A 57,403-nucleotide genomic window follows, 5' to 3' on the forward strand; every position below is an offset into this window, starting at 1 on the left:
CGAATCGAATTATACAGTACATTTAGCAAATGTCAACTAAAATTATCGAAAATTCTAACTAACTGTGTTATACTGTCTGCTTCGTTTTCTTCACCGCGTCAGCAGCGAAGAACCGAACTATACGCCCCCAAACAAAACCAGTCAACACCCAATTTCAAAAAAATTAAAATTTTTTCACAACTATCTGTATTTAAATAATTTAAAATTCATTGGATTTTATCGTTCGATAGATAAAACAGATATCCTAAGATAAATAGTCCTACGGCTTTGCTCTTATTTGCTACATTCAGCACTCTATATCTCTATATTACTGGCGCTTTAGTCCTATCTACTTTTACAATCTCTACTTTCCCCAATAAAACAATCATAAATTTAGAATAGTCCCTATTATGAGTAACGAAAAGATTCAACAAAAATTTGAACAAGCATATCACTCTTTTATCGAAGAGGAAAATTACGAGGAAGCGCTAAAACGTGCCGAGATTCTTTGCCTTCTCAATCCCCAATCTGTCGAATATCATCATAAAGTTGCTTATGCCTATCTGAAGCAATTGAAATGGGAAAAAGCCATTGAGGCTGAAATGAAAACGCTAGAGCTGGATAGTACCTATATTCCTGCTTTGGATTTACTTGCACATGCTTACGGCGCTCTAGATAATTGGGAAAAAACCGGGTTTTACGGTCATCAGGCTTTGGTTCTAAAAGATAAAGCCATTCCAGACCTAGAACATGAAATCATTCCGACACCAGCTCCAAAAAACGGCAAACGGATTATCTCCTTTTCTTTATTTGGCAATAATTCCAAATATATTGAGCCTGCCGTCTTAAATACCCAGCTTGCGCCTGTGCTTTTCCCCGGTTGGACATGTCGTTTTTATGTTGACGATTCTGTATCGGCTGAAGCTATTCAACGATTTAGAAATAACGGTGCAGAAGTAATTAAGGTTGGTGCTCCATTGGACAACTGGCCGGGTACGATGTGGCGCTTTCTTGCCATCAATGATCCCGAGGTTGAATACGTTATTTTCCGTGATGCAGATTCTATTATTTGTTATCGTGATGCAGCGGCCGTATCCGAATGGATAAAAAGTGGCACACTATTCCACACTATTCGCGACTCAGGCTCGCATACTGCCCTAATTCTTGCAGGTATGTGGGGGGCTAAAGCGGGTGCAGTCCCAGATATGCAGGAAAGGATTCAAAACTTTGTCGATGAGGGCTACCCTTCCAGACATTTTGCCGACCAAGATTTTCTAGAAAAAGAATTGTGGGCCTATATCCGTCAGAATCTGTTTGCACATGATAGATTATTTGATTTCTGTAATGCACACGAAATTCCCGGCGAGTTCTACCCTAATTATCAAATCGCTTTCAGCGAAGGGGTTACCAGCTTTAACGCAACGACTGATTATGAAGACGGCAGTCTGGCAAGATGGACGCTGTACTCCAGTGCTTCGCCTTTGGTCAATCCGGACTACTCGCTCAATGTTGTTCCTGAGTTTAAAGTCTGCAGTTATGTGACTGAAGTGAAAAACGGAGTGGTTTCAGCATTCTTACCGAAGAGATATGGCAATGCGATTAAAGCAAAACTGGCCAGAATCAACATCGAACAAATCTAATTTGATTTGATTCCTATATATCTCATTTAATGAACCCGTTATTTATGAGCAAACACATTCTCCTCGGCATTACCGGCGGTATTGCGGCGTATAAATCTTGTGAACTGGTCAGACTGCTGAAAAAGCAAGGACATTCTGTATCAGTGGTGATGACGGATTCTGCGACAAAATTTGTCTCCCCACTGACTTTCCAAGCTTTAACCGGCAACCCCGTTTTATCCGATACCTATTCAGGTGCTTCCAATAATGGCATGGCGCACATCAATCTGACGCGAGAAACCGACGCATTTCTTATTGCGCCTGCAACTGCCAATACGATTGCCAAAATTGCCAACGGATTGGCTGATAATCTACTGACCAACTTGGTAGCAGCCAGGAAATGTCCTTTGGCCGTTGCGCCTGCAATGAATGTCGAAATGTGGAACAACCCTGCCAACCTGCGCAATATTGAGCAACTGGTTTCAGACGGCATTACCGTGTTTTACCCAAACAATGGCGAACAGGCTTGCGGCGAAACAGGTACAGGCAGAATGGTCGAAGCGGTCGATCTGGCAGATTTGTTAGAGGATTTATGGACACCCAAGCTGCTGAGCGGCAAAAAAGTTCTGATTACAGCCGGCGCAACGTTTGAAGCCATCGATCCTGTTCGCGGCATTACCAATATTTCCAGTGGACAAATGGGCATGGCTTTAGCGCGTGCGTGCCGTGCTGCCGGAGCGAAAGTCACGCTGATTTACGGTCAAATTCAGACGGCCTTGCCCGCAGGCTTAACTCATTCCGAACAAGCTGTCAGCGCAGAAGCCATGTATCAGGCGGTTCACCGCCATATCCATGAGCAAGATGTCTTTATTTCCGTTGCAGCCGTGGCAGACTATAAGGTCAAAAACAGCAGCAACGAGAAACTAAAGAAAAACGGCAATCAGCCCCCGGTTATCGAACTGACGGAAAATCCGGACATTCTCGCATCCGTTGCCACCCTGCCTTCTCCACCATTTTGTGTCAGCTTTGCTGCAGAAAGCCATCAGGTTTTGGAATTTGCACGGGCAAAACGTTTGCGCAAAAACGTACCGATGCTGGTGGCCAACCAAGTTTCCGTTTCCATGGGCAAGCCAACCAATCAAATCACCATTATTGATGACCTTGCCGAAACCTCATTTCCGGAAACATCGAAACGCCAAGCAGCGGATGAAATCGTCAAACGTCTGGCTGAATTGTTGGCTTGATAAAACAAAAAAACAAAAGGCCGTCTGAAAATTTTTCAGACGGCCTTTTGTTTGAATACATTAAATTACAAACCCAATTCGCGCAGGAAACGAATATCGTCTGCCCAACCGGATTTTACTTTCACCCAAATCTTCAAAAAGACTTTGGTATCAAACAATTTTTCCATATCAAGGCGAGCTTCAGTAGAAATTTTCTTCAATTTCTCCCCACCCTTGCCAATCAAAATCGCCTTTTGGCTGTCTTTATCGACCAACACCGCGATATAAATACGGAACAGTCCGCTTTCCTCTTCCTCAAACTGCTCCACTTCAACATTCATCGCATACGGCAACTCTTCGCCCAAATAGCGGAATAATTTTTCGCGCACAATCTCCATCGCCAGGAATCGGCTGGATTTATCCGTCACCATATCTTCCGGATACATCGGGATACTTTCCGGCAGATACGGCTTGAGCAGTTCCAGCAGATTGGCAATACGCAGGCCATGTTTCGCGCTGACTGCCTCGCTGGCGGCAAACTCAAACTCTTGGCGTACTTCATTGATAAAAGCCTCAAGCGCAAATTTGTCTTTGGCTTTGTCTTTATCGATTTTATTGACCACCAATACCACAGGCGTATGCTTAGGTAACTGCTTCAGCACCACGCGGTCGGCATCGGTAAAGCGCATGGCTTCCACCACAAAAACCACCACATCCACGCCGCTAAGCGCTTCGGTTACGTTTTGATTAAGACGGTCGTTCAAAGCATTGCGGTGATTGGTTTGAAAACCCGGCGTATCGACAAACACAAATTGCGCCGTATCGTCGGTGTAAATACCGGTTACACGGTTGCGCGTGGTTTGTGCTTTTTTACTGGTAATACTGATTTTCTGACCGATTAAATGGTTCATCAACGTGGATTTGCCGACATTTGGTCGACCCACGATGGCCACAAAGCCGCAACGATAATCCGTCGGGTGTTGCGACTCGTTTTGCAAAAAGGTTTCGATATCCATTTACATATGACTTTCTTGATTGTTTCAGACGGCCTTTGCATTTTCTCAAAGGCCGTCTGAAATATTATTTTTTAGCTTTTTTCAAAGGAAACTTCTGTTCCAACCACTCTAAGGCTTCACATGCCGCTTTTTGCTCGGCCACTTTCCGACTGCTGCCGCGTGCATTGCAGATGAAACCGAGTTCGCCCAAATCACAGGAAATCACAAACATCGCATCAGCCGTCTGCTCCGCCTGCTCTTCGATTCGGTATTTCGGCAGGGCAAAGCGGCGTGCCTGCAAGGCTTCCTGCAAAGCGGTTTTACTGTCTTTCTTGCCGATATTCAAATCCGCACGTTTCACGCGTTCCGCAAACAAATGGCGAACCACTTTTTCCGCCGCAGAAAAATCAGTGTCAAAGCTGACCGCCGCAAACATTGCCTCCATTGCGTCGGCCAAAATCGAAGGCCGTCTGAAACCACCGCTCTTCAACTCGCCGGCCCCTAGATACAAACCGTCGCCGACATTCATTTCCAACGCGATTTCAGCCAACACGCCTTCATTCACCAAAGCCGCGCGCATCCGCGACAACTCACCTTCCGACAATTTCGGAAACTCGTCAAACAACATCCGCGCCACGGAATAGTTCAAAATCGAATCGCCGACAAATTCAAAACGCTCATTGTGTTTGGCATTGTAGCTGCGGTGGGTCAAAGCCTGCTGAAGCAGCCCCATATTGCGGAACTCATAGCCCAGACGCTTTTGAATCGCTCGATGCGCCTGCTGTTTGAGCAAATCAGGTTTCATTCCATACTTTCAAAAAAACAGCCGGAAAGCACGCCTCATCCGCAGTGAAACAAAATAAAAAGGCTACACCGGCAACTTTTTTATTTTGGCTCATTGTTTCTTGCGTCCCTCAAGCCGATAAACAATCAAAAGCCGTCATATTCAAACCTGACGGCACTTGCCGACATTGTACCATCAAACCGCCCCTGCACACATCCGTGCGGAAAAGCGGCGAATCGTGTAAAATCATGCCAAATCATCTCTTTGTCAACTCCATGAACAAATTTGCCCAAGCATTGGCCGCAGCGCTCGACCGCTGCATCGTTACCAACACCGTCGCCGAACAAGGCGAACCTGTCGGCTTCCTCTACCGCGAAGCCCCCGTATTTGAAAACGACAGCGGCTGGCGTATTTTCAGCGGCGACGAAACCGACGAATACACCGACAATCCCGACAATTTCAGCATTGTCAGCCTCTCCGCCATTACTGCAGACAATCCCGACATCGCGCTCCTGCTGACTCAGGCAGAAGGCAGCGCGTGGGAATTGAACGAAGACGGCGAGTTCCAAGCCGTTGCCGATTGGCAACCGCAAGAATAACCCACCCATTTCGTTTCAGACGGCCTTCTTTATAACAAGGCCGTCTGAAACCGAGCCGAATCCCTATTTCACAAATATTGAAGGAATCATCATGAACATTATCGAACCACGCCTCGATGGCACCAACCTGCGCATCGGCATCGTTCAAGCCCGCTTCACCAACGAAATCGGTAGCGAAATGGTCAAAGTTTGCTGCCGCACCTTAAAAGAATTGGGCGTATCCGAAGACAATATCACGCTTGCCACCGTTCCCGGCGCGCTTGAAGTGCCTATCGCGCTGATGAACCTCGCTTCATCCGAACAATTCGATGCCCTGATTGCTATCGGCGTTGTCATTCGTGGCGAAACCTACCACTTTGAATTGGTATCCAATGAGTCCGGCGCAGGTGTCAGCCGCGTCGCCCTTGACTACAACATCCCTATCGCCAACGCCATTCTGACGACCGAAAACGACGAACAAGCCATTGCACGCATCGAAGAAAAAGCCTCCGATGCCGCCAAAGTTGCCGTAGAATGTGCCAACTTGGTCAACCATCTTTTGTCAGAACAATACGAAGACGACGAAGAATAAGCTTCTCTCCGTATTGAATACCGCATATTTTCAGACGGCCTCTTAATCATGACATTGAGGCCGTCTGAATCATTCAATATTCAGCCGACAACCATCGGCACTCTCTTCACAAGGAATACCCATGAAAAGCCCACGCCGCCGCGCACGCGAGCTTGCCGTACAAGCTATTTATCAAGCAGGCATCAACAAAACCGCCGCTCCCGAAATTGCCAAAAACATCCACGAACTGTCCCAAACATCCAATATGGATGAAGAACTGTTCAACAAACTGTTTTTCGGCGCACAAACCCATGCCGAAGAATACATGGAAAAAATCAGCCCCCTGCTCGACCGCGACGAAAAAGACCTCAGCCCTATCGAACGCGCCGTTTTGCTGGTTGCCTGCCATGAGCTGAGCACCATGCCTGAAACCCCATACCCCGTCATCATCAATGAAGCCATCGAAGTTACCAAAACTTTCGGCGGCACCGATGGCCATAAATTCGTCAACGGCATCCTCGACCAACTGGCTTCACGCATCCGCCCTGACGAACCGCGCCGCAAAGGCTAAGCTGGGCTTCACATCAGGTCGAGATTACCGATCTTTACCCTGTTTAGGCTAATGTGCTTATACAGCCAAACCATCAAAAAGGCCGTCTGAAATTCAGACGGCCTTTTATACTTCGATTTATTCTGATTTTGGCATTTCATAACCGGGACAGTTTTGCTTGTCGCTGCTTGCCCAGATGATACCGCTGTCGTTGTAAAAAACGGTACAAGTTTCATCGGCATTGGTTTCTTTATTGGGTACAGCCTTCAAAATATAACCTGAATTGGAAGGTTCACCTTTAAAACCAATATCAAAATATTGATTCTGCTGTAAATTTTTATCAGAAAACCCTTCAAATGTACTTTTTTGAGTGTAGTAGCGTTCCAGCTGTTGGGCGTTATGCAGCATTTGCGTGCGGACGGCGGCAAGGCGCGTTTGGCGGATGTAGTTTTGATAAGACGGATATGCGATGGTAGCGAGAATGGCTGCAATCACAACGACTATCAGCAGCTCGATAAGCGTGAAGCCTTGTTGGTGTTTCATTGTATTTGTGTCGTTAATAATTAGAATAAGACATGAATATTATAGTCGTTTTCTTGTGACTTAAATGTTCAGATTCGGAGGGAGTTTGGGAATTTATGTAAACGAGGTACAAGTTCTGAAAAATATTTTCATCCTTTTATTTTTTATTTCAATAAGTTAAACTTCAATTTAAGCCGACTGTCTCTTGGTTGGCCTTAGTCTTTACAGTAAAATCCAGTTGTTTTTTTGTTTCTATCAATACATTTGTCGCTTGTCTGCGACGTTATTTTATTGAATTGGTTCCTTTTATATGTCTAAAGTTTTCAAGTGGGCGGCCGGTACGGCTGTTGTAGTAGCAGCGGCTTTCGGTGGCTGGTCTTTGATGAAGCCTGAGCCTCAGTCTTCTTTTATTACGGAAGTGGTCAAACGCGGTGATATCCGTCAAACCGTATCGGCAACCGGCGAAATTTCGCCTTCCAATTTGGTATCCGTAGGCGCGGAAGCTTCAGGTCAAATTAAAAAACTGTATGTGAAACTGGGCCAACAAGTGAAAAAAGGCGATTTGATTGCAGAAATCGACTCAACCAATCAGCTCAACACCTTAAATACCGAAAAATCCAAACTGGAAACTTATCAGGCAAAATTGGTTTCTGCCGAAATCGCGCTTTCCAGTGCGGAGAAAAAATATAAGCGCGAACTTGCCTTATGGAAAGAACAGGCCACTTCCAAAGAAGATTTGGAATCTGCACAAGACTCTTTAGCCGCAGCCAAAGCCAATGTCGCCGAACTGAAGGCCTCCATCAAACAATCCAAAATCTCCATCAATACGGCCGAATCCGAACTGGGCCACACGCGGATTACCGCCACCATGGATGGCACCGTAGTCGCCATTCCTGTTGAGGAAGGCCAATCCGTCAATGCGGCGCAATCTACGCCGACTATTATCCAGCTGGCCAATCTGGAAACCATGTTAAACAAAATGCAGATTGCCGAAGGCGATATTACGAAAGTCAAAGCCGGTCAGGATATTTCGTTCACCATTTTGTCCGAACCGGACACGCCGATTAAAGCAAAATTGGACAGCGTCGACCCCGGCCTGACCACCATGTCTTTGGGCAGCTACACCAGCAGCACGGACACGACTTCCAATGCGATTTACTACTATGCCCGCGCCTTGGTGCCAAATTCCGACGGCAAACTTTCCATCGGCATGACCACTCAAAACACGATTGAAATCAACGGCGTGAAGAACGTCTTACTGGTACCGACGCTGACTGTGAAAAAGCATAACGGCAAATCCTATGTCAGCATTTTGGGCGCAGACAATAAAGCGGTAGAACGCGAAGTGACCGTCGGTTTGAAAGACAGCATGAATACCGAAATCAAAAGCGGCTTGAAAGAAGGCGAAAAAGTAATCATTTCTGAAATGAGCGCAGATGAAAAGAATAAGAGCAGCGAACGCGCGATGATGGGCGGCGGCCCTCCTCGCTGATTGATTAAGGCCGTCTGAAAGGTTTGGCTGTGTTTCAGACGGCCTTAGTTCCTGTATTTCTATTTTTCGCCCGGAAAGATTATGAGTTTAATCGAATGTAAGAATATCAACCGTTTTTTCGGTAGCGGTGAAAACCGTGTGCACGTATTGAAAGATGTCAGCCTTTCTATTGAGAAAGGCGACTTTGTGGCGATTATCGGCCAGTCCGGCTCAGGCAAATCGACGCTGATGAATATTTTGGGCTGTCTGGATACCGCCACCTCCGGCTCTTATCAAATCGACGGCATCGAAACATCGCAAATGCAGCCGGATGAGCTGGCGGCTTTGCGCCGTGAGCGTTTCGGCTTTATTTTCCAGCGTTACAACCTGTTAAGCTCACTGACCGCCCGGGACAACGTCGCCCTGCCTGCCGTGTATATGGGCATGGACAGCAAAGAGCGTGCGGAACGTGCGGAAAAACTGTTGGGCGATTTAGGTTTGCAAAATAAAGAAGGCAACAAACCCAGCGAACTTTCCGGCGGTCAGCAACAGCGCGTTTCGATTGCCCGCGCGTTGATGAACGGCGGCGAAATCATCTTTGCCGACGAACCGACCGGCGCATTAGATACCGCCAGCGGTAAAAACGTGATGGAAATCATCCATAAGCTGCACGAAGACGGGCATACCGTAATTATGGTTACCCACGATCCGGGCATTGCGGCAAACGCAAACCGCGTCATCGAAATCCGCGACGGTCAGATTATTTCCGACACGTCTAAAAATCCGGATATTCCGCCAAGCAAAGTGGAGAGGATTAAAGAAAAAGCTTCCTGGTCGTTTTATTACGATCAATTTATGGAAGCATTCAAAATGTCTGTGCAGGCGATTATGGCGCACAAAATGCGTTCGCTGCTGACCATGCTGGGGATTATCATCGGTATCGCTTCGGTGGTATCGGTAGTGGCCTTAGGTAATGGCTCGCAACAAAAAATCTTGGAAGACATCAACTCGATGGGCACAAACACCATCAGTATCTTCCCCGGCCGTGGTTTTGGTGACCGCCGCAGCGGACGAATCAAGACACTGACAATTAATGACGCAAAAGCCATCAGCCAACAAAGCTACGTTGCCTCTGCCACCCCTCAAACCAACTCCGGTGGCACCTTGACTTACCGCAACACCGACCTGACTGCCTCGCTTTACGGCGTAGGCGAACAATATTTCGACGTGCGCGGTTTGAAATTGGAAGAAGGCCGTCTGTTTGATGATGACGATGTAAAAACCGATGCACAAGTCGTCGTCATCGACCAAAACACCAAAACCAAACTCTTCGGCGAAGGCGTCAATCCTTTAGGCAAAACCATCCTTTTCAAAAAACGCCCGCTAACCGTCATCGGCATTATGAAAAAGGATGACAACTCATTCGGCAATTCCGACTCGCTGATGCTTTGGTCGCCGTATACAACAGTCATGCACCAAATTACCGGCGAGAGCCATACCAACTCCATCGTTGTCAAAATCAAAGACGATGCCAACACACAGGTTGCCGAAAAAAGCCTGACCGAGCTGCTGAAAGCACGCCACGGTACAGAAGACTTCTTTATGAACAACAGCGACAGCATCAAAGAAATGGTTGAAAGCACGACCGGCACCATGACGCTGCTGATTTCTTCCATTGCGGTCATCTCTTTGGTGGTCGGCGGTATCGGCGTGATGAACATCATGCTGGTCTCCGTTACCGAGCGCACCAAAGAAATTGGCGTCCGCATGGCAATCGGCGCGCGCCGCAACAATATTTTGCAACAGTTTCTGATTGAGGCCGTCTTAATCTGTATCATCGGCGGCCTGTCAGGCGTATTGTTGTCCGCAAGCATCAGCCTGGTGTTCAACTACTTTGTCACCGACTTCCCGATGAGTATTTCCATGACTTCCGTCATCGGCGCAGTTGTCTGCTCAACCGCCATCGGTGTCGCGTTCGGCTTTATGCCTGCCAACAAGGCTTCCAAGCTTAACCCGATTGATGCGCTGGCTCAGGATTGATTATGTTTCAGACGGCCTATTATCTTGGGGCCGTCTGAAATGCTGTTACCCGAAAGATTTTTATGAAGACGAAACCTTTTTCCCAAGCTGCCTTATCCTTGGCTGTTGCCCTTGCCCTAAGTGCGTGCGCCGCACCTAAAGCCAATCCGAATCTGACGCTGGAAGCGACCGGCCAAGTCATGAGCGCGGCGGAAACTGCCGAACGCTACGATGTAAACGGCAACTGGTGGGAAATCTACCAAAGCCAGCAACTCAACGCGCTGATGGAACAGGCGCTGGCCAACAATGTTGATTTGAAACAGGCAGCCATCAGCGTCAACAAAGCTTTATATCAAGCCAATATTTTGGGTGCGGATTTAGTGCCTTCGTTCAGCGGCTCATTGGGCGCGAACGCTTCTAAAAACCTGAAAACCGGCAGCCACGGCAATACCTTCAGCAGCCAGCTTGGCTTGAGCTATGAATTGGATTTGTGGCGCAAACTCAGTGCCACTGCCGATGCGCAGGTATGGGAATATCAAGCTACGCATGAAGACATGGCCAACACACGTCTGACTTTGATTAATAATGTCGCCGATGCGTATTTCAATATCGCCTACCTGAACGAAGCCATTGAGTTGGCGCAAAAATCGCTGAAGCAATACCAGGAAATCAACCGCATTGCGAATGCCAAGTTCCACTACGGCCGGGCCGATTCAAGCCAGCCGACCCAAGCCAAACAGTCATTGCTGAGTGCGGAAAACAGCCTGTTGTCTTTGCAAAACAATTTGGATACGCAAAAACAGGTTTTGCGTAATTTATTGAATTTAAGGCCGTCTGAAAACATGGCCGCCGATCCGGCACAATTCCGCCTGTTGCCGGTCAAAGGCGTGAACTTGGACGTACCGATTACCGTTTTGGCCAACCGCCCCGACCTGCGCGCCGCCGAATACCGCCTGCAAGCGTCGCAACAATCGGTTAACGCGCAAAAACGCAGTTGGTATCCGTCGATTACTTTGGGCGCAAGTTTGAGTACGTCTTCCGATAAAGCGAAAAGCACGTTCAATATCCCCATGTTGGGTGGCTCGGCCACCATCAATCTGCCTTTCCTTAATTGGCAGACCATGAAATGGAAAGACAAAACCGTACAAGCGGAGATGGACAGTGCCAAGCTGAATTTTGAAAAAGCCCTGACCACCGCACTTAACGAGGTCAACACCAACTACCTTGCCTACAAAAACGCGCAGGCCAGCCTTGCCAATCAGGAACAGCGTTATCAGTTGGACAAGAAAAACAGCCATTACTATCAAGTACGCTACCAACATGGTAAAAACGAACTGAAAGACTGGCTGGAGGCTTTGAATTCGGAATACAGCTCGGCTCAAAACCTGCTGAACCAACGCTATGAAGCCTTAAAATACGAAAATATGGTGTATAAAGCCATGGCAGGACGTTATACGCCGAAATAGCATTTTCAGACGGCCTTTGGTTAATTTCCGTCAACGGCCGTCTGAAAAACATTCAAGCAACTGAATTTTCATATATAATCGCGCGTTTATTTGATTTTATCCGGACAACATTATGGCCTTCGCCTCTCTCTTTACGCTTTTGGACGACATTACCGCCGTTTTGGACGATGTAGCGATGATGACCAAAGTCGCCGCCAAAAAAACCGCCGGCGTGGTCGGTGACGATTTGGCACTCAATGCCAATCAGGTAACCGGCGTATCTGCCGAGCGCGAATTGCCGATTATTTGGGCGGTGGCAAAAGGCTCTCTGGTCAACAAGCTGATTCTGGTGCCACTTGCGCTGTTGCTTTCCGCTTTCCTGCCTGCGCTGATTACGCCCTTGCTGATGATCGGCGGTGTGTATTTGTGTTTTGAAGGCGTGGAAAAACTGTTGCACAAATTTCTACACCGCAATGAACACGAAGACGGACACGATGCCGAGCCTGAAGTCACAGACGAAAAAACAAAAGTGAAAGGCGCGGTTCGCACAGATTTCATCCTCTCCGCCGAAATCATCATTATCGCGCTGGGCGTTGTTGAAAAATATGACCTGATGACGCGTTCTTTGGTGATGGCCGCCATCGGTGTCGGCATGACGGTATTGGTCTATGGTTTGGTCGGCATTATCGTCAAACTTGACGACTTCGGCATGATGTTGATGCGCCAAAAAAGTGCCGCCGTGCAAGGTATCGGACGCGGTTTGATTTCATTTATGCCTTGGTTTATGCGCGGCTTGAGCATTGTCGGCACGCTGGCGATGTTCTTGGTTGGCGGCGGACTGATCACCCACAACCTTGGCTTTTTGCACGATTTCCTCCACGCGCAACATTGGGACAGCGGCATGATGGAACATATCGCCAATCTGGTGGTCGGAGTGGCCGCTGGTGCATTGGCTTGCGCAATCGTCCTGCCTGCAATGAAATTGTTTCAAAAAGACTGATTTTGTTTCCCTGCCGTCTGAAAACTTTTCAGACGACCTCAATACCATTTAAAGCATGAATATTTTCCGTAAACTCGAACAATATTGGCAACATCCGCTGCTTTACTGGCCGCTGGTCATCTTGATTGCCGCTGCGACACCGTTCACTTTCGCCCCGCATTATCATTTCTGGCTGATGCCGCTGTTGTTTGGCGCGCTGATACGCCTGATTGAATTGCGCCCGCGCTTTGCCGTCATGACTGCCTATCTGTTCGGATTAATCGGTTATACGGCGCAGTTTTATTGGATACACACTGCCTTGCATGATGTTTCGGGTTTGCCGGATTCATACGCCATCCCCCTCACCTTCCTGCTGCCGGCGTTTCTTGCGCTTTATCCGGCCATCTGTTTTTGGGTGTGGAGAAAATGCAACCTGTCGCGCTGGGCCAAAACCGGCCTCCTGCTGCCGATTTTGTGGACGCTGGCAGAATTTGCCCGCGAACGTTTCCTGACCGGATTCGGCTGGGGTGCAATCGGTTATTCCCAAATCATCAAAGACAGCCCGTTGGTAGGTTTCGCGCCGTTGGGCGGCATTCATATGGTTACACTGGCAACCGCTTTCCTCAGCGCATGGCTGGTATTGCTGATTGACAACCACGGCCGTCTGAAACACCGCCTGCTGCCCTTATTCCTTATCGTTGCGCTTTGCTCCGTCGGCTACATTTCCCAACAAACCGAATACACCCGCCCTGACGGCAGCACCAGCACTGTCGCCCTGATTCAAGGCAACATCGAGCAAAATCTGAAATGGAAGGAAGAGCAAATCATTCCAACCATTCAGAAATACTACGAACAAATCAGCAAAACCAGTGCCGACATCGTCATCCTGCCTGAGACCGCCTTGCCGCTGATGCGTCAAGACCTGCCCGAAGGCATCTTGGAACAATTCGCCGAACAGGCGCAAAGCAACGGCAGCGCATTGGCCATCGGCATCAGCCAATATACGCCCGACGGCAACGGCTACGAAAATGCAGTCATCAATTTGAGCGACTATCACAACAGCACTTCCGATGTCATCCCCTACTACGCCAAGAACCACCTCGTTCCATTTGGCGAATACAAACCCTTGCCCGCCATTACCGAGCGCCTCTACAAAATGATGGATATGCCTTTGGCCGACTTTCAAAAAGGTGGCGACAACCAAGCGCCTTTAGTGATGAAAGATCAAAAAGTTGCCTTCAATATCTGCTATGAAGACGGTTTCGGCGACGAACTCATTGCAACGGCGAAACGCTCTACCCTACTCGCCAACATCAGCAATATGGCGTGGTATGGCAAATCCAATGCCATGTATCAGCAGCTTCAACAGTCCCAAGCGCGTGCAATGGAACTGGGCCGCTACATGGTTCGCGCCACCAATACTGGTGCGACCGCCATTATTTCCCCTAAAGGTACGATTGTTGCCGAAGCCCAACCGGATACAGAAACCGTCCTTGAAGGCCACGTTAAAGGCTATATCGGCGAAACGCCTTATATGAAGGCAGGCGGCTCCACATGGCTTATCAGTATTTTGGCCGTTATTGGCGTATTCCTTATCCTGATTGGCCGGAAGAAACCAGAATAAAAATTTTAAGACCTTGTTATACAAGGTCTTTTTTTATTGAAAAACTATTTACATACAGAAATGTTTGTAATATACTTACCCAAAACCTAGCAAATCACTCAAATTTTCTAAGACAATCAACCCTTGCGATTCAAGCAGTAAAAACTATTGGATCTATCGTTAATTTACAGAAAAAATCCAACCCATAACAAAACAAACCACAGGCAGTGTTATACTGCTTGTCACACAATAAACAAAAAGCCGTTTTCAGACGGCCTAATCAAGGAGAGTATCCTTTTATGAATAAAGCTTTTGCATTACCCGTTATCCACAGTGGCAACGGTAGCCTCGAGCAATACATTCATACTGTCAACAGCATTCCCATGCTGACTGCCGAAGAAGAAACACAACTGGCCGAACGTCAACAAAAAGGCGATCTCAACGCCGCCAAACAGCTTATTCTGTCCCATCTTCGTGTCGTCGTATCCATTGCACGCGGTTACGACGGCTACGGCCTCAACCAAGCCGACCTGATTCAAGAGGGCAATATCGGCCTGATGAAAGCCGTCAAACGCTATGAACCAAGCCGCGGCGCGCGCCTGTTTTCGTTTGCTGTGCATTGGATTAAAGCAGAAATCCACGAATTCATTTTGCGCAACTGGCGTTTGGTCCGCGTTGCCACAACCAAACCGCAACGCAAACTGTTCTTCAATCTGCGCAGCATGCGTAAAAACCTGAATGCCTTGTCTCCAAAAGAAGCGCAAGAAATCGCCGACGATTTGGGCGTCAAATTGTCCGAAGTCTTGGAAATGGAACAACGCATGACCGGTCACGATATCGGCATCATGGCAGAAAACAACGATGACGAGGACAACTTCGCCCCTATCGACTGGTTGGCCGACCACGATGCAGAGCCTAGCCGTCAGTTGTCCAAACAAGCCCACTACACCCTGCAAACCGAAGGCCTGCAAAACGCCTTGGCACAACTGGACGACCGCAGCCGCCGCATCGTTGAAAGCCGCTGGTTGCAAGACGATGGCGGTTTGACCCTGCACGAATTGGCAGCAGAATACGGCGTATCTGCCGAACGCATCCGCCAAATCGAAGCCAAAGCCATGCAAAAACTGCGCGGTTTCTTGGCAGAAGAAGCGGAAGTCGTTTAAGCCTTTCTTGATAAAAAGGCCGTCTGAATCTTTTCAGACGGCCTTTTCGATGGCAAACCTCATTGTATCTTCTCCCCCAACACATTCATTTTAAAGCCCACTTAAGCTATAATACCCACCACACACACTACCCAGTCATACCATAACCATGCAACTTACCGTCGTCGGACTCAATCACCAAACCGCGCCCTTGAGCATACGCGAAAAACTGGCATTTGCAGCTGCAAATCTGCCGGATGCTGTGTCCAACCTCACGCGCAGTGAAGCGGCGGAAGAAGCAGTCATTCTTTCTACCTGCAACCGCACCGAGCTTTACTGCGTCGGTGAAACCGAAAAAATCATCGACTGGTTGGCACAATATCACGACCTGCCTGCCGAAGAAATCCGCCCTTACCTCTATACCTTGGATAATAATGAAACCGTCCGCCACGCCTTCCGCGTCGCCTGCGGTTTGGATTCCATGGTCTTGGGCGAACCGCAAATTCTCGGTCAAATCAAAGATGCCGTCCGCGTTGCGCAAGAACAGGAAAGCATCAACACCCACTTAAACGCCCTGTTTCAAAAAACCTTTGCCGTTGCCAAAGAAGTGCGTACCGACACTGCTGTCGGCGAAAACTCCGTCTCCATGGCTTCTGCATCGGTCAAAATGGCAGAGCAAATCTTCCCTTCCATTTCCGATCTGAACGTCCTCTTTATCGGTGCAGGCGAAATGATTGAGCTGGTGGCCACTTATTTTGCCGCCAAAAATCCCAAGCTCATTACCGTTGCCAACCGCACACACCAGCGTGCGCAGGAGTTGTGCGACAAACTCGGTGTCAACGCCGAAGCCTGCCTGCTGAACGAATTACCCGATATTCTTCACGATTACGACGTGGTTGTTTCTTCCACTGCCAGCCAACTGCCCCTCGTCGGCAAAGGCATGGTCGAACGCGCATTGAAAAAACGCCACAACATGCCTGTTTTCCTGCTGGATTTGGCCGTTCCGCGCGATATCGAAGCCGAAGTCGGCGAATTGGAAGACGCATATCTCTATACCGTAGACGACATGATGGACATTGTCCAAAGCGGTAAAGATGCGCGCAAAAAGGCAGCGGCGGCGGCTGAAAGCATGGTGGAAGAAAAGGTCAGCGAATTTATCCGCCTGCAGAAAAACCGCCAAAGCGTTCCGCTTATCCGCGCCTTACGCGACGAAGGCGAACGCGCGCGCCGCCAAGTATTGGAAAATGCCATGAAGCAACTGGCAAAAGGCGTATCCGCCGAGGATGTCCTCGAACGCCTCTCCATTCAGTTGACCAACAAACTGCTCCACTCTCCGACACGCACGCTCAATAAAGCAGGCTCGGACAACAGCGAATTAATCGATGCCGTGGCGCAGATCTACCATTTGGACCAACACGACTGACCACAATTTAAAGGCCGTCTGAAAGAAGCGAACCGACCGACAGGTCATATTCCAAAGCTTTCAGACGGCCTTAAAACAATAAAATCCCAATTATCATTTTTTCATTTAAAATGAAATGCTTGAAAAAAAACCGTTAAAGTGTAAAAATCCTACCTTATACATTTAAACAGCATTCAAACAATAAAACTGCCTGCCGGCTCAAACGCATGCCGACAATACGATAGGCACCGGCAAAAGGAACTTTCGTGCACATTAAAACAAACACATATCTGGCCCTTGCTGTCCTCTCAGCTTCCCTTCTTTCAGGTTGCGACAAAGTCAGCACCTTTTTTGGCAAAGACGAAAACAAAGAACTCGTCCAACGCATAGAAACCAATACCGATGACGGAAAAGTCGGTATGTTGCTGCCCGACTTCGCCCAACTGGTGCAAAACGAAGGACAGGCCGTCGTCAATATTCAAGCGACACCGGCAAAACGCTCTGCGACACCGGATGACGATCACAGCATGGATCTGAGCCAATTCCCCGACAACGATCCGTTTTACGAGTTCTTCAAGCGCCTTGTTCCCAATATGCCCGACATGCCGCAAGAAGATACCGAAAGCGACGCTTTGAATTTCGGTTCCGGCTTCATCATCAGCAAAGACGGCTATATCCTGACCAATACCCACGTAGTTGCCGGCATGGGCAACATTAAAGTCCTGCTCAACGACAAACGCGAATACACGGCCAAACTGGTCGGCTCAGACGCCCAATCCGACGTTGCCCTCTTAAAAATCGAGCCGCAAGAAGACTTGCCGGTTGTCAAAATCGGCAATCCGAAAGATTTGAAACCGGGCGAATGGGTAGCCGCCATCGGCGCGCCTTTCGGCTTTGACAACAGCGTAACTTCAGGCATCGTCTCCGCCAAAGGCCGCAGCCTGCCGAATGAAAACTACACGCCGTTCATCCAAACCGACGTTGCCATCAACCCCGGCAACTCAGGTGGCCCGTTATTCAACCTCCGCGGCCAAGTAGTCGGCATCAACTCGCAAATTTACAGCCGCAGCGGCGGTTTCATGGGCATTTCGTTTGCCATTCCGATTGATGTTGCCATGAATGTGGCCGAACAATTAAAAGCCAACGGCAAAGTCCAACGCGGCCAATTAGGTGTGGTTATTCAAGAAGTTTCTTACGATTTGGCCAAATCTTTCGGTTTGGACAAAGCAAGCGGCGCACTGATTGCCAAAATCATGCCTAACAGTGCGGCACAACAAGCCGGTTTGCAGGTTGGCGACATCGTACGCAAAGTTAACGGCGAAGAAGTCCGCGCTTCCAGCGATTTGCCGGTCATGGTCGGCTCGATGATGCCGGGTAAAGAAGTGACTTTGAGCATCTGGCGCGGCGGCAAACAAACCGATGTCAAAGTCAAACTTGGCAGCGCAGCCGAACAAACGGAAACTTCTGCAAAAGAGGCTGAACACCCGCAACACGATGGCGGCCATGACGGATTTACCGTTGAAAACGCAGGCCTGACTTTGCAGGTTGAAAACGCAGACGGCAAACAACGCTTAATCGTTCTGCGCGTTAGCGGTGCGGCCGAACGTGCCGGCCTCAAACGCGGCGACGAAATCATTGCCGTCAGCCAAATCAGCGTCAATGACGAATCCACTTTCCGTAGCGCATTGGAAAGCTCAGGCAAAAACGTACCGCTTTTGGTACAACGCGAAGGCAATACTTTGTTCCTTGCGCTAAATCTGCAGTAGTCCGATTTTTCAGACGGCATGATGATGTGTTAGATGATAAAATACCCATCTGTCAGAGGCGGTGGGTATTTTGTTATCCGTCTTCCAGTTTAGGCCGTCTGAAAATATTTCACCGCTTATATACAATATAATTATGCAACTTATTAATTATTCAAATTCTATTTTATCCATCGTCCCGGCAGCCATTGCGCTCGCCTTGGCCATTGCCACGCGCCGTGTATTGCTGTCCCTAGGTGTCGGCATTATCGTCGGCTCATTCCTGCTGGTAGGCGGTAATCCACTTGATGCTTTGGTTCACTTGAAAGACATGGCAGTCAGCCTGACTTGGGCGGACGGCGATTGGTCTTTGGGCAAACCCAAAATCCTGCTTTTCTTGGTGCTTTTGGGGATTTTCACTTCCCTGCTGACGCATTCCGGCAGCAACCAAGCATTTGCCGATTGGGCAAAACAGCATATCAAGGGCCGTCGCGGTGCGAAGCTGCTGACCGCCTGTCTGGTATTCGTTACCTTTATTGACGACTATTTCCACAGCCTTGCCGTCGGTGCGATTGCCCGCCCTGTGACCGACAAATTCAAAGTTTCCCGCGCCAAACTGGCTTACATCCTTGACTCCACTGCCGCACCGATGTGCGTTTTGATGCCTGTATCCAGCTGGGGGGCATCGATTATTGCTACTTTGGCAGGCCTTTTGGTAACTTACAACATCACAGACTACACACCAATGGGCGCATTCGTGGCCATGAGCCTGATGAATTACTACGCCGTCTTCGCATTGATTATGGTGTTTGTCGTAGCTTGGTTCTCCTTCGACATCGGCTCTATGGCCCGTTTGGAACGCGCCGCTTTGAATGAAATTCATGATGAAACCGTTGAAACAGGCCATCCCAACGGCCGCGTATTCGCGCTGATTGTGCCGGTTTTGGTACTGATTGTCGCCACGGTTTCCGCCATGATTTACACTGGCGCACAAGCTTCTGAGACCTTCTCTTTGCTCAGCGCGTTTGAAAATACCGATGTGAACACTTCCCTCGTGTTCGGCGGTACTTGCGGCGTATTGGCCGTCATCCTCTGCACCATCGGTACCATCAAAACCAGCGACTACCCTAAAGCCATTTGGCAGGGCATCATCTCTATGCGTGGCGCCATTACCATCTTGATTTTGGCATGGATCATCAGCACCGTTGTCAGCGAGATGCACACCGGCGAATATCTCTCCACTTTAGTGGCAGGCAATATCCACGCAGGCTTCCTGCCCGTGATTTTGTTCATGCTCGCAGGTGTGATGGCCTTCGCTACCGGCACAAGCTGGGGTACATTCGGCATCATGTTGCCGATTGCCGCCGCTATGGCCGTCAAAGTCGAATCATCGCTGATTATCCCTTGCATGTCTGCCGTAATGGCCGGTGCCGTATTTGGCGACCACTGCTCGCCAATTTCCGACACCACCATCCTCTCTTCTACTGGCGCACACTGTAACCACATCGACCACGTTACCTCGCAATTCCCTTACGCGCTGACCGTAGCCGCGTCTGCCGCCTCAGGCTACCTCACACTGGGCATGACCGGCTCCGCACCTTTAGGTTTTGTGGTAACCGGCATCGTGATGGTTGTGTTGATTCTGATCTTGAAAGACAAGAAAAAAACAACTGCCTAATTCAAAACCAATATTCAGACGGCCTGAGATATTCATACACTCTCAGGCCGTCTGAACATAACGATTATCCAATATATACATTATTCAGGACAAAACAATGAATACGCCTCATCTTCCACGTGGCCCAGTCATGGCCGACGTCGCTACCTATCATCTGACCGAAGAAGAAAAACAACGCCTGCTCGACCCTGCCGTCGGTGGCGTTATTTTGTTCCGCCGTAACTTTGAAAACGTTTCCCAGCTCAAAGCTTTGGTTCAAGAAATCAAAGCCGTCCGTACTCCTGAACTCATCATCGCCGTCGACCACGAAGGCGGACGGGTTCAACGTTTTATTGACGGCTTCACCCGCCTGCCGGCCATGAACGTATTGGGCGAAATTTGGGACAACGAAGGCAAAGAAGCCGCCTGCGCCCAAGCAGAACAAGTCGGCTGGGTTTTGGCAACCGAACTCTCCGCCTGCGGTATCGACCTATCCTTTACGCCTGTATTGGATTTGGACTGGGGTCAATGCGCCGTCATCGGCAACCGCAGTTTCCACCGCGACGCCAACATCGTGACCCAGCTTGCCCTTGCCCTGCAAAAAGGCCTGAACAAAGGTGGCATGAAATCTTGCGGCAAACACTTCCCCGGCCACGGCTTTGTCGAAGGCGACAGCCATCACGTCCTGCCTTGCGACGAACGCAGCCGCGAAGCGCTAGAAGCCGCCGACCTTATCCCCTTCCGCGCACTGAGCCAAGCAGGCATGGCCGCAGTCATGCCTGCCCACGTCGTATACCCGCAAATCGACAGCCAACCTGCCGGCTTCTCCGAAAAATGGCTGAAACAAATCCTGCGCCAAGAAATCGGTTTTAACGGTGTTATCTTTTCAGACGACCTGACCATGGAAGGCGCATGCGGTGTCGGCGGTATTAAAGAACGCGCCCGACTTTCTTTTGAAGCAGGCTGCGATATTGTACTGGTGTGCAACCGCCCTGACTTGGTAGATGAATTGCGAGACGGTTTCCACGCACCGGCAAACGCTGACTTGGCAGCACGTTGGCAATACATGGCCAACACATTAACCGTACAAGAAGCTGCCGACATCATGGCAACCGAAGCATTCCAAGCCGCCCAACAGGCAACTGCCAAACTGGCAACGCCCAAAGACATCGCAGGCGGTGTCAAAGTCGGCGAAGCATTCTGATTCAAGGCCGTCTGAAACATTGACGGCAAATAAAAAAAGGAAGACTTGAAAAGTCTTCCTTTTTTTAATTCAAACCGATTAGCGGTGTTGCGGATTGTAACGGCTTTCCAATCGCAGGAATACCCAACCCAAAAAGCTTGTCAGCACCAAATAAATCAACGCGATTGTATAAAGCGGCTCTTCATAAACAGAATAGCGGCCGGTAATCGTGCTTTGTACATAAGCCAACTCTGCCACGCCGATGACAGAAAGCAATGAGCTGTCTTTCAACAACGTAATAAACTCACTGGCCAATGGCGGCAACATACGGCGCAAAGCTTGCGGCAAAATCACATAACGCATCGCCTGAGTATAGGTCAGACCCAAAGAACGCGCAGCTTCCATTTGGCCCTTATCAATCGACTGGATACCAGCACGGAAAATCTCACAAATATACGCACCCGAGTTCGCAATCAACGCCAAAGAGCCGGCAATCAACGCACCATAAGAACGGCGCAAATCAACGGCTGCTTCGCCGCTAATCAGCACACCGTCGGCCGGGTGAACGAAAAATGGGAACCAAACATAAGCCCAAATCACAATTTGTACAAACAATGGCGTACCGCGAAACAGCGTCACATACCAAAAAGAAATCTTACGCAACACCCAAGCCAAGGCACGCATCGGTGCACCGGCTTTTTCCGGATTAATCAAACGCGCCAATGCCAGCAGCAAACCCAAAATTGAGCCGCCTGCCGTTGCAACCACCGTCAGTCCCAGCGTCGTCAACACACCGTATAAAAACATCCAGCGGTATTCATAAATAATGTCAAAACGAAAATCCATAACCCTTCCGTCGGTCAAAATCGGTAACTAATCCGAATATTTTTTAAAATGAAGCTTGATATTTTACAAGAAAATACATTGCTTGAACGGTTTTTTGTTAAATTATTCCGCCCAACCCTGCTTTTTTTACATTTCCAATGAATTGCAGCCCCTTTTCGCCTTTGCACATACAGGACATTTTCCGTATAAAAAACAAAGCGCAAACCCGACACAAAATTGACCGAAACACAAAAACAGCGGATAATCCGCCCATTCTTCAAACATCTTTCAGACGGCCTTCCCTCTTTCCTTGAGGGCCGTCTGAAAACATTTTAAAAAGCATAAAACATGAAAGCACCCGAACTCTTATTGCCAGCAGGTGGCCTCGAACGCATGCGCGCCGCCTATGATTACGGCGCAGATGCCGTTTACGCCGGCAGCCCGCGTTATTCCCTGCGTGCCCGCAACAACGAATTTGCCAAACTCGACGTTCTCGAGCAAGGCATTAAAGAAGCGCACGAGCGCAACAAAAAATTCTTCCTGACCGTCAATACACTGCCGCACAACTCCAAACTCAAAACCTTTGTTTCTGATATGGAGCCTTTGATTGCCATGAAGCCCGACGCGCTGATTATGGCGGATCCGGGTTTGATCATGACCGTGCGCGAAAAATGGCCGGAAATGCCGATTCACCTGTCTGTACAGGCAAACACCACCAACTACTGGGGCGTGAAATTCTGGCAAAACATCGGTGTCGAACGTATCATCCTGTCGCGCGAATTGAGCATGGAAGAAATCGCCGAAATCCGCCAAGAATGCCCCGACATCGAACTCGAAGTCTTCATTCACGGCGCATTGTGCATCGCCTACTCCGGCCGCTGCCTGCTCTCCGGCTACTTCAACCACCGCGACCCCAATCAAGGCACCTGCACCAACTCCTGCCGTTGGGACTACAAAGTTCACAACGCCACTGAAAGCGATGCGGGCGACGCCCAACTTCTGCAAGGTTTCAACTTTGAAAAAGCCCAAGAAGAAGCCAACCAAAACTTTGAAGGCATTAACGGTCAAAAACGCCATCCCTACGCCGACAAAGTTTTCCTGATTGAAGAGTCCAACCGTCCGGGCGAAATGATGCCAATTATGGAAGACGAACACGGCACCTATATCATGAACTCCAAAGACCTGCGCGGCATTGAAGTGGTTGAGAAACTGGCCAAAATCGGCGTGGACAGCCTCAAAGTCGAAGGCCGCACCAAATCGCTTTATTATGTTGCACGCGTGGCCCAGTCCTACCGCAAAGCGATTGATGATGCCGTTGCAGGCCGTCCGTTTGACTACGGCTTGTTGAGCGAACTCGAAGGCCTTGCCAACCGCGGCTACACCAGCGGCTTCCTCGAGCGCCACCAAACTCAGGATTACCAAAACTACCTGACCGGCCATTCCATCGCCAAACAAAGCCAATATGTCGGCCATGTTACCGAAATTGATGAAAACGGCTGGGCAACCATCGAAGTCAAAAACCGCTTCGCTGTCGGCGATTCACTCGAAATCATCCACCCGAGCGGCAACCAAACCATCAAATTGGAACAAATGACCCGCAAAGGCCAGCCTGTCGATGTTGCTCCAGGCAACGGCATTCAGGTCAAGATCCCCAATATGCAGGGCAAAGAAAAAGCTTTGGTTGCGCGGATTATGAATCCTTAAGCATCAACAAAATAAAGGCCGTCTGAAAGTTTCAGACGGCCTTTTTAAATGATCTATGCTGTTTTAAGCCTGTTCTTGCAATACAGCGGCAATCAATTCTTCCGCACCATCATCTGCTAGTTTTTTGGCGACTGCACGACCCAAGGCATCGGCGTATTCGGCTGGGGCTTGCGCGTCCGCCTGCAAAATAACCGAACCGTCAGGATGGCCGACCAAGCCGCGCAAGGTCAGCAAACCGTTTTCTTCAGTGCAATATGCGGCCAGCGGCACTTGGCAGCTTCCGCCCAAAGCGCGCGCCAACGCGCGTTCGGCCGTAACGCAGGCATGTGTGGTATCGTGGTTCAAAGGCTTCAAGACTTCATACAAATCTTCGCGATGCGCTGCAATTTCGATACCCAATGCGCCTTGTCCGGCGGCAGGCAGGCTGTCGGATTCCGACAAAATCATGCGGATGCGTTCGTCCAATTCCAGACGCTGTAAACCGGCGGCGGCCAAAATAATCGCGTCGTATTCGCCGTTATCGAGTTTGGACAAACGGGTTTGCACATTGCCGCGCAAAGGTTTGATGACCAAATGCGGATAGCGCGCGCGCAACTGGGCTTCGCGGCGCAGGCTGGATGTGCCGACGATGGCACCTTTGGGCATTTCTTCCAAACGCGCGTATTGGTTGGACACAAACGCGTCAAACGGATTGGCGCGTTCTCCGATGGCCGCAAGCGCGAAACCTTCAGGCAAATCCATCGGTACGTCTTTAATCGAATGCACGGCCAAGTCGGCCCTGCCGTCATACAAAGCCTGTTCCAACTCTTTGACAAACAAGCCTTTACCGCCGACTTTTGACAAAGTTCTGTCCAAAATCTGATCGCCGCGCGTGGTCATGCCCAAAATCTCGACTTCGCAATCGGGATACAGGGCTTTCAGACGGCCTTGGATATGTTTTGCCTGCCACATGGCAAGCAGGCTTTCGCGACTGGCGATAACGAGCTTTTTCGGGTTCATAATGGTTGCCTGAAAGATGGAAAACGGCATGAAGTCTATCATATTTTGGGCGTTTTTTCAGACGACATGAGGGTGAATATGTTATATTTACGCCTAAAAACCAAATTTTCCGGACAACATGAAACGCGCCAAACAATATCCTTTTTTATCCTTACAGCGGCAACGTTTTCATCTGAACTTTGAAAATGCTTCTTCCGCCGCCAACCTTCCTTCAGAGAACGACTTCTACCGCTGGGCGTGGTCTGCCTTAAAAAACGAATACCGCCGCGCAGACATCAGCCTGATTCTTCTGGACGAAGAAGAAGCCCGCGCCTACAACCGCGACTACCGCGGCAAGGATTACGCCACCAATGTATTGAGTTTCGCGCTCAACGAAGGCGAAATCCTGCCCGACCAGTTTTCAGACGGCTTGTATGGCGATTTGGTAATTTGTCCGCAAGTGGTTTTGAAAGAGGCCGCCGAACAGGGCAAAACACCCGAACAGCATTTTGCCCACCTGACCATACACGGTACTTTACACCTGATGGGCTACGACCACATCGAAGACGATGAAGCCGAAATAATGGAAGCCGAAGAAATCTGCCTGATGCTGGCGGCAGGCTTCCCCAACCCCTACCAAGAGGACGAATATTAAAATGGACGGTACGCAGTCGAAACCCAAGTTTTTCGAACGCCTGATCTCCCGACTTGCCGGCGAGCCCGACTCCGCCGAAGACGTATTGACCCTGCTGCGCCAAGCACACGAGCAGGAAGTTTTTGACGCCGACACACTGACCCGGCTGGAAAAAGTATTGGACTTTGCCGAGCTGGAAGTGCGCGATGCCATGATTACGCGCAGCCGCATGAACGTATTGAAAGAAAACGACAGCATCGAGCGCATCACGGCCTACGTCATCGAAACCGCCCATTCTCGCTTCCCCGTCATCGGCGAAGACAAAGACGAAGTTTTGGGTATTTTGCACGCCAAAGACCTGCTCAAATATATGTTCAACCCCGAGCAGTTCCACCTGAAATCCGTCTTGCGCCCTGCCGTTTTCGTTCCCGAAGGCAAATCTTTGACCGCCCTTTTAAAAGAGTTCCGCGAACAGCGCAACCACATGGCGATTGTCATCGACGAATACGGCGGCACATCCGGTTTGGTCACCTTTGAAGACATCATCGAACAAATCGTCGGCGAAATCGAAGATGAGTTTGACGAAGACGACAGCGCCGACAATATCCACGCCGTTTCTTCCGAACGCTGGCGCATCCACGCGGCTACCGAAATCGAAGACATCAACACCTTCTTCGGCACGGAATACAGCAGCGAAGAAGCCGACACCATCGGCGGCCTGGTCATTCAGGAGTTGGGACATCTGCCCGTGCGCGGCGAAAAAGTCATCATCGGCAGCCTGCAATTTACCATCGCACGCGCCGACAACCGCCGTCTGCACACCCTGATGGCCACACGAATTAAAGAAAACACGGATAAACCATGATTATTCTGGATCACGTCTCCAAACACTATCAAACACGCGACAACAAAGACTTTGTCGCCGTCGAGCCGACCAGCCTCGAAATCAAACAGGGTGAAATCTTTGGCCTGATGGGCTATTCCGGCGCAGGCAAATCCACCCTGCTGCGCCTGATTAATTTATTGGAACGTCCCGACACAGGTATCGTCAGCGTGTGCGGCCAAGAACTGACCGCGCTCAACGCCACGCAACTACGCCACGCCCGACAAAACATCGGCATGGTATTCCAACAGTTCAACCTATTGAGCAACCGTACCGTTGCCGAAAACGTCGCCTTTCCTTTAGAAATTGCCAAATGGCCGTCTAAAAAAATCCAAGCGCGTGTTGAAGAATGTTTGGAAATCGTTGATTTGCAAGACCGTGCCAATCATTACCCGTCCCAACTTTCCGGCGGTCAAAAACAACGTGTCGGCATTGCCCGCGCGCTGGCGCCGCAACCTCAAGTCATCCTCGCCGACGAACCCACTTCCGCCCTCGACCCCGCCACTACGCGCAGCGTTTTGAAGTGTTTGGAAGACATCAACCGACGTTTCAACGTAACCATCGTCATCGTTACCCACGAAATGAGCGTTATCCGCCGTCTGTGCGACCGTGCCGCCCTCTTGGACAAAGGCCGTCTGCTGGAAATCGTTGAAGTACACGGCAACCAAATCCATGCCCAATCCGAAATCGGGCAAGAGCTGATTCGAGAGGACTAATATGGCAGATTTAACATTTGAAAGTGCTGTTGAGACCATCGTCAGCATGAAGGGCGAAATTATCCAAGCCTTGGGCGAAACCTTTATTATGGTCGGACTATCAACTACTTTTGCCGTTATCTTCGGTACGATTTTGGGCGTATTGCTGTTTGTTACATCTAGCCATCAGTTGCACTACAACAAACAGCTGAATTTGTTTTTGGACAACCTGGTCAACCTAATGCGCGCATTCCCTTTCGTCATCCTGATGATTGCCATGATTCCTGTTACACGCGCCATCATCGGTACGACCATCGGCCCGGTTGCCGCCTCATTGGTATTGAGCGTATCCGGCCTGTTCTACTTCGCCCGTCTGGTCGAGCAAAACCTGCGCGAAGTACCCAGAGGCGTGATTGAGGCAGCCTCCTCAATGGGTGCTTCCCCCATGAGCATCATCTGCAAAGTGCTTTTGAATGAAGCGCGCGCAGGTATGGTTTCCAGCATTACCGTACTGGCTATCGGCCTTCTGTCGTACAGCGCGGCGGCAGGTATGATTGGCGGCGGCGGCTTGGGCGACCTTGCCATCCGTTACGGCTACTACCGCTATCAAATGGAAGTCATCATCTTCATCGTTGCCATCCTGGTTTTACTCGTTATCCTGATTCAAGGTATCGGCAACAGATTGGCGCGCAAACTGGACAAGCGTTAAGCAAACAGGCCGTCTGAAATGGACTTACTATTTTTCAGACGGCCTGTTATCTGTTTAGAACATATTAAGATATATATTCCAAATAAATTTACAAAAAACATCCTCATATTTCCAAAATAGATTTACAATCCCTCTTTTTTTGACAGCGGCAGCTTGAGGCCGTCTGAAACCGTTTTATCATCCATCTGGAGCAAAATTATGCGAATCAACCCATTCTTCAAAACCCTTTCTGCTGCTGCGCTGGCCATCGTATTGGCTGCCTGCGGCGGTCAAAAAGACAGCGCACCTGCTGCTTCTGCCGCTTCTTCTGCCGACAACGGCGCAGAGAAAAAAGAAATCGTCTTCGGTACAACCGTCGGTGACTTCGGCGATATGGTTAAAGACCAAATCCAACCGGCTTTGGAGAAAAAAGGCTATAAAGTCAAACTGATCGAGTTCACCGACTATGTGCGCCCTAACCTTGCTTTGGCTGAAGGCGAATTGGACATCAACATCTTCCAACACAAACCTTATCTGGACGACTTCAAAAAAGAACACAAACTCGACATCATTGAAGCCTTCCAAGTACCGACCGCACCTTTGGGTCTGTACCCTGGCAAACTGAAATCTTTGGACGAAGTAAAAGACGGCGTCAGCGTTTCTGCACCTAACGACCCATCCAACTTTGCCCGTGCATTGGTTATGTTGAACGAATTGGGCTGGATTAAACTGAAAGCCAACGTTGATCCGTTGACTGCTTCTAAAAACGATATTGCCGAAAACCCAAAAAACATCCAAATCGTAGAACTTGAAGCCGCCCAACTGCCGCGCAGCCGTGCCGACGTTGACTTTGCCATCGTTAACGGCAACTACGCCATGAGCAGCGGCATGAAACTGACCGAAGCCCTGTTCCAAGAGCCAAGCTTTGCCTACGTTAACTGGTCTGCCGTCCGCACTGCCGACAAAGACAGCCAATGGCTGAAAGATGTAACCGAAGCCTACAACTCTGACGAGTTCAAAGCTTACTCACAAAAACGCTTTGCCGGTTACAAATATCCTGCTGCATGGGGTGAAAACGCAGCTGCAGGTGCTCAAGCCGAAGCTGCTTCTACTGCTTCTGCAACCAAATAAGTAACTTTTTGAAAAAAGGCCGTCTGAACATTCAGACGGCCTTTTTCTATTAATTATCTATTCCCAAAGCTCAAAACAAGTTTCTTGATTAACGCCAAATACTTACATAATTCCCTTTTTAAACCAAATCAATATGTTGTAAAAAAGTTCAATAAGAAATCATGTTTTTATTCAATAGAATCAATCACTAAATGAATTATTCTACTTTTTTATAATATTCACTAGTAATGTTCCGCTTATCCTGATATTATACCGCTCATCTAAAGACATCCGGTTATCTGCATTACAGACCGTTCATCTGAATTGCTTCAAACCACTTTGTCGGATTTTCCCATATATGTTGTGTTTCTCCGTATCGAAGGGGTTTGAGCGGTCGAAATACCGTTTTGCTTAGATATTAAAGCTTCGTGCTTTGAAATGAGTGAATTTTTGTTTTAAGTGTCGTAATCTCTTGCTAATTACTCCCAGCTGCAAGAGTTTCAGGGTTGCCCTTGGGCAGCCCTTCTTTTTTTATATTTCATTATTTCAATATCTTAGACTTTTCCTTATTCATATATTCAAACCAACTGGCAAAACCATTCTTTTTCTCAATCTCAAATCTTCTTCAATTCATTATTCGGCATCACCAGCCAAACCTGTGCCTTTTTAACTTGGGCCGCTGCTCGGATGGCCGCTTCATCCATAATAGAAAATGCGGTAGAAAAAGCATCGGCAACTGCCGCACTTTCCGCCATAACGCTCATGCTTTTATAGCGCGGCTGGCTTCCGCCTGTGCGCGGGTCAAACAGATGGGTAAATTTGCCTGCCTCGTCCATTACCGTGCCATAGCCGCCCGATGTGGCAAACGCTTGATTTTTCATGGCAATGGTGGTCAGGATTTGGTCTTCTTGGTCAGGATTGCGGATGCTGACATTCCACTCGCGCTGGTTGGCATTATCAAAGCCGTAAATCTCCCCCATATCAATCAATGCCTGAGAAACGCCTTGCTGCTTCAACAATTCAGCTACTTTGTCGGTGATATAGCCTTGGGCAATGCCGTTAAGCGACAAGCCCATGCCTTTTTGGGCAAAACGGATTTCTTTGGTATCAAAATCGACTTTGTTGAAATCCACTAATTTGAGCGTGTCTTTGATACTGCGCTCAGATGGTGGCGTTTCGGTTTTTGGGTTTCGCCTGAAATGATCGGCATACAGATTCCACAAAGGCTGAATGCTAGGATCAAATGCACCTTGCGTCAGCTGATGGATATCTCGGCTGATACTGAGCAGCTGTAAAAAATCGGATGGCGGATTTTTCAGACGGCCTTCTCGGTTTAAACGGCTGATCAGGCTGTCGTCCCGATACAGGCTGAAGATTTTTTCCAACCGTGAAACTTCTGCCAATACTTTGTTGATCAGTATCTCCGCCTGCCTGCGCCCAACGCCGAACAAACGCAACTCCGCGCCCGAACCCAATGCAATGCCTCTCCAAATAACTGGCTGCTCTTCTTGATTTGGGCTGGCCGGACGAGTCGGCTGATTGGTTTTGCGGCTGATGGCAAAAGGAATGCCGACACCGGCGGCAAGTGTGGCGGCGATAGCAATGAAACGGCGGCGCGTTAAAGGGGTGGACATAAAGTATTCCTTAGATTTTTTATCTTTATATTGAAAGCCGCATTCATTAAATCAGCAATCGGCAGCTTCCAACACAAAGGCCGTCTGAAACTGTTTCAGACGGCCTTTATTGGTTGTTTTATTTGAAAATATATTCGTCGGGCATCTCTGCGAAACCGACAACTCTGCCGCCTTTTTCTTTGGCGAATTTTTCAGCCTGAGCCTTGTCGGCAAACGGAAGTGCATCTTCCGCACCCATGCCGCCGATAAAGCTGCTTTCGATAACGTAATAGGCCTTTTTCGCATCTATCCATTCAGTATCGGCATTGGGTTTTTCCCAATCTTTGACTTTACCCATATCGGTAACATAGATGATATGAATGCCTTTCGGCTCTTCAGGCAGCTTGGTGTAGCCGAACATCTGCTTGATGGTGGAAAACCAAACCGGTTTGTCAGGTTTGCCGTTCAAGAAGATTTGCGCTTTAGGGCCGTTGTGTTCAGTCAAATTCATGCTGCAGTAATGACCCACTGCGCTGTCGCTGATTTGTTGGGGCGCAGGCGGAGGGCTGTTGTCCTGCTTGCTGCAGGCTGCCAATGCGATGAGTGTGAAGGTTGTCAATAATATTTTTCTCATATTTGTCGCTTTCCGAAAATCCAGGCGGCTAAAATCAAAGGAATGATAACCCATAATACCTGAGCCGTCAGCAAAACAGGCATACTCAGGCTGATTTGTTCGCTCAAACCTGCCATGCCGGCATACATGGCTGTATTTTCGTAACCCGTCAGGTTCAGCAGGCGATAAATGTCTGCGGGGTTGAACAAAAGAACGGTTTCCACTACAGGCGCGGTAATGACTTGTTCGGTATCGGCAACCAAAACACCCAAAAGCGCCATATCGAAAATAACGACAAAAAACAGCCATACGCCGATGGCGATACCGGCGGCGGTACCGCGTTCTTTAACTTTTGCGCTGATCAAATAGCCCATGGACAAAAAGGCTGCGCCAAGAATCACGCTGGCAGCAATCAAAAGGGCGAAAGGCTGCCATGCGGCAATATCAAAACCGCCGTTGGCAAGCTGAAGGGTAATACCTGCCAATCCGTAGCCTGCCGTGGTAGCAAGGGCAAGAATGATGAGGTGGCCGATAAATTTACCGGCAAGGATTTGGTTGCGCGAGATGGGGTAACTTAGCAGCAACGCCATTGTACCGCGCTCTATTTCGCCGATCAGTGCATCATAAGAGAGCAACATCGCAATCAGCGGAATCAGGAAAATAGACAGGCTGGACAGGCTGACTACGGTTACCGTCAAGGGATCAACCTTGACCGAACCGGTAGGCGAGCTGCCGAGAAAGCCTAATGACAGTGCCAATGCGGCAAGCAGGAGCGCGGCGGCGAGTACCCAACGGTTGCGCAGGCTGTCGCGGACTTCTTTGCCGGTAATAATCCAAACGGGGTTCATACGTCTTCCCTCTTCAAGAATTGCGCGTACATATCATCAAGTGTAGGTGTGTGGATATCGATGTAGGCAAGACTGCCCAAATCACCCAATTCACTCAAAAGAGCCATGCGCTCTTCTGCTTTACATTGCGCTTGGTATGACAGGCCGTCTGAAAGCGGATGCCAACGCTCGCTCAACGGGCGCGCTTCTTTCAAGCGGACGTTGACGGTCAGCGGCAGACCGCTTTGAATATGCAACTCATCCATGCTGCCGTCGGCAACTTTCACGCCGTTTTTCATGACGATGATGCGGTCGGCGTGGCCGTCAAGCTCGGCCAGTGCGTGGGTGCTGAGCAATACGGTTGCGCCTCGCCCATTGAGTTCGCGCACAACTTCGTAAAACATTTGACGCGAAGCCGGATCAAGGCCGGTAGTCGGCTCGTCAAACAATAAAACTTTAGGCTCCCCCAACAAGGCTTGTGCCAAAGCGAGGCGTTGACGCATACCTTTAGAGTAAGTGCCGACGCGGCGGCGTGCGGCCTGGGAAATGCCGACACGCTCGAGCAATTCGCGGTTTTTACTCAGGGGCTGTTTTTTAAGTTTGGCATAGAAATCCATGGTTTCGATACCGGTCAATGAAGGGTGCAATGCAACCGTTTCAGGCAGGTAACCGATTTGGCTGCGACGCTGCGCCCCTGCTTTACTGCCGGTTGGCTCTCCCAAAAGCATCACTTCGCCCTCGGTCGGCGTAATCAGACCGAGTATCAGCTTCATAATGGTAGATTTACCTGCACCGTTGTGTCCTGCCATGCCGACGCTTTCGCCAGCCTTGAGAACCAGATCGACTTGGTTGACGGCCTTTTGGCTGCCAAACTGCTTGGTCACGTTTCTTAATTCAACGTGGTTGGTACCGTTCATGGATATTCCTCTAGTGAATGTTTCAGACGGCCTTTGATATCGGGCCGTCTGAAAGGTTACATATTGGCATTTCCGCCTGTCAGCGCACCATTTTCGGCATTACCCCATTCGGATTGGTGCGTTTTTGCTTCATGCAGCAATTCGTCCTTCATGGCTTCGTATTTGGTTGTCGTTTTATTGCGGACGGGGTTCATCAAAGGCTTGCTGTCAATTACGCCGCCAGGCAGGATGGCGGGAAATTGCGATTGCGCCCATTTGACAATGCTGATGGCAGGGCTGTTCATCAATAACCGGGCGACGGGTGCGCGCCAGATGATTTGGTCGATAATCCCGTTAGGACGGTAGGCACTGTCGCCGAAACCGTCGCCGTCAAGGTCAAAGGCGCTGTTATCGCTCCAATAGTTGCCGCGACCACCCTCGCCCCAATCAAGGAAACGGGTGCTGACGTATTTGACTTGGCTTTCGTTGTTGATAAACGAATTATTGAACAGGCTTGTGCCTTCAATGGCCGCGGTAAAGTGAATACCGATTTGACAGTTTTCAAAATGATTGTCGAAAATTTTATTGTAGTTGGCATTGTAGGCAAACACGCATTTGCCTGCCTTGTTGATCACATTATCGTGAATTTCGGAATAATTGACGTAGTTGAGCATAATGCCTTGGTCGCGGCTGCCAACGGCAATGTTGCCATACACTTTCAGGCGTTCGGAAAACATCAGCACATAACCCATGTTGTTGCCGACGGAGATATTGTTGCTGACTTCGCTGTCATTGGTGTACATATAATGGACGGCAAAGCGCAAGTCGCTAAAGCGGTTGCCTTTGTAGGTATTATGGGTACTGGTATTTGAAAAAATACCGTCACGGCCTTTGGAAATATCGTTATCGATCACTTGCGCACCGGGCGCATTCCAGACGGTTACGCCGTTGCCGCGTTCGTTGACGCGCAGGGTTGCATCGCCGATGATTTTATTTTCCCGCACCATGGATTCTGCCGCACCGTGAATATACACGCCGACGGAATTGTCGATGATGTTGTTATGCTCCACCAGCGCGTGCGTTGCCGTCTCTTCTAAATAGATACCGGCATCCATTGCCGGCAAACTCATGCCGGAATGGGAAATAGTCAGATTGCGCAAAGTTACATCAGACGCATGAACGGCAACCGTCCTCCCGCTCCGGTCGCCGACAATCTTGGCGGAACGGTCGGCAGGGCCTTCAATAGTAATCGGTTTGTCAATATAGAGTTTGGTCTTGTATGTACCGGAGGCAAGCTTGAGCGTATCGCCGGCTTGGGCGCGCGCCAAAGCATCATTGAGATTGTCTTGTGCGGATACGTTGATGACTGCGGCAAAGGCCGTCTGAACCATGCTGCCAAGCAGCAATACGAGTGCGGCACGTTGCCATTTGGAACGATGGATTTGTGTGTGCGTCATAATCATATCTCTGTTTCAGACGGCCTGCTTGCCGCATGATAAACTGATGCGGAAACAGGTATTTTAGTGTTATAGCAAAGCTGTCTGATGATGGCTTTCATTTTGTGGCCATATCGGCCGACAAACAACTTTGCTATAAAGGCCGTCTGAAAGAATGTTTTTTCAGACGGCCTGAAGAATTAAATCATCAAACCGAAATTATTTTGGTTTAACAATCATTTGGCCAGACATTTCCATGTGCAATGCGTGGCAGAACCATTGGCAGTAGTACCAGTGTACACCTGGACGGACAGCCTTGAAGGTTACAGAAGATGTCGCTTGCGGGCCAATCTCCATAGCGATACCGTAACCTTCCAAAGTAAAGCCGTGAGTCAAGTCTTCAATGGTCTCAACGTTGGTTACATATACGGTAACTTCGTCGCCTTGGTTCACTTCAAATTGAGGAACGCTGTAAGCAGGCGCAACGGCAGTCATGTACACGCGTACTTTGTTGCCTTCACGTACGACTTTGGCAGCTTTTTCCAGCTCAACACCGTCTTTTTGGGCTTGTTCCAAAGCTTCTTGCCAGAACCATGGGTCTTTGCGGTCCCAAGTTTTGCTTGGGTTCACTTTAGACGCGGCAACCAAGCACAAGTCGTGTGGTTCGGCAAAAGTCGGATTGTCATGCACCAGACGCATTTCGTCGCCGGAGATGTCGATCAATTGGTCACACTCAGGTTTCAAAGGACCGGCATTCAAGAAGCGGTCTTTAGAGAACTTGTTCAAAGATACCAACCATTTACCGTCGGCTTCTTTGGTTTCGCCCATAGTAGTGTGGTTGTGGCCAGGTTGATAGTGAACGTCGAGTTTTTGTTTGATCGGATCGATTTTCTCGCCTTTATAGGCTTTAATCGCATCGTCGATGTTCCATTTCACCATTTGGCTGTCGATAAACAATGTAGTATAGGCATTGCCGCGACCGTCAAATGCAGTGTGTAATGGGCCAAGACCCAGTTGAGGCTCGGCTACGACAACATCGCGCTCTTTGATTTTACCTGCAAACAAGTCATCCAGTTTGCTGACATCCAATACGGTAACGGTTGGAGACAGTTTACCGTTGAGCATGATGTATTTGCCGTCAGGGCTTGCATTACAGCCGTGAGGAGAGTTAGGAACCGGGATGTAACGAGTGTATGGAGAGTTGGCTTCCGCACGACCGTCCAACATTTTCACGCCGTTAACTTCTTTGAAGTCGCCTTTTTTGATGCCTTCTTCGATAGCGGCCAGGTTAAATACCACACACCAGTCTTGTTCGTTGGAAGATGCACCTTGTACAGTCAGAGCGCGCTCAGAGTTATAGCAGGTAGAGAAAGAGTATTTACCTTGGTAGTCGGCATCGCCATTATCCAAGTTACCGTCTACCAATACTTGCCATGCGATGTCCATGGTTTCGCCGTCAACTGCAGTATAAACGGCATTCCAAGTTTTAGGATCATCCCATTTGCCTACGCCGTCAACAGGAACGATATGCTCACCGTTGGCAAATACGTAGCCAGTTTTCGGATAGCGTTGAGGACGCAGACCGTGAACACCTGAAACGTTTGGAATTTCAACGATTTTATCGGTTTTCATCACATCCAAGCGGATACGGCAAACGCGGTTGTTTGCTTTATCGTTGGCATATGCATAGCGGCCGTCGTAAGTTTGATCGGTAAAAGACAAGTGCGGGTGGTGCAAGTCGCCGTTAGGGTAGCAGCGCAGACCGCTGTCTTGCAGGAATTTACGGGTTTCCGGCGTAATTTTTTCATTCAAAATACGCAGGCTCTCGTTGGTACGACCCCAACCGGTAGCGCTGTCCATATTGAACACAGGGATACGCATCAACTCACGCATAGAAGGTACGCCGATCAAGCGCATTTCGCCTGATTGACCGCCTGACAAGAAACCGTAGTATTGGTCAAGTTCGCCCGGACCGACTTCGGAAGTTTGTTTGCCCGGTTCGGCAGAATGAGCAGCGGCTTTTTCGGCAGGTGCAGCACCGGAAGCAGCAGCTTTATCACCCTCGCCGTTAGAGCAACCGGCCAAGCCCAACAAACCGGCACCGGCAATACCTGCACCGGAAGCAGCGGCAGTACCTAAGAATGAACGACGGCTTAAGCCGTTTTGTTCTAATTTTTCGTCTGACATACGACACTCCTTGGATAAAATCCGGCGGCCGATTTTTCAGACGGCCTGCCGATAAAAAATTTTCTAAGTCGGGCTGCCGATACAGCCCTCTTTTTTATTGATAAATTACTACTTATCGACACTGATTGCCGATTCTTTTTTAACAAACTGGACGACTTGTTCTTGGGCATTTTGCGTCGCTGCAGCATCATGCTGTTCAGCTTTTGCCGCCGCTTGTTTTTGTTTTTTCTTATTCGTTGCCACTACTTGGGGACAACGCGTATCGTGATGATACATTACCTGACAATGCAGACATTGGATACATTCGTTCGGATGAATGTCGCCTTCAGGTGCGATTGCCTGTACTGGGCATTCGTGTGTACAAATCTGGCATGGGTTACCGCACATTTTATAACGGCGCAGCCAATCAAACACACGGAAGCGGCCCGGCAATGCAATACCTGCACCCAAAGGACACAGATAACGGCAGAAGAAACGTTCGATGAACAAGCCTGCAATCAGCAAAGCGGCGGCGAACAGAACAAACCACCATTCACGCATGAATTTCAAAATAATTGCAGTTTTGAAAGGCTCAATTTCAGCAAATTTTTCAGCCGTACCCAAATCGTACAGGGAAATTGCCAGCAAAGCGAAGAAAATTACATATTTAATCGCACTCAGACGGGTATGCAACAAGTGTGGCACTGTAATTTGTTTCAGACCCAATTTTTTAGCGATACGGTTGGTTAACTCTTGCAATGCACCGAAAGGGCACAGCCATCCACAGAATGTACCGCGGTTCCACAACAGCATGGTCGCCGCTGTAAAGAGCCACAGAATGAATACCAGCGGATCCATCAGGAAAAATTCCCAGTGGAACTCAGTCAAAACGGCTGAGAACAACGTCAAAGTATTCACTACCGATAATTGTGCCTGAGCATACCAGCCGATATAAAACAGCGTAAAGGTCAGGAAACAAAGACGGAATCGGTCATACCATTTTTCGTAACGGACAATCCAATCTTGGAACAGGAATACCAACAGAAGAATTGTCAAAGCAATACCGACAACCACGATTTGACCTTGTTTGGCTTTCCAAACCTGTTTCCAAAGTTGGTTGGATACGCCTTCCTCAGCCGTTGCATCTTCTGCAATACCTGTACTTTCCTCCGGAGCAGAGGCTGCCACAGCCACCGGCTCAACCGGTGCACTAATTTCAACCGGCGGTGCTTTAGGATCGTCAACGTAGTAGCCTTTTGGCAATTCATAATCCAAATCGGCAGTTACAAATGCCTTATCATTTACGCTCAATACGCGTTGAATCATCAATTGCAAACGCCATGGTTCAGCACCATCAAATTCCACACCTTCGGGGATAGTGAACCAAGAAACTTCTTTAAATGCAGGCGCACCTTCGGCGGATAAAGCAACTACACGTTCATGTTGCGCATCGGTAAAGCGGAAGCTGGTATCGCCTTGAATCATTTCAATACGGTCAAAGATACCGCCGCGGACATAACCCGAACCTTTCCAAGAGTAGCGACCCTCGCCGGCCACCATCACGGCTTCTTGGCCAGGTTTCAAACGTTTTTGCAGGTTGTTCCAACCGGCTTCACCTAAAAGGCTTTTACCGATGGAAGGTTGGCTGACCAAGGCAACATACAGATCAATAAATGTATCATTACCATCGCCCTGCTCCGCATGATCTGCCACACCTGCCTTACCGCTTTTCTCAAACAGTTTATTGATTTCGTCGATAGAAATATGCAGATGACCGACGGCTTTTTGTTCCAAAAGCGCATTCCATGACAGGATATCTTGTTTGTCTTGATTGGCAACACGACGCGGACGGGTTTGAACGGCAGGCTCGGCAGACTGTTCGACTGCTTTATCTGTACCCAAATGATATTGATGGATTACTGCTTTAACAGAGCGCTGAATACTGTCATTGATGACCATCAGGGTTACAGTCGCACCACTAATAATATCCCCTGGTGCAACACCTGGTTGAGGCGGGTTTTTAATAAAATTTAAGCCGATATATTTGTCAATGAATTTATCGACACGGGATTGCGGGATACCGATCAACATAATCGGCTCATGGTGTTCAACCAATTTTGCGCCGGCAATAGTGCCATCATTGGCCAAGGCAACCATTGTATCGATCGGTTTGCTCGAATAACCGCGCGTATTGACCACGTCAGTCGTGATATAAACCAAGCCAAGCTGCTCTTCACCCTTGTACACGCGAGCAACTAAGGGCTTACCTTCAGGCTTACCGTAGCGGTCAGCACCTGGGAAAATTTCAGACGGCTGAACTTTTGCCAAGAAATCAGGCAAGCGTTCCGCGTAAGCAGGCAGGTTTACCATCATCATGAAAAATACAGCGAACAGCATAAGGATTCGTTTCCAAATGCCACTTAAACACTTTACTTCAAGGCAGGACATGGCTATTCCCGATATATCGATACTCTAAACACTGATATTATATGAATCATCTATCAGCAATAATTTGATTAAAATCAAATTTACAAATCTTAAAACCAGATTCTACATACTAATAATACTTTAGAACTACATTAGATGAACCTTTTATTATTAGGCATGAAACATAGGAAAATCAACTCAATCCAAGAATCATCCCTATATTATTAACTTATTTATAATAATACTCAAAACAATTTCTGAAATTTCATTTAGCATATATTAAATAGAATATAACCTGACTTAAATTTCCATAGGTCGTCTGAAAACGAATATCGAAAATACTTTAACCTGCCCCTGCAATGACAAAATACATTTCTTACAAAAACAAAAAGAGCCTGTATAAAACAGGCTCTTTTTCAGACTAATCTTAAGTAAGATTAGAATTTGTGACGCAGGCCAACAGTACCAGCAGTTTTCTCGTATTTGTTGTCGCCTTTGCCTTCTTTCAACCAACCGGCTGACAACAGGGCAGAAGTCCGTTTAGAGAAATCGTAGTCAGCACCAACGATAACTTGGTTGTAAGCGCTGTTCTTTTGTTTCACGCCTTCTTCTTTAACTTTGAAGCCGTGAGCGTAAGAAACACGAGGAGTCACGTTACCGAAGCGGTATGCAGCAGTTGCACCAACTTCAGTACGTTCGTTTTTCTTAGCATTAGCAGCATCTTTTTTAAAGCCTTCATATTGACCTACAACAGCAACCATCAGGTTGTTAGCATCGTAACCAGCAGTCAGACGGTGAGCTTGATGATCTTTATAAATATCAGCAGTTAGGGCAGTGTTGTGGCTGAACGCATTTAAGTGTTTATCATCCAAAGATGCACGTTTAGCATAAGAACCAGCATAGCGACCAAAGAAACCAGAGTTTTCATAGTTCAAGCCCAAGCCGTAAGAATCGCGGCTTTTCTTAGCGTGATTGTATTTATCGCCAGGGTTAGCATTGTCGCGAGGTTGGTATTGTACACTTGCGCTGAAACCACCCAATACAGGAGTATCGTAACGTACAGATACTTTACGATCATCTACACGTTTGATTTTACCCAGTTGCAGAGCGTCTTCGTTAGCTGCACCAGACTCCCAAGGATCGAAGCTGTCGCTGCTGTCGTTCAGAGCAGTATTCAAGTTACCGGCACGAACTTTACCGAAACCACCTTCCAAGCCCAAGAAAGATTCACGGTTAGCAAAACCAGAGTCAGTACCGGCGATAGAAGTTTTTTGTTCAACTTGCCAGATAGCATTCAAGTTGCTACCCAAGTGTTCGTGACCTTTGAAACCGATGCGAGAACCGTAATCAGCGATTTCAGTAGCAGTTTTCTTACCTTCCTGAACTTTACTAAATTTTCCAGTTTTTACTTTAGAAATATCCACGCCGGCTTTGATTTGACCGTACAGAGTCACATCAGCCATAGCTGCAACAGGCAGAGCTGCCAAAGTCAGAGCAATCAGAGATTTTTTCATTGCTGTATTCCTTTTCTATTGTGAAGAAATAACTTAAGCAGACCGGACAATCCGCTTAGGCTTACTTTATCGCTGGAATCAGCGATTCCATGACTGTCACTATAATTGTTCCTTTCTAAAAAAACAAACTTTATTCAATTTCCCCCCACTACTGTAGAAACCAAACAAAGGCAGAGACAACCCCAAAAATGGAAATTTATTATTTAAAATCAATGATAAATTTCTTCAAAATCAAGATTTGCATTTTTACAACACTTTATCAGTTTACACATCAATCACGCTATTTTGTTGCTTTTATACCAACAATCCGCAGTCAGGCCGTCTGAAAATCATTACCTAGAACGCTCATCCACTCGGGCAAAGATAGTTGCGTTACCCCAAACTCATCAGGATAGTCAACACCTGTTAAATACAGGCCATCTGACATAAAAGTTGGCGGAGCCTTCAATCTACTTTTGGCATGAAAGACCGACTCAAACTCATTTACACTGATTCTGCCACTACCCACATACACCAATGCCCCCATAATATTGCGTACCATATGATGTAAGAATGCATTCCCATGCAAATCAAGGCACAGATAGCGAGAAGTTCCACTAATCTTTGTACTATATAGTGTCTTTATAGGGGATTTCGCCTGACATTCGGCCGCTCGAAAGCTAGAAAAGTCATGTTCCCCCTCCAACAAGACAGCAGCCTGCCTCATCAGATTTAAATCTAATTTCAAATGCGTCCATCCTACTCTGCCAACTAATAATGGAGAACGAACCGGTGAAGATTCCAATAAATAACGATAATGGCGGCCATAAGCATCAAATCGGGCATGAAAATGAGGTGCAACTTTTTGCGCAATCAACACAGCAACACCATCAGGCAAATGTGCATTGACTCCCCGCACCCATGCTTGCTCCGGACGGCTTACTGATGTATCAAAATGCACTACCTGGGCAGTTGCATGCACACCCGTATCCGTCCTTCCCGCAACAATAGTATTAATTTGCTCCCCTGCTATTGAAGACAATGCCTGCTCCAAGGCCGTCTGAACAGTCGGCAAATCTCCGGCCTGTTTTTGCCAACCATAAAAACGGCTTCCATCATAAGAGAGGGTCAAAGCCCAACGCTGCATCAGATGCCCTGTTGTATTTGCTTGTTCAGTCATTTCTTATACTTCTTGTAAATTGATATTGTTGCCTACGCTTAAGCAACAAATATTAAAAAGGCGTGATCAACACACGCCTCCATTATGTCTTTCAGACGGCCTTCATCTTCAACCATCATATAAAGCTGAAATCTTACCCAACTGACAATAGACTCAGCCAAAATCTTGCTTTTTAATTTACCATAAAAAAGATGCCGTCTGAAACGGCATCTTCATTTTACTGGCACTTATGCGCCAAGTTCTTTCATCAGTTTTTGGGCTTTATGCAGAATATCGCCTTCAGCCTCTTCAATCAGCCCTTGCAATGTTTCTCGAGCTGCTTCAGGATCACCGATTTCGATGTACATCTTAGCCAAATCATATTTAGCTTCAAACGGTGCAGTTATTCCGACTGATTCTGAAACAAAGCCCCTTTCACTATTGCTTTTATCGGCGGCTACTGAAACATCTTCAGCTCCCCATTCCAATGCACCTTCTTCAATCACAAACTCAGAAGCAGCTTCTTCTTTCTCTACTTCTTCTTTGGTTTCTTGAATTTGCAAGTCTTGATCTTGCTTGACCTCGAATGGCAACGCATGACCGTCTGAAGCTTCAGGGGTTTCTACCGTAAACTCGAGTGGCTCTTCATTTCTTGACTCGGAGACTTTTTTCTCTGCCGCCAAATCAAACTCAGCAAATGCATTTGCCTGCTCTTCTTTACGTTCAGGCATAACAACAGATACTGGCTGATACGGATTTTCTGGTTCAGGCTCGTACACGCTTTCCGTTGATTCGATATTATCCCAATCAGCATGGCGACGTTGCTCTGTCTCAACATCATGCGTTACTGCACCTGAAAGAATACCTGCCTGACTATTGTCAATCTTACCCAAATCAAGTTTGACATCATCAATATTGGAAGATTCTTCTACCTCATTGATAACCACATCATCTTCAAAATCATCTTCGATAAACAAACCGTCTTGAGTTTTTTCAGACGGCGTTACTTTAGTTGCAGCAACCGCAGCAGCTGAAGCGGCAACATTTTTCTGTACAGCCTTCTCTTCATCCTTACGGCTTACAGGTGCCGCTTCCGGCTCGTCTTTACGTTTACCGGCAGCTTTCAACAACAACCAAGCAGCAATAAGGGCTGCACCGCCTGCCAATAACCATTTCCATAAATTGCCGTCTGATTCGCTTTCTGTTTGCTCTGCGACAGAATCAGTGGTTGCAACAGGCTCAGAAGCCACTACGTTCTCTTGAGCATCAGAAGCCATAGCTTCTTGAATATCGGACGTAGGAACAGTCGATGCGGCATTTTCATTAACCGCCGCAGATGCTGCTTGTTCTGTTTGTTCAGCTGAAGCTTGTTTCACTTCTTCCTGTTGCTGTGTATTTACGCCAGCATCTTTGACCTGAGCTTCAGTTTGAGCCTCAGGCTGAACAACAGGTTTTTCTGTTTTAGCTTCTGTTGCATTGGCGATTTCATTGCCTTTCTCTACTGCTGTATTGGTTTTAACAGGAGCAGAAGCAGCCAAACGTTGCAATTCGCTACGGTTTGGAATATTCAGCACCTTACCTGCCAACATACGGTTAGCATTATTATCGATAAACACATCCGGGTTGGCATTTACCAAAGCCTGGATGGTTTGATCCAAAGTCATACCTTGCGGACGGATGCTCGACGCAATGGCGATCAGGGTTTCACCTGTACGCACCAAATGCTGTCTGCCTGAACGTGCAGCTGTGTCGTTTTTAGCAGAGGCCGTCTGAACTTGTTTTTTCTCAGCCTTACGCTGCACATCCTTACGCGCTTGAGCTATCTGATTACCTGCTGCTTTATTGTTTTTAGTTGCAGGCTGTTGGGCATTGCGTATCGGCTCGGAGGATTGAGATTCAGTAGCCGGACGGGTACGAACAGATGCAGCATCTTTAGAATCATATCCGGCCGGATCGATAATAGCAGTGTATTCACGCGATTGCGCGCCGACACCTACTTGGAAAACCAAAACAGGATCTTTGATGGCTTTAGAAGAGCGGATGGTAACGACTGCCTTATCGCCTGATTTGCGTACCACCGCGCGCAAATTGCCATTTGAAATAGTGGCCTTGCCGCCGTTAAGCAGAGCCTGGGCTTCCTCGCCTGTTACGGTAATACTGCCTGTAAAAGGTTCGCCCAGATGAGATTGGACATTCAAGCCGCCCAAACCTGCTGAAGCACCGAGCGATGTCATTAAAGCGATAGAAGCTGTAATTAATTTAATATTGTGATGTTTTTTCAAAACTGATCCCCTGTTCGGAAATTATGGTACTGACCAATGTGCGCGCATTTAACCATATATTTACTAGATATTACGTCATGATATATTTTTAACCCATTCCTGCCAAGCAATACAGGCCATTCAGCCTGAAATTCCTTGGTAAATCTATTACTTTTGCATGCTTGTGTTTCTTTTTTACAAATTTCTCCGACCCAAAACAAATATTTTATATAAATATATGCGACATTAAAGTCATGAGGGAAGGTGCAAAAAAACACATCTCCCTGTATGATTAGCATTTACTCAATTAGTTTCATCATTAACATATGAAGGTTTTGAGCGACTTATTCGCCGTATTCTTATTTTTCATCACATACATCATCACCAAAGACATGATTGCCGCAACGACTGTTGCGGTTGTAGTCGGCATAGCCCAAGCTGCGCTGACCTTTTGGAAACACCGCAAGCTGGACACCATGCAATGGATCAGCCTGATTTTGATTGTCTTTTTTGGCGGTGCAACGATTTTACTGAAAGACAACCGCTTCATCATGTGGAAACCGACCGTTCTGTTTTGGATCGGCGCGATTGTCATGCTGTTTAGTCATCTTGCCGGTAAAAACGGGCTAAAAGCCGTGATGGGTAAAGAAATGCAGCTTCCTGATTTTGTATGGACACGCCTGACTTATGCATGGATTGGCTTCCTGATTTTTATGGGGGCTGCCAATCTCTTTGTCTTTACGTATTTTCCAGACCAATGGGTCAATTACAAATTGTTCGGAACATTGGGTTTCACAATCATTTTTTCTATCGCACAGGGCATGTATCTGATGCGTTTCCAATCTAAGGAGGATCAATAATGGAATATTTTATGCTTTTGGCCACTGATGCCGAAGATGTCCACGAAGCACGCATGGCAGCACGCCCTGCTCATTTAGCACGCTTAGAAGAATTGAAAGCGCAAGGCCGTCTGCTGACTGCAGGCCCCAATCCTTTACCAGATAATCCGGAACGCGTTTCCGGCAGCCTGATCGTGGCTCAATTTGAATCTTTGGACGCTGCACAAGAATGGGCTGAACAAGACCCTTACGTCGATGCCGGCGTATACGCAGAAGTATTGATTAAACCCTTTAAAGCCGTATTCAAATGAGCAATATGCGTCAAATTATCGAGGAACGCCTGCAGGCGCTTGAGCCTGAGTTCTTCGATTTTGAAGATGAAAGCCACCTGCACGCCGGCCATGCCGGCAATAAAGGCGGTGGGCATTACGCTATAGTGGTGGTCAGCAACGTATTTGAAAATATCGGCCGCCTCCAGCGGCAACGTATGATTAAGCAGCTTTTGCAAGACTTGTTTTCAGACGGCCTGATTCATGCACTCAGTATCAAAGCGGCCACGCCGGACGAATACTTCCATTAAGATTACTACTCAAACTTTGATTTCTAATCATTAATTCATTTCCAATCATTAATTTAAAAGAGAAATACGATGAAAAAAACCTACTTTGCTTCAACCTTGATGCTTGCCCTGACTTCCGGCACCCTGTTTGCCCAAACTTTGGTTACCGTCAACGGTCAAGCCATCGACAGCAGCGTTATCGATGACCAAGTTGCTTCCGTACGCGCCAGCAACCCGAACGTTCAAGACACTCCTGAATTGCGTCAAATGCTGACTGAACGCCAAGTTATCAGCACTGTTGTTACCCAAGAAGCCAAAAAATTAAAACTGGATCAAAGCGCTGAATTCAAAGCTGCATTGGAGCAAGCGCGTGCCGATGCCGCCAAGCAAGGCGCAGATAAAAAAGCCACATTCAAAACCGAATGGGCAGTTTTCGAAAATGATTTGTTAGGCCAAGCCTTCGCGGCGCATATCGTCCGTCAATATCCTGTCCAAGAAAAAGATGTCAAAGCCGCTTACAACGACTTCAGCAACTTCTATAAAGGTACTCAGGAAGTCCAACTGGGCGAAATCTTAACCGACAGCAGCAGCAATGCCCAAAAAGCCATTGCCGATTTGGACGCGAAAAAAAGCTTTGTTTCGGTATTGAACCAATACTCAATTGACGAAGCGGCCAAAAAAGCCGGCGGCATCCCTAAAGCTTATGTTCCGCTTAAAGATTTGCAAGAATCAGCTCCTCCGCTTTACGCTGCTGTCAAAGACCTGAAAAAAGGTGCGCACACTAAAACGCCGCTGCAAAACGGTAATTTGTATGCCGTTTTCTATGTCAATGACCGTCGCAACGTTACCGTACCTTCTTACGAAACCGCTAAAAACGAGATTGGCAGCGACTTACAGGCAGCCCGTGTTGATGCGGCCATTCAATCATTGCTGAAAAAAGCCAGCATCAAAGTCAACAAATAATATAACGTGCCCGCCGTGATAGCGGCGGGCAAAAGGAACTCACATGAACATCAAGCCCAAAACTGCCGTTTTGGCTATCCTCGCCCTGTCGACGATCGGTTTGGCAACCGCCAAAGCACCTGATATCGATCCCGCCCGCATCGACAGCATGGTTGCCGAAGTATTGAGACAGGCCGACCAGCATCCCAACCAAACTGCCAAACCCGATGGTCAGGCAATCCGCAAAGATGTGGTTACACGCTTGCAGACTTTGGAAGTCTTGAAAAATGAAGCCTTCAAAGCTGGTTTGGACAAAGATGCGGAAGTACAGAATCAATTCAAAAACGTTGAAGCTGAGTTCTATGCTAACCAATACGCTGCTTATCTAGAACGTCAAACCGCAGTTGACGATGCCGAGTTGCGCCGTTTCTACGACCAGCAAACACGCATTATCAAGCTGCAACAAGTCAGCTTTGCTTCAGCCGACGAAGTACGAGCCGCGCAAGAACTGTTGCTCAAAGGCTTGTCATTTGAAGAACTGATGAAACGCTATCCCAACCCAGAGCAAGAATTTGATGGCTTCATCTCTCCACAGCAGCTTCCTCCTCAACTGGCTACCGCTTTTGCCGACTTGAACCGAGGCGATGTAGCGCATGAGCCGATTCAAATAGAAAACCGTTTTTATCTGTTTAAACTCAGTGCAGTAGAACGCGATCCTAAAGCAAAACCTTTCGAACTGGTGCGCAATCAGCTTGCCCAAGCCGTTAAACGACAAAAAGTCGAGAATCAGATCGAACGTATCTTGAAAGAAAACGGCATTAATCCGTAAATTGATTCAATGGTTTCAGGCCGTCTGAAACCATATTTGAACCCAGAGGGCGTATCTTGCGCCCTTTTTCTACAACTCCTTGTATTCACAAAACATTATGCGTGCTGTCATTCAAAAAGTTACCCAAGCCAAAGTTGACGTTTTGTCCGAAGATTCCCGAGAAACCTGCGGCGAAATCAACAACGGATTTATGATATTGCTCGGCGTTACACATACCGATACAGAAGCGGACGCCAAATACATTGCGGATAAAACCGCCAACCTGCGTATCTTTGAAGATGAAAACGGCAAATTAAATTTATCGCTCAAAGATGTCGGCGGCTCGATATTGCTGGTTTCCCAGTTTACCCTTTACGCCGATGCGCGTAGCGGCCGCCGCCCATCTTTCTCCAATGCCGCGCCCGCAGAACAAGCCGATAAGCTTTATCAATACACCGCACAACTTCTACGCGAACATGGATTGACTGTCGAAACCGGCAGATTCCAAACCCATATGCAGGTTTCCCTTTGCAATGACGGGCCGGTTACCTTATTGCTTGACTCGCAAAAAACATTCTAAATCCCATCAAAAAAGGCCGTCTGAAATCTTTCAGACGGCCTTTCCATTTCTGATCATTACTGAATCAAGCCTTGCGCTTTCACCCAGTTCACAATATCTGCCTCAACGGCTTCAGGCGAACCCGGATTATCGATTTTGACACCGTACTCATCCGTACCCAGCTCTTCCAAAATCTCCAGCTGCGAATCCAGCATTCCGGCTTTCATATAGTGCCCCTGACGCGACAGCATACGCTCAAGATTAATTGCTTGAGGCGGAGTCAGATGGATAAAAGCCACCTTCCCTTCCGCACCACGCAGAATATCGCGATAGTGATGCTTGAGTGCGGAACAAGTAACGATAGAATATTTTTCCCCGTTTTTTGCCTGCTCCGTCATCCAATCACGCAAATTGCCCAGCCATGGGTAACGGTCTTCATCTGTCAACGGAATACCGGCACCCATCTTATCGCGGTTGGCTTGGGTATGAAAATCATCGCCTTCGGCATAGGGACATTGATCAAGATATTTTTGCAACGAGAGTGCGGCAGTGGTTTTACCGCAACCGCACACGCCCATCATGACAAAATGTGTCGCCATTTTTCTACTCCTTGTTTATCTAGATTTTAACGGTATTTAAAAACGGGCGGATTGTGTTATCTCAAAGACACTATCCGCCCATTCTTCCGATTAAACCAAAACAAACAACACTGACGATAAAGCAAAACCGATGAGTGCGATAAGTGTTTGGTTGACCGTCCATGTCTTCAAGGTCGTCGGCACATCCATATCCAACAGACGGCCGACAAGCCAGAAGCCTGAGTCGTTAAAGTGGCTGCAACCAACGGAACCTGCCGCCGTAGCCAATACCACGCAAGTAATCTGCCAATCGCTGAAACCTGCCGCCTCAACGGCCGGTGCCATCAACGCGGCAGCGGTAGTCAGGGCAACAGTTGCAGAACCTTGCGCAATACGCAAAACCAAAGCCACTAAGAAACAGCCCAGTATAACGGGAATATACAAGTGGGTCATGCTGTCGGCCAAAGCCTTACCGATACCGGAAGCACGCAACACACCGCCGAACATACCGCCTGCACCGGTAATCAAAATGACCGAGCAAACCGGACCCAATGCACCATCGATGGTTTTCTCCAAAGCGCTGGCTTTTTCGCCACGTTTGCCACCCAATACATACAGGGCTACCAAAACGGAAATCAGCAAAGCAATCGGGGTCGAACCAAGCATTCGTGCAAACTGCACCCAGCCTTCTTCCGCACTGACCATTTTCTCGCTGATCAAAGCAGACAAACCGGTATTCAAGAAAATCAACAACATAGGAATCAGCATAATACCGACGACGGTAGATGCTTTTGCAGGCGCTTTCGGTTGGTCGTTATCTTGCGTACCGCCACTGATCAGATCAGGAACGGGTACATGAATGCTGCGACCCAAAACTTTACCCAATAAATAGCCGCTGAAATACCAAGTAATCAAGGTAACAGGCAAACCCAAAATCAGCAGTTGACCAATATTTGCGCCATAAAATTCAGAAGCTGCAATCGGGCCGGGATGTGGCGGCAGGAAGACGTGCATGACGGAAAATGCGCCAATAGATGCCAACGCATAGGGCAAAACAGTTTGCTTCATGCGGCGTGCCGTTGCAAACACAATCGGCAACATCACCACCAAACCGGCATCAAAGAAAATCGGAAAACCGAAAATCAAAGAAGCCACGCCTAAGGCAAACGGCGCACGATTCTCACCAAAAATCCGAATCAGCGCATCTGCCAAAGACTGAGCACCGCCGGAAGTTTCCACCAAACGGCCAAGCATTGCACCCAAACCGACCAACAACGCCACGCTGCCGAGCGTGCCGCCAAAGTTTTTGACCAACACATCATTGACGATACTGCCCATAGGCAGGCCTGTTACGATAGCAGTCAGTAGGCTGACCAATACCAACGTCAGTAAAGCATGAACGCGCAGTTTCACAATTAAAATCAAAATCAGCAAAATTGCCGCCGCCGCAATACCGAGCAAAGTACCGGCACTCAGCGTTTGAGTCCAACCATCCATTTTGAAGCCTTTCTCTGTAAGAAAAATACAAACTTATTAATGTTTCTTAATATATATGGATACGATAACACATTTTTACACAGAATCACACGACTGGATTTAGTCAAAATATAAACTTCTCTTTTTCAAAACCCTTTTGCCAGATGCTTGATAACTAAGGATAGCAAAGAAAAAATAAAGGTAATAAAAAGGCCGTCTGAAAAGTAGTTAATTTTCAGACGGCCTGACATCATACTTTTTAATAAAATAGAAACGAATATTTTTTCAATTACCTAAAATCAAGTATTTTCAGCTTATGCCTTGGTAAAAATTACCTCATTTTCCAAACGGAATTCCAGCAGTTTGGTATTAAAATCATCTTCAGAATACCAGCCCATTGACGCATAAGGGACCGTTACGCATTACTGCTTCGATTTCGGCAAAATCCTCGGTCGAAATTTTTAGTCACATCAAAAGAATTTAGTGCTGTAACGTTTTTGTACGATTCCCCGAACATTCATCATGCTTTTTCTTAAAAACTGAAGTGCCATGATACAAAAGCCGTCTGAAAAATTCTTCAGACGGCCTTGATTCTTAAACTTCTGACGGTGGTTGCGGTGTATCCTCATCTTCCTGCTGCGTTTTCGCTTTGATAAAGCGGCTGAACCAAATACCTGCTTCATAGAGCAGAATCAGCGGAACAGCAAGCAGGGTTTGAGAAATTACGTCCGGCGGCGTGATGATTGCAGCCACGACAAACGCACCGACAATCACATACGGACGCGCATTCTTAAGCTGTTCAGTCGAAACAATACCCATTTTTGCAAGCAACACCACAACAACGGGAACTTCAAACGTCGTACCGAATGCAACAAACATGCCCAAAATAAAGGACAGGTATTTGTCAATATCGGTCGCCATATTGACGCCGACAGGGGTTACCCCGGCCAAGAATTTGAAAATAACGGGAAATACCAAAAAATAGGCAAACGCCATACCGACAAAGAAAAGCGTCACGCTGGACAACACCAGCGGCGTAATCAAGCGTTTTTCGTTTTGGTATAAGGCAGGAGCGACAAACGCCCAAACTTGATACAGCGTGTGCGGCAACGACAGCAGAAATGCCGCCATCAGAGTAACCTTGACCGGCACAAAAAACGGCGCGATCACATCGGTTGCAATCATGCTGGTATCTTTAGGCAGATTGGCCATCAATGGTTCGGCAACAAAGGTATAGAGCTGCTGGGCAAACGGCATCATACCCAAAAAGCAGACGACGATACCGATGACGATCCACATCATGCGGCGGCGCAGCTCGAGAAGATGCTCGATAAGCGGTTGGACGGGTTGTTCGTGTTGAGTTTCGGACACCGGTTGACTCACTTTTTACTTACGGACACGCAGTTTGGGCTTGGCGTGGAATTTCGGGCGCATATCGCGTTTGCGGCTCATCGCCTGCTTACGCAAAGAAGTCGTATGCAGCGGAGGAACATCGGCAACAGGGGATTCGATATAGCTGACTTCTACCACAGGAGCAGGCGAAACCGAAGCCGTCAAATACTCACGCCAAGCGCGGTCTTGCTCGGACTCGGCATTTTCAGCCTTGACAAGCTCTTGGGTTTGTACTGCCCCACTCTGCTCAGAAGCCTGGATTACACTTTCATGCTCAGTGCTGTTTGAAACCAGATCAGGCAAAGGATTGCCAAACTCATCCACACCGAAATCGGCAGGCGTTTTCTGCTCAGGCAGGCGTTCCCATGGCTTGAGGCCGTCTGAAATATCGCTCAGATTTTTTTGTGCATCGTTGCCCAAGTCTTTGATACCGTCGCGAAACTCAGATGCGGCGGTTTCAAATTCCTGCTTTACCTTGCGCAATTCGTCCAACTCAGCCTGAGTGTTGAGTTCCTGCTTGACGTTATTGACGAATCCTTGCAATTTACCGACCAAACGCCCGGCTGTGCGCGCGGCTTGCGGCAGACGTTCGGGGCCAAGCACTATCAGGGCGACAACGCCGACCAGCAGCAATTCGCCCAAACCGAAATCAAACATGGATTATGCTTTGTCTTCGTCTTTTTTGTGTTCGATGACTTCGTCTTTTTTGGCATCTTTGCCGTCAGTACCTTCGTTCAGGCCTTGTTTGAAGTCATGTACCGCACCGCCGAGGTCTTTGCCGACGTTGCGCAATTTTTTGGTACCGAATACCAAAACGACGATAATCAGTACGATAATCCAGTGCCAAAGAGAGAAGCTACCCATGATAAATCCTTGAATTTGTTTAATTTAAAAAGAGATAATAATTATGCGGGCGTACCCATGATATGGATATGCAGGTGGAAGACTTCTTGTCCGCCGCCTTTGCCTGTGTTGATCAGGGTTTTGAAACCGTCGGTCAAACCTGCCTCATGGGCGATTTGAGGAACTTTCAACATCATTTTGCCCAATAGGGTTTGATGTTCGGCAGTGGCGTGTGCCAGTGAATCGAAGTGCACTTTCGGAATCAGCAGCAGATGCACCGGCGCAGCAGGACGGATGTCTTTGAAACAAAGCATCTCATCGTCTTCGTAAACAGTTTGTGCCGGAATATCTTTGGTTGCGATTTTGCAGAAAATACAATTATCCATAATGGCTCCAATGGCCGTCTGAAAACGGGCGTAACGGGTTTCAACCAAAAAAGGGAAATCGTTTTACCCCAAGAGACGGATTCTGAAACAGGTCAAATACGGGATTGTAATATAAATTCAAGATTCTTTGCGAGAAGCTTTTTCCACTAATCCCGACAAACCTTGACGACGCGCAAGCTCGTTTACTACATCTTCGGCGCGCAAGCCGTGATGCGCCAATAAAACCATGGTGTGAAACCACAAATCCGCCACTTCGTAAACCAAATGTTCGCCACCGCCATCTTTAGAGGCCATCAAGGTTTCACCCGCTTCCTCAATGACTTTTTTCAAAATCTTGTCTTCGCCTTTGTGCAGCAGTTGGGCGACATAAGAAGCATCGGGATCGCCGCCTTTGCGCGAATCGATGACGTTTTGAATTTGGGTAAGGATAGTATCGGTCATGGTCGGTTTCTCTTATTTTCTTTCAGACGGCCTTAAGGATTTTTATGTCCGTAAATCGCCTCTTCGTCTTTCAACACGGCATCGACTGTCTGCCATGCGCCCTCTTGCCAAACTTTGTAAAAACAGCTTTCGCGCCCGGTATGACAGGCAATGCCGCCGTTTTGTTCAATCAGCATGACCACAGCGTCGCCATCGCAATCCAGACGTAATTCATGTACTTTTTGCGTATGTCCGGACTCTTCGCCCTTCATCCATTGTTTCTGGCGGGAACGGCTGTAATAGTGGGCAAACCCAGTTTCTACGGTTTTTTGCAGGGCTTCGGCGTTCATCCAGGCAACCATCAGCACACGGTGTGTCTGCCAATCTTGGGCAATCGCGCAAACCAAACCTTTTTCATCAAATTTTACGGCATTCAGCAGCGTTTCGTTTATGTTCGACATTCGCGTTTTTCTCCCATATTTTTCAGACGGCCTTTGGGTAGCAATCACAAACGCACTTCGATTCCTGCTTCACGCATGGCCAGTTTCGCTTCGCGGATACTCGCTTCGCCAAAGTGGAAAATACTGGCGGCCAACACTGCATCCGCCTTCCCTTCTTTAATGCCGTCCACCAAGTGTTGGACCGAACCGACGCCGCCGGAAGCAATGATCGGAATATCCACCGCTTCGCTGACCGCGCGTGTCAAAGGCAGGTTGAAACCTTGCTTGGTACCGTCCCGGTCCATGCTGGTCAGCAAAATCTCGCCCGCACCGCGCCGCTGCATTTCGACAGCCCATTCCACCGCATCCAAACCGGTCGGATTACGTCCGCCGTGGGTAAAGATTTCCCAACGGGTGTTTTCAGGGTTAACCGCTTTGGCATCCACGGCAACGACAATTGCTTGCGAACCAAAAAAACCGGCCGCTTCGTTGACCAAATCAGGATTGGTTACGGCAGCCGTATTGATGCTGGCCTTATCGGCACCGGCATTGAGCAGGCGGCGGATATCGGCAACCGTACGCACACCGCCGCCGACTGTCAATGGAATAAAAACTTGCGAAGCGACCGCCTCGATAACGTGCAAAATAGTATCGCGATTGTCGCTGGAAGCGGTAATGTCCAAAAAGGTCAACTCATCCGCGCCTTCATCGTTGTAGCGTTTGGCAACGTCAACCGGATTACCTGCATCGCGTAAACCCAAAAAGTTGACACCTTTTACCACGCGACCGTCTTTTACATCCAGACAAGGAATAATTCGTTTTGCCAATGCCATACTCAATACCTCTTATCCGTTATCAGGCCGTCTGAAACCGTCAGGCCAAAAATTTGCTCAACCAATCCGGCAAATGTTGCAACAGCTGAAAATAACCAATGCCGGCTATCATCGCCAAAACACAGGAAATAATGAAATTGCTGTCGATGCGACCGACGATGGAAAAAATCAAACCGGCAAATGCCCACACTATCCCATTGAAAATCATCCAATAGGTATCGATAATCGGCAAATCAAACGCCGTCAGCTGCCGCAGTATCACTGCAATCAGTGTAAACCACAAACTTTCGCTTAGCGGATACACTTCGCGATCGGATGACCAGATAATCCAAAAACCCAAAACAAACGCTTCAAGCATACCAATCCCTTAATAAAATAAGATATGGAGTGAGTTGTTTTTTATAATTATTTCAGACAGATTTTAAGTCTAAGGACTTTGCAAAATGCCGCTTTTGAAGGCATTTTCAGCTATACGCCAACTCTTGCGCTGTTACACCTTGCAAAGCCCTAATCTGCATAATTAAACGCACTTAGGTCAGGCCAAAGAATCGGCCAGTTTTTGTGCCTGTGCGAAATCAATACTTCCCTCATAAATTGCGCGGCCGGTAATCGCTCCGCTCACACCCTCTTTTTCAACGGCACACAATGCGCGGATATCATCCAAATTCGTCAAGCCGCCGGAAGCGATAATCGGGATATTCACGGATTGTGCCAATTTGACGGTAGCTTCGATATTTACGCCGCTCATCATGCCGTCGCGACCGATATCAGTATAAATAATGCTGTTGACCCCATCGTCTTCAAAACGCTTGGCCAAATCGACGACATGATGCTCCGTTACCGTTGCCCAACCGTCTATCGCCACCATACCGTCTTTGGCATCCAAGCCGACGATAATCTGACCTGGAAATGCCTTACATGCTTCGCGCACAAATTCAGGATTTTTTACCGCGGCCGTACCGATAATCACATCGGTCAGCCCCAAATCCAAATACTTTTCAATGGTGCCCAAATCACGGATACCGCCGCCAAGCTGTACCGGAATATCTTTGGCTACGGCTGCCAAAATTTCTTTAATCGCTGGAAAATTTTGAGGAACACCTGCAAATGCGCCGTTTAAATCAACCAAATGCAAACGGCGTGCGCCTTGATTGCGCCAATGCAAAGCCATCTCTGCCGGCGAATCGGAAAACACCGTCGCCTGCTCCATCAAGCCTTGTTTTAAGCGGACACAACGTCCTTCTTTTAAATCAATGGCAGGTATCAACAGCATTTTTTTCTCCTCTATTCAGTTTCAGTATATTTTACACAAATTAGCGATTTTTAGCAGATTTATGTTAAAAATCTCAAATCTGCCAATTTAAAAAATTCCGCAGCAGCAATAATCCTGCCTGATGGCTTTTTTCCGTGTGAAACTGTGTGGCAAACACATTGTCCTTACCGACAATGCAGGCAAATTCATTCTGATATTCGCTGACGCCTAAAACAATCTCTTCATTTTTCGGTGCAAAATAATAGCTGTGAACAAAATAAAAATACTCATTCTGCCCAATGTCTTGAAATAAAGGGTGCGAACGGGTTTGACGCACTGTATTCCAACCCATATGCGGCACTTTCAGACGGCCTCCTTGCGCATCGGTTTGATTGGGCAAAAACCGTTTGACTTGCCCTTCAAACCAGCCCAAACCATCTGTATCGCCTTCTTCGCTGTGTTCAAACAATAATTGCGCACCTACGCAAATTCCAAAAAACGGCTTGTTTTTCAGGCCATCTGAAACTGCCTCGCCCAAACCGCTGGCCTTCAGCGCAGACATACAGTCCGGCATGGCGCCCTGCCCCGGAAAGATAACCTTATCCGCCGCTATCACTTCTTCGGGCCGCGAAGTCAGATAAACCTCGGCATTTTGCTTGGACAAGACCTGCGCCGCCTGAACAGATTTCAACACTGAGTGCAGGTTTCCCATTCCATAATCAACAATCGCTACTTTCATTGCTTCTCCTCAGGCCGTCTGAAAACATTTAATGATTAATATAATAATAAGAATGATTGTAGCAAAAGATGGTTTAAAACAAAATATTGCCACCATACAAGACAAATAATAAAAGGCCGTCTGAAATCTCGATCGGTTTCAGACGGCCTTTATTCATTCACACGATGCCTTATTCTTCAGACGCGGCTTCCGCTTCTTCTTGAACAGATTCTTCACTCAACGTGCCTTTGGTAGAAGGTGTTTGACCAATCATGCGCGGATCGTATTCGACTGCCATGCGCAGGGCGCGGCCGAAGGCTTTGAAAACAGTCTCGGCTTGATGGTGCGCATTACGGCCGCTCAAGTTATCGATGTGCAAGGTCATCATGCTGTGGTTCACAAGACCATGGAAAAATTCTTCAAACAAATCAACATCAAAACGGCCTATCAGGGCGCGGGTAAAGTCAATGTTGTACACCAAGCCAGGGCGGCCGGAAAGGTCGATAACCACACGGCTCAACGCTTCATCCAGCGGAACATAGGCATGACCGTAACGGGTAATGCCGGCTTTATTGCCAAGCGCCTGTTTCAAGGCCTGACCCACCACGATACCGATGTCTTCAACCGTGTGATGGTCGTCAATGTGCAAATCGCCTTTACAGGTAATATCCAAGTCAATCAAACCATGGCGCGCCACTTGGGCAAGCATGTGTTCAAGGAAAGGAACGCCGGTATCCAAGCGGTATTTACCGGTACCGTCAAGATTGAGGCTGACGGTAATTTGGGTTTCGCTGGTATTACGGGTAACGGTAACAAAACGGCCTTCGGTTGAAACACCAGCTTCGGCTGCTTCGACAGTTTGTTTTTCCAAACGCGCCGCTTCAACCGCTGCTGCTTTTTCTTGGTCTTTGCTGTGATCACGGTTCAACCAGCCTTTGCGTTTGTGCATGCCGGATTCCAACTTCGCAGCCAGGCTCGGACGAATGCCGCGAGCAGACTCATCGCCTGCTTGTTGTTCCAAACGGCGTTTGAGCTGAGACAAAGAGGCGGAGTTTTCATAACCGCATGCGCGTGCAAGCTTGGTCAATGAGCCGGCTTCTTCAACCAGTAACAGAAAATTGGTCAAATGCAGTTGAGCTTTGTTCATGATGGTAGTTTCCTTGAAATCAAAGATTAGGGTAAAGGTTTTTAATAACGGCCAAGACGGCATCATTTTGCGCTGCCGAGCCTATGGTTATGCGGACACACTGATCCAAAAGCGGATGGCTACCATGCAGTTTTTTAATCAGTATGCGGTTTTGCTTCAATGTTTCAAACAGCTCGTTCGCATCAGGAACGCGAACGGTAATAAAGTTGGCTTCGCTCGGAAAAACTTCCAAACGGTTTAATTTCAACAATTCATTCATCACGCGCGAACGCTCGTTTTTTAATGTATCAATGTTTTGCTGAATGATTTGATGATGTTTCAATGAAAATTTTGCCGCCG

General features: G+C 48.0%; 56 protein-coding genes (1 of these 56 cut by a window edge). 27 read left to right on the forward strand and 29 right to left on the reverse strand.

Annotated elements, in window-relative coordinates; translation table 11 throughout:
* Nucleotides 1-389 precede the first annotated feature (389 nt).
* A complete protein-coding gene (locus tag ACTHTY_RS09290; protein ID WP_440367342.1) occupies nt 390-1,619 on the forward strand; it encodes a tetratricopeptide repeat protein in 1,230 nt (409 codons plus the stop codon).
* 44 nt (nt 1,620-1,663) lie between these two features.
* Nucleotides 1,664-2,842, forward strand: coding sequence for a bifunctional phosphopantothenoylcysteine decarboxylase/phosphopantothenate--cysteine ligase CoaBC (gene coaBC / locus ACTHTY_RS09295; protein ID WP_440367344.1), 1,179 nt, complete (start codon nt 1,664-1,666; stop codon nt 2,840-2,842).
* 65 nt (nt 2,843-2,907) lie between these two features.
* Here coaBC and era read toward each other — a convergent pair whose 3' ends face one another.
* Entirely contained in the window at nt 2,908-3,837 is a 930-nt protein-coding gene (era, locus tag ACTHTY_RS09300; protein ID WP_036493257.1) for a GTPase Era, read from the reverse strand.
* 64 nt (nt 3,838-3,901) lie between these two features.
* On the reverse strand, nt 3,902-4,621 hold the full coding sequence (gene rnc, locus ACTHTY_RS09305) for a ribonuclease III (RefSeq protein WP_440367346.1): 720 nt from the start codon (nt 4,619-4,621) through the stop codon (nt 3,902-3,904).
* 254 nt (nt 4,622-4,875) lie between these two features.
* Here rnc and ACTHTY_RS09310 point away from each other — a divergent pair, with 254 nt between their 5' ends.
* The 3 genes from ACTHTY_RS09310 (at nt 4,876) to nusB (ending at nt 6,320) form a co-directional block, all read left to right on the forward strand.
* Nucleotides 4,876-5,199 (forward strand): DUF2185 domain-containing protein, encoded by a 324-nt coding sequence (locus ACTHTY_RS09310; RefSeq protein WP_440367440.1) that lies wholly within the window; start codon nt 4,876-4,878, stop codon nt 5,197-5,199.
* Between the two features lie 91 nt (nt 5,200-5,290).
* Nucleotides 5,291-5,770, forward strand: coding sequence for a 6,7-dimethyl-8-ribityllumazine synthase (ribH, locus tag ACTHTY_RS09315; protein ID WP_003683012.1), 480 nt, complete (start codon nt 5,291-5,293; stop codon nt 5,768-5,770).
* 121 nt (nt 5,771-5,891) lie between these two features.
* Nucleotides 5,892-6,320 carry a transcription antitermination factor NusB gene (nusB, locus tag ACTHTY_RS09320; RefSeq protein ID WP_049350952.1) on the forward strand — a complete coding sequence of 143 codons (429 nt, stop codon included), beginning with the start codon at nt 5,892-5,894 and terminating at the stop codon, nt 6,318-6,320.
* Nucleotides 6,321-6,437: 117 nt separating this feature from the next.
* Here the strand turns inward: nusB and ACTHTY_RS09325 are convergent, their stop codons facing one another.
* The gene (locus ACTHTY_RS09325) at nt 6,438-6,842 is read right to left on the reverse strand and encodes a type IV pilin protein (RefSeq protein ID WP_440367348.1); all 405 of its coding nucleotides are present in this window, start codon (nt 6,840-6,842) and stop codon (nt 6,438-6,440) included.
* 289 nt (nt 6,843-7,131) lie between these two features.
* Here ACTHTY_RS09325 and ACTHTY_RS09330 point away from each other — a divergent pair, with 289 nt between their 5' ends.
* The 10 genes from ACTHTY_RS09330 to nagZ all read left to right on the forward strand — a co-directional run bounded on the left by ACTHTY_RS09330 (nt 7,132) and on the right by nagZ (nt 21,485).
* The gene (locus ACTHTY_RS09330; RefSeq protein WP_315115913.1) at nt 7,132-8,313 is read left to right on the forward strand and encodes an efflux RND transporter periplasmic adaptor subunit; all 1,182 of its coding nucleotides are present in this window, start codon (nt 7,132-7,134) and stop codon (nt 8,311-8,313) included.
* Between the two features lie 81 nt (nt 8,314-8,394).
* Entirely contained in the window at nt 8,395-10,332 is a 1,938-nt protein-coding gene (locus tag ACTHTY_RS09335; protein WP_300482032.1) for a MacB family efflux pump subunit, read from the forward strand.
* A gap of 62 nt (nt 10,333-10,394) precedes the next feature.
* On the forward strand, nt 10,395-11,777 hold the full coding sequence (locus tag ACTHTY_RS09340) for a TolC family protein (RefSeq protein WP_440367350.1): 1,383 nt from the start codon (nt 10,395-10,397) through the stop codon (nt 11,775-11,777).
* Between the two features lie 112 nt (nt 11,778-11,889).
* A complete protein-coding gene (locus tag ACTHTY_RS09345) occupies nt 11,890-12,756 on the forward strand; it encodes a DUF808 domain-containing protein (protein ID WP_440367351.1) in 867 nt (288 codons plus the stop codon).
* 55 nt (nt 12,757-12,811) lie between these two features.
* Nucleotides 12,812-14,359, forward strand: a complete 1,548-nt coding sequence (gene lnt, locus ACTHTY_RS09350) for an apolipoprotein N-acyltransferase (protein ID WP_440367353.1) — start codon at nt 12,812-12,814, stop codon at nt 14,357-14,359.
* Nucleotides 14,360-14,637: 278 nt separating this feature from the next.
* Nucleotides 14,638-15,501 carry an RNA polymerase sigma factor RpoH gene (gene rpoH / locus ACTHTY_RS09355; RefSeq protein WP_440367355.1) on the forward strand — a complete coding sequence of 288 codons (864 nt, stop codon included), beginning with the start codon at nt 14,638-14,640 and terminating at the stop codon, nt 15,499-15,501.
* 148 nt (nt 15,502-15,649) lie between these two features.
* Nucleotides 15,650-16,903 carry a glutamyl-tRNA reductase gene (gene hemA / locus ACTHTY_RS09360; protein WP_440367357.1) on the forward strand — a complete coding sequence of 418 codons (1,254 nt, stop codon included), beginning with the start codon at nt 15,650-15,652 and terminating at the stop codon, nt 16,901-16,903.
* A 245-nt stretch (nt 16,904-17,148) separates the two neighbouring features.
* Nucleotides 17,149-18,648, forward strand: a complete 1,500-nt coding sequence (locus ACTHTY_RS09365) for a DegQ family serine endoprotease (protein WP_440367358.1) — start codon at nt 17,149-17,151, stop codon at nt 18,646-18,648.
* Nucleotides 18,649-18,781: 133 nt separating this feature from the next.
* Entirely contained in the window at nt 18,782-20,302 is a 1,521-nt protein-coding gene (locus tag ACTHTY_RS09370) for a Na+/H+ antiporter NhaC family protein (protein WP_440367360.1), read from the forward strand.
* Between the two features lie 97 nt (nt 20,303-20,399).
* Nucleotides 20,400-21,485, forward strand: coding sequence for a beta-N-acetylhexosaminidase (nagZ, locus tag ACTHTY_RS09375; protein WP_440367361.1), 1,086 nt, complete (start codon nt 20,400-20,402; stop codon nt 21,483-21,485).
* A 78-nt stretch (nt 21,486-21,563) separates the two neighbouring features.
* On the opposite strand, the gene ACTHTY_RS09380 is transcribed toward nagZ, so the two are convergent.
* Complete coding sequence (locus ACTHTY_RS09380) at nt 21,564-22,310, reverse strand: amino acid ABC transporter permease (protein WP_063069220.1); 747 nt, start codon at nt 22,308-22,310, stop codon at nt 21,564-21,566.
* 327 nt (nt 22,311-22,637) lie between these two features.
* Here ACTHTY_RS09380 and trhP point away from each other — a divergent pair, with 327 nt between their 5' ends.
* Entirely contained in the window at nt 22,638-23,993 is a 1,356-nt protein-coding gene (gene trhP / locus ACTHTY_RS09385) for a prephenate-dependent tRNA uridine(34) hydroxylase TrhP (protein WP_440367362.1), read from the forward strand.
* A gap of 63 nt (nt 23,994-24,056) precedes the next feature.
* Here trhP and hemC read toward each other — a convergent pair whose 3' ends face one another.
* On the reverse strand, nt 24,057-24,992 hold the full coding sequence (gene hemC, locus ACTHTY_RS09390; protein ID WP_141745143.1) for a hydroxymethylbilane synthase: 936 nt from the start codon (nt 24,990-24,992) through the stop codon (nt 24,057-24,059).
* A 118-nt stretch (nt 24,993-25,110) separates the two neighbouring features.
* Here hemC and ybeY point away from each other — a divergent pair, with 118 nt between their 5' ends.
* The 5 genes from ybeY to ACTHTY_RS09415 all read left to right on the forward strand — a co-directional run bounded on the left by ybeY (nt 25,111) and on the right by ACTHTY_RS09415 (nt 29,002).
* Complete coding sequence (ybeY, locus tag ACTHTY_RS09395) at nt 25,111-25,626, forward strand: rRNA maturation RNase YbeY (RefSeq protein ID WP_285071157.1); 516 nt, start codon at nt 25,111-25,113, stop codon at nt 25,624-25,626.
* Between the two features lies 1 nt (nt 25,627).
* Nucleotides 25,628-26,470: an HlyC/CorC family transporter gene (locus tag ACTHTY_RS09400; protein WP_440367364.1), complete on the forward strand. Its 843-nt coding sequence runs from the start codon at nt 25,628-25,630 to the stop codon at nt 26,468-26,470.
* Complete coding sequence (locus ACTHTY_RS09405) at nt 26,467-27,204, forward strand: methionine ABC transporter ATP-binding protein (protein ID WP_440367366.1); 738 nt, start codon at nt 26,467-26,469, stop codon at nt 27,202-27,204. Before ACTHTY_RS09400 ends, ACTHTY_RS09405 begins: the two co-directional genes overlap by 4 nt.
* 1 nt (nt 27,205) lies before the next feature.
* Nucleotides 27,206-27,892 carry a methionine ABC transporter permease gene (locus ACTHTY_RS09410; protein ID WP_440367368.1) on the forward strand — a complete coding sequence of 229 codons (687 nt, stop codon included), beginning with the start codon at nt 27,206-27,208 and terminating at the stop codon, nt 27,890-27,892.
* Nucleotides 27,893-28,090: 198 nt separating this feature from the next.
* On the forward strand, nt 28,091-29,002 hold the full coding sequence (locus ACTHTY_RS09415; protein ID WP_440367370.1) for a MetQ/NlpA family ABC transporter substrate-binding protein: 912 nt from the start codon (nt 28,091-28,093) through the stop codon (nt 29,000-29,002).
* 593 nt (nt 29,003-29,595) lie between these two features.
* Here ACTHTY_RS09415 and ACTHTY_RS09420 read toward each other — a convergent pair.
* The 10 genes from ACTHTY_RS09420 to ACTHTY_RS09465 form a co-directional block, all read right to left on the reverse strand.
* Nucleotides 29,596-30,615: an FAD:protein FMN transferase gene (locus ACTHTY_RS09420; protein ID WP_440367372.1), complete on the reverse strand. Its 1,020-nt coding sequence runs from the start codon at nt 30,613-30,615 to the stop codon at nt 29,596-29,598.
* A 118-nt stretch (nt 30,616-30,733) separates the two neighbouring features.
* Nucleotides 30,734-31,228 (reverse strand): nitrous oxide reductase accessory protein NosL, encoded by a 495-nt coding sequence (locus ACTHTY_RS09425; RefSeq protein WP_371492227.1) that lies wholly within the window; start codon nt 31,226-31,228, stop codon nt 30,734-30,736.
* Complete coding sequence (locus tag ACTHTY_RS09430; RefSeq protein WP_036493197.1) at nt 31,225-32,055, reverse strand: ABC transporter permease; 831 nt, start codon at nt 32,053-32,055, stop codon at nt 31,225-31,227. Before ACTHTY_RS09430 ends, ACTHTY_RS09425 begins: the two co-directional genes overlap by 4 nt.
* Nucleotides 32,052-32,951 (reverse strand): ABC transporter ATP-binding protein, encoded by a 900-nt coding sequence (locus ACTHTY_RS09435; protein ID WP_440367373.1) that lies wholly within the window; start codon nt 32,949-32,951, stop codon nt 32,052-32,054. Before ACTHTY_RS09435 ends, ACTHTY_RS09430 begins: the two co-directional genes overlap by 4 nt.
* A gap of 56 nt (nt 32,952-33,007) precedes the next feature.
* Entirely contained in the window at nt 33,008-34,387 is a 1,380-nt protein-coding gene (locus ACTHTY_RS09440) for a nitrous oxide reductase family maturation protein NosD (RefSeq protein WP_440367375.1), read from the reverse strand.
* A gap of 198 nt (nt 34,388-34,585) precedes the next feature.
* Complete coding sequence (gene nosZ, locus ACTHTY_RS09445; protein ID WP_036493194.1) at nt 34,586-36,553, reverse strand: TAT-dependent nitrous-oxide reductase; 1,968 nt, start codon at nt 36,551-36,553, stop codon at nt 34,586-34,588.
* Between the two features lie 108 nt (nt 36,554-36,661).
* Entirely contained in the window at nt 36,662-38,929 is a 2,268-nt protein-coding gene (locus ACTHTY_RS09450; protein WP_440367378.1) for a 4Fe-4S binding protein, read from the reverse strand.
* Between the two features lie 467 nt (nt 38,930-39,396).
* Complete coding sequence (porB, locus tag ACTHTY_RS09455) at nt 39,397-40,473, reverse strand: trimeric porin PorB (protein ID WP_440367379.1); 1,077 nt, start codon at nt 40,471-40,473, stop codon at nt 39,397-39,399.
* A 313-nt stretch (nt 40,474-40,786) separates the two neighbouring features.
* Nucleotides 40,787-41,632: a tRNA pseudouridine(38-40) synthase TruA gene (gene truA / locus ACTHTY_RS09460; protein ID WP_440367381.1), complete on the reverse strand. Its 846-nt coding sequence runs from the start codon at nt 41,630-41,632 to the stop codon at nt 40,787-40,789.
* A gap of 227 nt (nt 41,633-41,859) precedes the next feature.
* Nucleotides 41,860-43,845, reverse strand: coding sequence for a FimV/HubP family polar landmark protein (locus tag ACTHTY_RS09465; protein ID WP_440367442.1), 1,986 nt, complete (start codon nt 43,843-43,845; stop codon nt 41,860-41,862).
* Nucleotides 43,846-44,198: 353 nt separating this feature from the next.
* Between ACTHTY_RS09465 and ACTHTY_RS09470 the strand changes: the two genes are divergently transcribed.
* From ACTHTY_RS09470 to dtd, 6 genes are all read left to right on the forward strand, one after another.
* Nucleotides 44,199-44,732 carry a septation protein A gene (locus ACTHTY_RS09470; RefSeq protein ID WP_440367382.1) on the forward strand — a complete coding sequence of 178 codons (534 nt, stop codon included), beginning with the start codon at nt 44,199-44,201 and terminating at the stop codon, nt 44,730-44,732.
* Nucleotides 44,732-45,022 carry a YciI family protein gene (locus tag ACTHTY_RS09475; RefSeq protein WP_004519663.1) on the forward strand — a complete coding sequence of 97 codons (291 nt, stop codon included), beginning with the start codon at nt 44,732-44,734 and terminating at the stop codon, nt 45,020-45,022. The genes ACTHTY_RS09470 and ACTHTY_RS09475 overlap by 1 nt, the downstream gene beginning before the upstream one ends.
* Entirely contained in the window at nt 45,019-45,291 is a 273-nt protein-coding gene (locus tag ACTHTY_RS09480; RefSeq protein ID WP_440367384.1) for a BolA family protein, read from the forward strand. Before ACTHTY_RS09475 ends, ACTHTY_RS09480 begins: the two co-directional genes overlap by 4 nt.
* A 69-nt stretch (nt 45,292-45,360) precedes the next feature.
* A complete protein-coding gene (locus ACTHTY_RS09485; protein WP_440367386.1) occupies nt 45,361-46,233 on the forward strand; it encodes a peptidylprolyl isomerase in 873 nt (290 codons plus the stop codon).
* 43 nt (nt 46,234-46,276) lie between these two features.
* The gene (locus tag ACTHTY_RS09490) at nt 46,277-47,041 is read left to right on the forward strand and encodes a peptidyl-prolyl cis-trans isomerase (RefSeq protein ID WP_440367388.1); all 765 of its coding nucleotides are present in this window, start codon (nt 46,277-46,279) and stop codon (nt 47,039-47,041) included.
* 97 nt (nt 47,042-47,138) lie between these two features.
* Nucleotides 47,139-47,600, forward strand: coding sequence for a D-aminoacyl-tRNA deacylase (dtd, locus tag ACTHTY_RS09495; RefSeq protein WP_049331178.1), 462 nt, complete (start codon nt 47,139-47,141; stop codon nt 47,598-47,600).
* A gap of 56 nt (nt 47,601-47,656) precedes the next feature.
* Here the strand turns inward: dtd and ACTHTY_RS09500 are convergent, their stop codons facing one another.
* The 14 genes from ACTHTY_RS09500 to hisC form a co-directional block, all read right to left on the reverse strand.
* A complete protein-coding gene (locus ACTHTY_RS09500) occupies nt 47,657-48,178 on the reverse strand; it encodes a gluconokinase, GntK/IdnK-type (RefSeq protein WP_440367389.1) in 522 nt (173 codons plus the stop codon).
* A gap of 90 nt (nt 48,179-48,268) precedes the next feature.
* Nucleotides 48,269-49,654, reverse strand: coding sequence for a GntP family permease (locus ACTHTY_RS09505; protein WP_440367391.1), 1,386 nt, complete (start codon nt 49,652-49,654; stop codon nt 48,269-48,271).
* Nucleotides 49,655-50,227: 573 nt separating this feature from the next.
* A complete protein-coding gene (tatC, locus tag ACTHTY_RS09510; RefSeq protein WP_440367392.1) occupies nt 50,228-51,004 on the reverse strand; it encodes a twin-arginine translocase subunit TatC in 777 nt (258 codons plus the stop codon).
* Between the two features lie 15 nt (nt 51,005-51,019).
* Nucleotides 51,020-51,682 (reverse strand): Sec-independent protein translocase protein TatB, encoded by a 663-nt coding sequence (gene tatB / locus ACTHTY_RS09515; protein WP_440367394.1) that lies wholly within the window; start codon nt 51,680-51,682, stop codon nt 51,020-51,022.
* 3 nt (nt 51,683-51,685) lie between these two features.
* Nucleotides 51,686-51,889, reverse strand: a complete 204-nt coding sequence (gene tatA, locus ACTHTY_RS09520; RefSeq protein WP_003679438.1) for a Sec-independent protein translocase subunit TatA — start codon at nt 51,887-51,889, stop codon at nt 51,686-51,688.
* 41 nt (nt 51,890-51,930) lie between these two features.
* Entirely contained in the window at nt 51,931-52,254 is a 324-nt protein-coding gene (locus tag ACTHTY_RS09525; protein ID WP_049329536.1) for a histidine triad nucleotide-binding protein, read from the reverse strand.
* A gap of 117 nt (nt 52,255-52,371) precedes the next feature.
* Nucleotides 52,372-52,695, reverse strand: coding sequence for a phosphoribosyl-ATP diphosphatase (locus ACTHTY_RS09530; protein WP_003679440.1), 324 nt, complete (start codon nt 52,693-52,695; stop codon nt 52,372-52,374).
* A gap of 32 nt (nt 52,696-52,727) precedes the next feature.
* Entirely contained in the window at nt 52,728-53,135 is a 408-nt protein-coding gene (gene hisI / locus ACTHTY_RS09535; RefSeq protein ID WP_440367396.1) for a phosphoribosyl-AMP cyclohydrolase, read from the reverse strand.
* A 44-nt stretch (nt 53,136-53,179) separates the two neighbouring features.
* The gene (gene hisF / locus ACTHTY_RS09540) at nt 53,180-53,947 is read right to left on the reverse strand and encodes an imidazole glycerol phosphate synthase subunit HisF (RefSeq protein ID WP_440367397.1); all 768 of its coding nucleotides are present in this window, start codon (nt 53,945-53,947) and stop codon (nt 53,180-53,182) included.
* Between the two features lie 40 nt (nt 53,948-53,987).
* Nucleotides 53,988-54,305, reverse strand: coding sequence for a hypothetical protein (locus ACTHTY_RS09545; RefSeq protein WP_049331168.1), 318 nt, complete (start codon nt 54,303-54,305; stop codon nt 53,988-53,990).
* Nucleotides 54,306-54,482: 177 nt separating this feature from the next.
* Nucleotides 54,483-55,220 carry a 1-(5-phosphoribosyl)-5-[(5-phosphoribosylamino)methylideneamino]imidazole-4-carboxamide isomerase gene (gene hisA / locus ACTHTY_RS09550; RefSeq protein WP_070589522.1) on the reverse strand — a complete coding sequence of 246 codons (738 nt, stop codon included), beginning with the start codon at nt 55,218-55,220 and terminating at the stop codon, nt 54,483-54,485.
* 73 nt (nt 55,221-55,293) lie between these two features.
* Nucleotides 55,294-55,938, reverse strand: coding sequence for an imidazole glycerol phosphate synthase subunit HisH (gene hisH, locus ACTHTY_RS09555; protein ID WP_440367398.1), 645 nt, complete (start codon nt 55,936-55,938; stop codon nt 55,294-55,296).
* A 169-nt stretch (nt 55,939-56,107) separates the two neighbouring features.
* Nucleotides 56,108-57,064, reverse strand: coding sequence for an imidazoleglycerol-phosphate dehydratase HisB (hisB, locus tag ACTHTY_RS09560; RefSeq protein ID WP_107857272.1), 957 nt, complete (start codon nt 57,062-57,064; stop codon nt 56,108-56,110).
* A gap of 19 nt (nt 57,065-57,083) precedes the next feature.
* Nucleotides 57,084-57,403, reverse strand: partial view of a histidinol-phosphate transaminase gene (gene hisC, locus ACTHTY_RS09565; protein WP_440367400.1) — the end only. It continues 766 nt past the right edge of the window; only the last 320 of its 1,086 coding nucleotides appear in the window; the start codon falls outside the window, past its right edge; the stop codon is at nt 57,084-57,086.

Origin of the sequence: Neisseria sp. P0019.S002 (genome assembly GCF_051957155.1) — a bacterium.
Classification (GTDB): Bacteria; Pseudomonadota; Gammaproteobacteria; order Burkholderiales; family Neisseriaceae; genus Neisseria; species Neisseria perflava.

What these genes read in the sequence shown, in the direction of transcription:
- ACTHTY_RS09290 (WP_440367342.1), top strand. Translation starts at nt 390, where the DNA reads ATGAGTAACGAAAAGATTCAACAAAAATTTGAACAAGCATATCACTCT.
- coaBC (WP_440367344.1), top strand. Translation starts at nt 1,664, where the DNA reads ATGAGCAAACACATTCTCCTCGGCATTACCGGCGGTATTGCGGCGTAT.
- era (WP_036493257.1), bottom strand. Translation starts at nt 3,837, where the DNA reads ATGGATATCGAAACCTTTTTGCAAAACGAGTCGCAACACCCGACGGAT.
- rnc (WP_440367346.1), bottom strand. Translation starts at nt 4,621, where the DNA reads ATGAAACCTGATTTGCTCAAACAGCAGGCGCATCGAGCGATTCAAAAG.
- ACTHTY_RS09310 (WP_440367440.1), top strand. Translation starts at nt 4,876, where the DNA reads ATGAACAAATTTGCCCAAGCATTGGCCGCAGCGCTCGACCGCTGCATC.
- ribH (WP_003683012.1), top strand. Translation starts at nt 5,291, where the DNA reads ATGAACATTATCGAACCACGCCTCGATGGCACCAACCTGCGCATCGGC.
- nusB (WP_049350952.1), top strand. Translation starts at nt 5,892, where the DNA reads ATGAAAAGCCCACGCCGCCGCGCACGCGAGCTTGCCGTACAAGCTATT.
- ACTHTY_RS09325 (WP_440367348.1), bottom strand. Translation starts at nt 6,842, where the DNA reads ATGAAACACCAACAAGGCTTCACGCTTATCGAGCTGCTGATAGTCGTT.
- ACTHTY_RS09330 (WP_315115913.1), top strand. Translation starts at nt 7,132, where the DNA reads ATGTCTAAAGTTTTCAAGTGGGCGGCCGGTACGGCTGTTGTAGTAGCA.
- ACTHTY_RS09335 (WP_300482032.1), top strand. Translation starts at nt 8,395, where the DNA reads ATGAGTTTAATCGAATGTAAGAATATCAACCGTTTTTTCGGTAGCGGT.
- ACTHTY_RS09340 (WP_440367350.1), top strand. Translation starts at nt 10,395, where the DNA reads ATGAAGACGAAACCTTTTTCCCAAGCTGCCTTATCCTTGGCTGTTGCC.
- ACTHTY_RS09345 (WP_440367351.1), top strand. Translation starts at nt 11,890, where the DNA reads ATGGCCTTCGCCTCTCTCTTTACGCTTTTGGACGACATTACCGCCGTT.
- lnt (WP_440367353.1), top strand. Translation starts at nt 12,812, where the DNA reads ATGAATATTTTCCGTAAACTCGAACAATATTGGCAACATCCGCTGCTT.
- rpoH (WP_440367355.1), top strand. Translation starts at nt 14,638, where the DNA reads ATGAATAAAGCTTTTGCATTACCCGTTATCCACAGTGGCAACGGTAGC.
- hemA (WP_440367357.1), top strand. Translation starts at nt 15,650, where the DNA reads ATGCAACTTACCGTCGTCGGACTCAATCACCAAACCGCGCCCTTGAGC.
- ACTHTY_RS09370 (WP_440367360.1), top strand. Translation starts at nt 18,782, where the DNA reads ATGCAACTTATTAATTATTCAAATTCTATTTTATCCATCGTCCCGGCA.
- nagZ (WP_440367361.1), top strand. Translation starts at nt 20,400, where the DNA reads ATGAATACGCCTCATCTTCCACGTGGCCCAGTCATGGCCGACGTCGCT.
- ACTHTY_RS09380 (WP_063069220.1), bottom strand. Translation starts at nt 22,310, where the DNA reads ATGGATTTTCGTTTTGACATTATTTATGAATACCGCTGGATGTTTTTA.
- trhP (WP_440367362.1), top strand. Translation starts at nt 22,638, where the DNA reads ATGAAAGCACCCGAACTCTTATTGCCAGCAGGTGGCCTCGAACGCATG.
- hemC (WP_141745143.1), bottom strand. Translation starts at nt 24,992, where the DNA reads ATGAACCCGAAAAAGCTCGTTATCGCCAGTCGCGAAAGCCTGCTTGCC.
- ybeY (WP_285071157.1), top strand. Translation starts at nt 25,111, where the DNA reads ATGAAACGCGCCAAACAATATCCTTTTTTATCCTTACAGCGGCAACGT.
- ACTHTY_RS09400 (WP_440367364.1), top strand. Translation starts at nt 25,628, where the DNA reads ATGGACGGTACGCAGTCGAAACCCAAGTTTTTCGAACGCCTGATCTCC.
- ACTHTY_RS09405 (WP_440367366.1), top strand. Translation starts at nt 26,467, where the DNA reads ATGATTATTCTGGATCACGTCTCCAAACACTATCAAACACGCGACAAC.
- ACTHTY_RS09410 (WP_440367368.1), top strand. Translation starts at nt 27,206, where the DNA reads ATGGCAGATTTAACATTTGAAAGTGCTGTTGAGACCATCGTCAGCATG.
- ACTHTY_RS09415 (WP_440367370.1), top strand. Translation starts at nt 28,091, where the DNA reads ATGCGAATCAACCCATTCTTCAAAACCCTTTCTGCTGCTGCGCTGGCC.
- ACTHTY_RS09420 (WP_440367372.1), bottom strand. Translation starts at nt 30,615, where the DNA reads ATGTCCACCCCTTTAACGCGCCGCCGTTTCATTGCTATCGCCGCCACA.
- ACTHTY_RS09425 (WP_371492227.1), bottom strand. Translation starts at nt 31,228, where the DNA reads ATGAGAAAAATATTATTGACAACCTTCACACTCATCGCATTGGCAGCC.
- ACTHTY_RS09430 (WP_036493197.1), bottom strand. Translation starts at nt 32,055, where the DNA reads ATGAACCCCGTTTGGATTATTACCGGCAAAGAAGTCCGCGACAGCCTG.
- ACTHTY_RS09435 (WP_440367373.1), bottom strand. Translation starts at nt 32,951, where the DNA reads ATGAACGGTACCAACCACGTTGAATTAAGAAACGTGACCAAGCAGTTT.
- ACTHTY_RS09440 (WP_440367375.1), bottom strand. Translation starts at nt 34,387, where the DNA reads ATGACGCACACACAAATCCATCGTTCCAAATGGCAACGTGCCGCACTC.
- nosZ (WP_036493194.1), bottom strand. Translation starts at nt 36,553, where the DNA reads ATGTCAGACGAAAAATTAGAACAAAACGGCTTAAGCCGTCGTTCATTC.
- ACTHTY_RS09450 (WP_440367378.1), bottom strand. Translation starts at nt 38,929, where the DNA reads ATGCTGTTCGCTGTATTTTTCATGATGATGGTAAACCTGCCTGCTTAC.
- porB (WP_440367379.1), bottom strand. Translation starts at nt 40,473, where the DNA reads ATGAAAAAATCTCTGATTGCTCTGACTTTGGCAGCTCTGCCTGTTGCA.
- truA (WP_440367381.1), bottom strand. Translation starts at nt 41,632, where the DNA reads ATGACTGAACAAGCAAATACAACAGGGCATCTGATGCAGCGTTGGGCT.
- ACTHTY_RS09465 (WP_440367442.1), bottom strand. Translation starts at nt 43,845, where the DNA reads ATGACATCGCTCGGTGCTTCAGCAGGTTTGGGCGGCTTGAATGTCCAA.
- ACTHTY_RS09470 (WP_440367382.1), top strand. Translation starts at nt 44,199, where the DNA reads ATGAAGGTTTTGAGCGACTTATTCGCCGTATTCTTATTTTTCATCACA.
- ACTHTY_RS09475 (WP_004519663.1), top strand. Translation starts at nt 44,732, where the DNA reads ATGGAATATTTTATGCTTTTGGCCACTGATGCCGAAGATGTCCACGAA.
- ACTHTY_RS09480 (WP_440367384.1), top strand. Translation starts at nt 45,019, where the DNA reads ATGAGCAATATGCGTCAAATTATCGAGGAACGCCTGCAGGCGCTTGAG.
- ACTHTY_RS09485 (WP_440367386.1), top strand. Translation starts at nt 45,361, where the DNA reads ATGAAAAAAACCTACTTTGCTTCAACCTTGATGCTTGCCCTGACTTCC.
- ACTHTY_RS09490 (WP_440367388.1), top strand. Translation starts at nt 46,277, where the DNA reads ATGAACATCAAGCCCAAAACTGCCGTTTTGGCTATCCTCGCCCTGTCG.
- dtd (WP_049331178.1), top strand. Translation starts at nt 47,139, where the DNA reads ATGCGTGCTGTCATTCAAAAAGTTACCCAAGCCAAAGTTGACGTTTTG.
- ACTHTY_RS09500 (WP_440367389.1), bottom strand. Translation starts at nt 48,178, where the DNA reads ATGGCGACACATTTTGTCATGATGGGCGTGTGCGGTTGCGGTAAAACC.
- ACTHTY_RS09505 (WP_440367391.1), bottom strand. Translation starts at nt 49,654, where the DNA reads ATGGATGGTTGGACTCAAACGCTGAGTGCCGGTACTTTGCTCGGTATT.
- tatB (WP_440367394.1), bottom strand. Translation starts at nt 51,682, where the DNA reads ATGTTTGATTTCGGTTTGGGCGAATTGCTGCTGGTCGGCGTTGTCGCC.
- tatA (WP_003679438.1), bottom strand. Translation starts at nt 51,889, where the DNA reads ATGGGTAGCTTCTCTCTTTGGCACTGGATTATCGTACTGATTATCGTC.
- ACTHTY_RS09525 (WP_049329536.1), bottom strand. Translation starts at nt 52,254, where the DNA reads ATGGATAATTGTATTTTCTGCAAAATCGCAACCAAAGATATTCCGGCA.
- ACTHTY_RS09530 (WP_003679440.1), bottom strand. Translation starts at nt 52,695, where the DNA reads ATGACCGATACTATCCTTACCCAAATTCAAAACGTCATCGATTCGCGC.
- hisI (WP_440367396.1), bottom strand. Translation starts at nt 53,135, where the DNA reads ATGTCGAACATAAACGAAACGCTGCTGAATGCCGTAAAATTTGATGAA.
- hisF (WP_440367397.1), bottom strand. Translation starts at nt 53,947, where the DNA reads ATGGCATTGGCAAAACGAATTATTCCTTGTCTGGATGTAAAAGACGGT.
- ACTHTY_RS09545 (WP_049331168.1), bottom strand. Translation starts at nt 54,305, where the DNA reads ATGCTTGAAGCGTTTGTTTTGGGTTTTTGGATTATCTGGTCATCCGAT.
- hisA (WP_070589522.1), bottom strand. Translation starts at nt 55,220, where the DNA reads ATGCTGTTGATACCTGCCATTGATTTAAAAGAAGGACGTTGTGTCCGC.
- hisH (WP_440367398.1), bottom strand. Translation starts at nt 55,938, where the DNA reads ATGAAAGTAGCGATTGTTGATTATGGAATGGGAAACCTGCACTCAGTG.
- hisB (WP_107857272.1), bottom strand. Translation starts at nt 57,064, where the DNA reads ATGAACAAAGCTCAACTGCATTTGACCAATTTTCTGTTACTGGTTGAA.